This window comes from Micromonospora phaseoli (assembly GCF_900109115.1).
In the GTDB taxonomy this organism is placed as follows: domain Bacteria; phylum Actinomycetota; class Actinomycetes; order Mycobacteriales; family Micromonosporaceae; genus Micromonospora; species Micromonospora phaseoli.
Map to the genome: position 1 here is coordinate 491,714 of NZ_FNYV01000003.1, position 54,766 is coordinate 546,479.

General features: G+C 69.2%; 65 protein-coding genes and 4 tRNA genes (2 of these 69 cut by a window edge). 4 read left to right on the top strand and 65 right to left on the bottom strand.

Translation table 11 applies throughout. From position 1 onward, the window contains the following. From rpsK to infA, 4 genes are all read right to left on the bottom strand, one after another. Positions 1–378, bottom strand: the 5' portion of a protein-coding gene (gene rpsK, locus BMY89_RS10475; protein WP_030329919.1) for a 30S ribosomal protein S11. The gene continues 30 nt to the left of window position 1, outside the view; 378 of the gene's 408 nt are visible here — the first part of the coding sequence; it begins with the start codon at positions 376–378; the stop codon falls past the left edge of the window. 129 nt (positions 379–507) lie between these two features. Further along, entirely contained in the window at positions 508–888 is a 381-nt protein-coding gene (rpsM, locus tag BMY89_RS10480) for a 30S ribosomal protein S13 (RefSeq protein WP_092378618.1), read from the bottom strand. Between the two features lie 214 nt (positions 889–1,102). Further along, complete coding sequence (gene rpmJ / locus BMY89_RS10485) at positions 1,103–1,216, bottom strand: 50S ribosomal protein L36 (protein ID WP_012184307.1); 114 nt, start codon at positions 1,214–1,216, stop codon at positions 1,103–1,105. A gap of 90 nt (positions 1,217–1,306) precedes the next feature. Further along, the gene (infA, locus tag BMY89_RS10490) at positions 1,307–1,528 is read right to left on the bottom strand and encodes a translation initiation factor IF-1 (protein ID WP_007073013.1); all 222 of its coding nucleotides are present in this window, start codon (positions 1,526–1,528) and stop codon (positions 1,307–1,309) included. Between the two features lie 59 nt (positions 1,529–1,587). Between infA and BMY89_RS30325 the strand changes: the two genes are divergently transcribed. Then, positions 1,588–1,728, top strand: coding sequence for a hypothetical protein (locus tag BMY89_RS30325; RefSeq protein ID WP_170147614.1), 141 nt, complete (start codon positions 1,588–1,590; stop codon positions 1,726–1,728). A 37-nt stretch (positions 1,729–1,765) separates the two neighbouring features. Here the strand turns inward: BMY89_RS30325 and BMY89_RS10495 are convergent, their stop codons facing one another. The 50 genes from BMY89_RS10495 to BMY89_RS10735 form a co-directional block, all read right to left on the bottom strand. Then, on the bottom strand, positions 1,766–2,413 hold the full coding sequence (locus BMY89_RS10495) for a DUF1707 SHOCT-like domain-containing protein (protein ID WP_232521171.1): 648 nt from the start codon (positions 2,411–2,413) through the stop codon (positions 1,766–1,768). Positions 2,414–2,464: 51 nt separating this feature from the next. Continuing rightward, complete coding sequence (gene map, locus BMY89_RS10500) at positions 2,465–3,316, bottom strand: type I methionyl aminopeptidase (protein WP_092378621.1); 852 nt, start codon at positions 3,314–3,316, stop codon at positions 2,465–2,467. An 89-nt stretch (positions 3,317–3,405) separates the two neighbouring features. Beyond that, positions 3,406–4,059: an adenylate kinase gene (locus tag BMY89_RS10505; RefSeq protein WP_092378624.1), complete on the bottom strand. Its 654-nt coding sequence runs from the start codon at positions 4,057–4,059 to the stop codon at positions 3,406–3,408. Next, entirely contained in the window at positions 4,060–5,382 is a 1,323-nt protein-coding gene (gene secY / locus BMY89_RS10510; protein WP_092378627.1) for a preprotein translocase subunit SecY, read from the bottom strand. A 245-nt stretch (positions 5,383–5,627) separates the two neighbouring features. After that, positions 5,628–6,071, bottom strand: a complete 444-nt coding sequence (gene rplO / locus BMY89_RS10515; RefSeq protein ID WP_092378631.1) for a 50S ribosomal protein L15 — start codon at positions 6,069–6,071, stop codon at positions 5,628–5,630. Next, positions 6,071–6,253 carry a 50S ribosomal protein L30 gene (gene rpmD, locus BMY89_RS10520; protein ID WP_092378634.1) on the bottom strand — a complete coding sequence of 61 codons (183 nt, stop codon included), beginning with the start codon at positions 6,251–6,253 and terminating at the stop codon, positions 6,071–6,073. The genes rplO and rpmD overlap by 1 nt, the downstream gene beginning before the upstream one ends. Then, positions 6,253–6,867: a 30S ribosomal protein S5 gene (gene rpsE / locus BMY89_RS10525; protein WP_092378637.1), complete on the bottom strand. Its 615-nt coding sequence runs from the start codon at positions 6,865–6,867 to the stop codon at positions 6,253–6,255. Before rpsE ends, rpmD begins: the two co-directional genes overlap by 1 nt. Positions 6,868–6,901: 34 nt before the next feature. Further along, the gene (rplR, locus tag BMY89_RS10530) at positions 6,902–7,291 is read right to left on the bottom strand and encodes a 50S ribosomal protein L18 (protein WP_092378639.1); all 390 of its coding nucleotides are present in this window, start codon (positions 7,289–7,291) and stop codon (positions 6,902–6,904) included. Further along, positions 7,288–7,830 carry a 50S ribosomal protein L6 gene (gene rplF / locus BMY89_RS10535; RefSeq protein WP_092378642.1) on the bottom strand — a complete coding sequence of 181 codons (543 nt, stop codon included), beginning with the start codon at positions 7,828–7,830 and terminating at the stop codon, positions 7,288–7,290. The genes rplR and rplF overlap by 4 nt, the downstream gene beginning before the upstream one ends. Positions 7,831–7,846: 16 nt before the next feature. After that, a complete protein-coding gene (gene rpsH / locus BMY89_RS10540) occupies positions 7,847–8,254 on the bottom strand; it encodes a 30S ribosomal protein S8 (protein WP_092378645.1) in 408 nt (135 codons plus the stop codon). Positions 8,255–8,352: 98 nt separating this feature from the next. Continuing rightward, the gene (locus tag BMY89_RS10545; RefSeq protein ID WP_007073023.1) at positions 8,353–8,538 is read right to left on the bottom strand and encodes a type Z 30S ribosomal protein S14; all 186 of its coding nucleotides are present in this window, start codon (positions 8,536–8,538) and stop codon (positions 8,353–8,355) included. 1 nt (position 8,539) lies between these two features. After that, positions 8,540–9,109: a 50S ribosomal protein L5 gene (rplE, locus tag BMY89_RS10550; protein WP_092378647.1), complete on the bottom strand. Its 570-nt coding sequence runs from the start codon at positions 9,107–9,109 to the stop codon at positions 8,540–8,542. Beyond that, a complete protein-coding gene (rplX, locus tag BMY89_RS10555; protein WP_175510338.1) occupies positions 9,109–9,429 on the bottom strand; it encodes a 50S ribosomal protein L24 in 321 nt (106 codons plus the stop codon). The genes rplE and rplX overlap by 1 nt, the downstream gene beginning before the upstream one ends. Continuing rightward, positions 9,426–9,794, bottom strand: a complete 369-nt coding sequence (rplN, locus tag BMY89_RS10560; RefSeq protein WP_023358185.1) for a 50S ribosomal protein L14 — start codon at positions 9,792–9,794, stop codon at positions 9,426–9,428. Before rplN ends, rplX begins: the two co-directional genes overlap by 4 nt. A gap of 97 nt (positions 9,795–9,891) precedes the next feature. Then, positions 9,892–10,170 (bottom strand): 30S ribosomal protein S17, encoded by a 279-nt coding sequence (rpsQ, locus tag BMY89_RS10565; protein WP_092378650.1) that lies wholly within the window; start codon positions 10,168–10,170, stop codon positions 9,892–9,894. Further along, entirely contained in the window at positions 10,167–10,403 is a 237-nt protein-coding gene (gene rpmC, locus BMY89_RS10570) for a 50S ribosomal protein L29 (RefSeq protein WP_013288628.1), read from the bottom strand. Before rpmC ends, rpsQ begins: the two co-directional genes overlap by 4 nt. Beyond that, complete coding sequence (gene rplP, locus BMY89_RS10575) at positions 10,403–10,828, bottom strand: 50S ribosomal protein L16 (protein ID WP_007465292.1); 426 nt, start codon at positions 10,826–10,828, stop codon at positions 10,403–10,405. The genes rpmC and rplP overlap by 1 nt, the downstream gene beginning before the upstream one ends. 3 nt (positions 10,829–10,831) lie before the next feature. Continuing rightward, positions 10,832–11,713 (bottom strand): 30S ribosomal protein S3, encoded by an 882-nt coding sequence (rpsC, locus tag BMY89_RS10580; protein WP_092378653.1) that lies wholly within the window; start codon positions 11,711–11,713, stop codon positions 10,832–10,834. Next, on the bottom strand, positions 11,713–12,168 hold the full coding sequence (rplV, locus tag BMY89_RS10585) for a 50S ribosomal protein L22 (RefSeq protein ID WP_092378656.1): 456 nt from the start codon (positions 12,166–12,168) through the stop codon (positions 11,713–11,715). The genes rpsC and rplV overlap by 1 nt, the downstream gene beginning before the upstream one ends. A gap of 40 nt (positions 12,169–12,208) precedes the next feature. Further along, positions 12,209–12,490 carry a 30S ribosomal protein S19 gene (gene rpsS, locus BMY89_RS10590; RefSeq protein ID WP_067359615.1) on the bottom strand — a complete coding sequence of 94 codons (282 nt, stop codon included), beginning with the start codon at positions 12,488–12,490 and terminating at the stop codon, positions 12,209–12,211. 12 nt (positions 12,491–12,502) lie between these two features. Beyond that, complete coding sequence (gene rplB, locus BMY89_RS10595; RefSeq protein ID WP_092378659.1) at positions 12,503–13,342, bottom strand: 50S ribosomal protein L2; 840 nt, start codon at positions 13,340–13,342, stop codon at positions 12,503–12,505. Positions 13,343–13,354: 12 nt separating this feature from the next. After that, positions 13,355–13,657 carry a 50S ribosomal protein L23 gene (gene rplW / locus BMY89_RS10600; protein WP_092378661.1) on the bottom strand — a complete coding sequence of 101 codons (303 nt, stop codon included), beginning with the start codon at positions 13,655–13,657 and terminating at the stop codon, positions 13,355–13,357. Further along, on the bottom strand, positions 13,654–14,331 hold the full coding sequence (gene rplD / locus BMY89_RS10605) for a 50S ribosomal protein L4 (RefSeq protein WP_092378664.1): 678 nt from the start codon (positions 14,329–14,331) through the stop codon (positions 13,654–13,656). Before rplD ends, rplW begins: the two co-directional genes overlap by 4 nt. Next, complete coding sequence (gene rplC, locus BMY89_RS10610) at positions 14,328–14,993, bottom strand: 50S ribosomal protein L3 (protein ID WP_092378667.1); 666 nt, start codon at positions 14,991–14,993, stop codon at positions 14,328–14,330. The genes rplD and rplC overlap by 4 nt, the downstream gene beginning before the upstream one ends. 11 nt (positions 14,994–15,004) lie before the next feature. Next, positions 15,005–15,313 carry a 30S ribosomal protein S10 gene (gene rpsJ / locus BMY89_RS10615; protein WP_007073037.1) on the bottom strand — a complete coding sequence of 103 codons (309 nt, stop codon included), beginning with the start codon at positions 15,311–15,313 and terminating at the stop codon, positions 15,005–15,007. A 349-nt stretch (positions 15,314–15,662) separates the two neighbouring features. Then, entirely contained in the window at positions 15,663–16,856 is a 1,194-nt protein-coding gene (tuf, locus tag BMY89_RS10620) for an elongation factor Tu (protein ID WP_092378670.1), read from the bottom strand. Positions 16,857–17,071: 215 nt separating this feature from the next. After that, positions 17,072–19,168: an elongation factor G gene (fusA, locus tag BMY89_RS10625; RefSeq protein ID WP_092378673.1), complete on the bottom strand. Its 2,097-nt coding sequence runs from the start codon at positions 19,166–19,168 to the stop codon at positions 17,072–17,074. Positions 19,169–19,242: 74 nt separating this feature from the next. Beyond that, on the bottom strand, positions 19,243–19,713 hold the full coding sequence (gene rpsG, locus BMY89_RS10630) for a 30S ribosomal protein S7 (protein WP_088647009.1): 471 nt from the start codon (positions 19,711–19,713) through the stop codon (positions 19,243–19,245). Position 19,714: 1 nt separating this feature from the next. Beyond that, the gene (gene rpsL / locus BMY89_RS10635; RefSeq protein WP_007465318.1) at positions 19,715–20,089 is read right to left on the bottom strand and encodes a 30S ribosomal protein S12; all 375 of its coding nucleotides are present in this window, start codon (positions 20,087–20,089) and stop codon (positions 19,715–19,717) included. Positions 20,090–20,582: 493 nt separating this feature from the next. Continuing rightward, positions 20,583–20,954, bottom strand: a complete 372-nt coding sequence (locus tag BMY89_RS10640; protein WP_092378676.1) for a hypothetical protein — start codon at positions 20,952–20,954, stop codon at positions 20,583–20,585. A 493-nt stretch (positions 20,955–21,447) separates the two neighbouring features. Beyond that, the gene (locus BMY89_RS10645) at positions 21,448–21,813 is read right to left on the bottom strand and encodes a hypothetical protein (protein ID WP_092379290.1); all 366 of its coding nucleotides are present in this window, start codon (positions 21,811–21,813) and stop codon (positions 21,448–21,450) included. A 150-nt stretch (positions 21,814–21,963) separates the two neighbouring features. Next, a complete protein-coding gene (locus BMY89_RS10650; RefSeq protein WP_092378679.1) occupies positions 21,964–25,851 on the bottom strand; it encodes a DNA-directed RNA polymerase subunit beta' in 3,888 nt (1,295 codons plus the stop codon). Between the two features lie 100 nt (positions 25,852–25,951). Beyond that, entirely contained in the window at positions 25,952–29,383 is a 3,432-nt protein-coding gene (gene rpoB / locus BMY89_RS10655) for a DNA-directed RNA polymerase subunit beta (RefSeq protein ID WP_092378681.1), read from the bottom strand. 572 nt (positions 29,384–29,955) lie between these two features. Then, positions 29,956–30,345 (bottom strand): 50S ribosomal protein L7/L12, encoded by a 390-nt coding sequence (gene rplL / locus BMY89_RS10660; protein WP_092378684.1) that lies wholly within the window; start codon positions 30,343–30,345, stop codon positions 29,956–29,958. Positions 30,346–30,400: 55 nt separating this feature from the next. Further along, positions 30,401–30,946, bottom strand: coding sequence for a 50S ribosomal protein L10 (gene rplJ, locus BMY89_RS10665; RefSeq protein ID WP_092378687.1), 546 nt, complete (start codon positions 30,944–30,946; stop codon positions 30,401–30,403). 354 nt (positions 30,947–31,300) lie between these two features. Then, positions 31,301–31,990: a hypothetical protein gene (locus BMY89_RS10670; protein ID WP_092378690.1), complete on the bottom strand. Its 690-nt coding sequence runs from the start codon at positions 31,988–31,990 to the stop codon at positions 31,301–31,303. Then, on the bottom strand, positions 31,987–32,775 hold the full coding sequence (locus BMY89_RS10675; RefSeq protein ID WP_092378693.1) for an ABC transporter ATP-binding protein: 789 nt from the start codon (positions 32,773–32,775) through the stop codon (positions 31,987–31,989). Before BMY89_RS10675 ends, BMY89_RS10670 begins: the two co-directional genes overlap by 4 nt. Before the next feature lie 76 nt (positions 32,776–32,851). Then, a complete protein-coding gene (rplA, locus tag BMY89_RS10680; protein WP_092378696.1) occupies positions 32,852–33,568 on the bottom strand; it encodes a 50S ribosomal protein L1 in 717 nt (238 codons plus the stop codon). 83 nt (positions 33,569–33,651) lie between these two features. Next, the gene (gene rplK, locus BMY89_RS10685; protein ID WP_092378699.1) at positions 33,652–34,083 is read right to left on the bottom strand and encodes a 50S ribosomal protein L11; all 432 of its coding nucleotides are present in this window, start codon (positions 34,081–34,083) and stop codon (positions 33,652–33,654) included. Between the two features lie 207 nt (positions 34,084–34,290). After that, complete coding sequence (nusG, locus tag BMY89_RS10690) at positions 34,291–35,013, bottom strand: transcription termination/antitermination protein NusG (protein ID WP_092378702.1); 723 nt, start codon at positions 35,011–35,013, stop codon at positions 34,291–34,293. Positions 35,014–35,051: 38 nt separating this feature from the next. Next, complete coding sequence (gene secE, locus BMY89_RS10695) at positions 35,052–35,417, bottom strand: preprotein translocase subunit SecE (RefSeq protein WP_092378705.1); 366 nt, start codon at positions 35,415–35,417, stop codon at positions 35,052–35,054. 212 nt (positions 35,418–35,629) lie between these two features. Next, a tRNA-Trp gene (locus BMY89_RS10700) sits at positions 35,630–35,702 on the bottom strand. Positions 35,703–35,828: 126 nt separating this feature from the next. After that, the gene (locus BMY89_RS10705) at positions 35,829–36,221 is read right to left on the bottom strand and encodes a MaoC family dehydratase (RefSeq protein ID WP_092378708.1); all 393 of its coding nucleotides are present in this window, start codon (positions 36,219–36,221) and stop codon (positions 35,829–35,831) included. A gap of 1 nt (position 36,222) precedes the next feature. Next, positions 36,223–36,669: a MaoC family dehydratase N-terminal domain-containing protein gene (locus BMY89_RS10710; protein ID WP_092378710.1), complete on the bottom strand. Its 447-nt coding sequence runs from the start codon at positions 36,667–36,669 to the stop codon at positions 36,223–36,225. A 125-nt stretch (positions 36,670–36,794) separates the two neighbouring features. Then, positions 36,795–36,962, bottom strand: coding sequence for a 50S ribosomal protein L33 (rpmG, locus tag BMY89_RS10715; protein WP_092378713.1), 168 nt, complete (start codon positions 36,960–36,962; stop codon positions 36,795–36,797). A gap of 132 nt (positions 36,963–37,094) precedes the next feature. Then, positions 37,095–37,167, bottom strand: a tRNA-Met gene (locus BMY89_RS10720). A gap of 25 nt (positions 37,168–37,192) precedes the next feature. Further along, positions 37,193–37,265 (bottom strand) — tRNA-Thr (locus tag BMY89_RS10725). A gap of 92 nt (positions 37,266–37,357) precedes the next feature. Next, positions 37,358–39,886, bottom strand: a complete 2,529-nt coding sequence (locus tag BMY89_RS10730; RefSeq protein WP_092378716.1) for a putative bifunctional diguanylate cyclase/phosphodiesterase — start codon at positions 39,884–39,886, stop codon at positions 37,358–37,360. 512 nt (positions 39,887–40,398) lie between these two features. Then, positions 40,399–40,527, bottom strand: a complete 129-nt coding sequence (locus tag BMY89_RS31305) for a hypothetical protein (RefSeq protein WP_269766857.1) — start codon at positions 40,525–40,527, stop codon at positions 40,399–40,401. 200 nt (positions 40,528–40,727) lie between these two features. Further along, positions 40,728–40,811: transfer RNA gene (locus BMY89_RS10735), tRNA-Tyr, on the bottom strand. A gap of 149 nt (positions 40,812–40,960) precedes the next feature. On the opposite strand from BMY89_RS10735, the gene BMY89_RS10740 reads away from it, so the two are divergent. Next, the gene (locus BMY89_RS10740) at positions 40,961–41,455 is read left to right on the top strand and encodes a YajQ family cyclic di-GMP-binding protein (RefSeq protein ID WP_092379293.1); all 495 of its coding nucleotides are present in this window, start codon (positions 40,961–40,963) and stop codon (positions 41,453–41,455) included. A gap of 91 nt (positions 41,456–41,546) precedes the next feature. Here the strand turns inward: BMY89_RS10740 and BMY89_RS10745 are convergent, their stop codons facing one another. After that, a complete protein-coding gene (locus BMY89_RS10745; RefSeq protein WP_092378718.1) occupies positions 41,547–42,368 on the bottom strand; it encodes an SDR family NAD(P)-dependent oxidoreductase in 822 nt (273 codons plus the stop codon). Between the two features lie 118 nt (positions 42,369–42,486). Between BMY89_RS10745 and BMY89_RS10750 the strand changes: the two genes are divergently transcribed. Further along, positions 42,487–43,101 carry a TetR/AcrR family transcriptional regulator gene (locus BMY89_RS10750; RefSeq protein WP_092378721.1) on the top strand — a complete coding sequence of 205 codons (615 nt, stop codon included), beginning with the start codon at positions 42,487–42,489 and terminating at the stop codon, positions 43,099–43,101. A 277-nt stretch (positions 43,102–43,378) separates the two neighbouring features. Here BMY89_RS10750 and BMY89_RS10755 read toward each other — a convergent pair whose 3' ends face one another. From BMY89_RS10755 to BMY89_RS10790, 8 genes are all read right to left on the bottom strand, one after another. Then, entirely contained in the window at positions 43,379–44,638 is a 1,260-nt protein-coding gene (locus BMY89_RS10755) for an MFS transporter (RefSeq protein ID WP_092378726.1), read from the bottom strand. Between the two features lie 155 nt (positions 44,639–44,793). Beyond that, entirely contained in the window at positions 44,794–45,669 is an 876-nt protein-coding gene (gene htpX / locus BMY89_RS10760) for a zinc metalloprotease HtpX (protein WP_092379296.1), read from the bottom strand. Between the two features lie 159 nt (positions 45,670–45,828). Next, positions 45,829–47,304, bottom strand: coding sequence for an NADH-quinone oxidoreductase subunit N (locus tag BMY89_RS10765; RefSeq protein ID WP_092378729.1), 1,476 nt, complete (start codon positions 47,302–47,304; stop codon positions 45,829–45,831). Then, on the bottom strand, positions 47,301–48,839 hold the full coding sequence (locus BMY89_RS10770; protein WP_092378732.1) for a complex I subunit 4 family protein: 1,539 nt from the start codon (positions 48,837–48,839) through the stop codon (positions 47,301–47,303). Before BMY89_RS10770 ends, BMY89_RS10765 begins: the two co-directional genes overlap by 4 nt. 22 nt (positions 48,840–48,861) lie before the next feature. Next, positions 48,862–50,814: an NADH-quinone oxidoreductase subunit 5 family protein gene (locus BMY89_RS10775; protein WP_092378735.1), complete on the bottom strand. Its 1,953-nt coding sequence runs from the start codon at positions 50,812–50,814 to the stop codon at positions 48,862–48,864. Further along, on the bottom strand, positions 50,811–51,134 hold the full coding sequence (gene nuoK / locus BMY89_RS10780; RefSeq protein WP_092378738.1) for an NADH-quinone oxidoreductase subunit NuoK: 324 nt from the start codon (positions 51,132–51,134) through the stop codon (positions 50,811–50,813). Before nuoK ends, BMY89_RS10775 begins: the two co-directional genes overlap by 4 nt. Next, positions 51,131–51,688 (bottom strand): NADH-quinone oxidoreductase subunit J family protein, encoded by a 558-nt coding sequence (locus tag BMY89_RS10785; protein WP_092378741.1) that lies wholly within the window; start codon positions 51,686–51,688, stop codon positions 51,131–51,133. The genes nuoK and BMY89_RS10785 overlap by 4 nt, the downstream gene beginning before the upstream one ends. After that, a complete protein-coding gene (locus BMY89_RS10790) occupies positions 51,685–52,293 on the bottom strand; it encodes a NuoI/complex I 23 kDa subunit family protein (RefSeq protein WP_372433239.1) in 609 nt (202 codons plus the stop codon). Before BMY89_RS10790 ends, BMY89_RS10785 begins: the two co-directional genes overlap by 4 nt. Positions 52,294–52,550: 257 nt before the next feature. Here BMY89_RS10790 and BMY89_RS10795 point away from each other — a divergent pair, with 257 nt between their 5' ends. Further along, complete coding sequence (locus BMY89_RS10795; RefSeq protein ID WP_092378749.1) at positions 52,551–53,555, top strand: glutathione S-transferase family protein; 1,005 nt, start codon at positions 52,551–52,553, stop codon at positions 53,553–53,555. A gap of 132 nt (positions 53,556–53,687) precedes the next feature. Here the strand turns inward: BMY89_RS10795 and nuoH are convergent, their stop codons facing one another. Further along, entirely contained in the window at positions 53,688–54,650 is a 963-nt protein-coding gene (nuoH, locus tag BMY89_RS10800) for an NADH-quinone oxidoreductase subunit NuoH (protein ID WP_092378752.1), read from the bottom strand. Further along, positions 54,650–54,766 carry the final stretch of an NADH-quinone oxidoreductase subunit C gene (locus tag BMY89_RS10805; RefSeq protein WP_232521173.1) on the bottom strand. 606 nt of this gene lie beyond the right edge of the window, so only the last 117 of its 723 coding nucleotides appear in the window; the start codon falls outside the window, past its right edge; the stop codon is at positions 54,650–54,652. Before BMY89_RS10805 ends, nuoH begins: the two co-directional genes overlap by 1 nt.

Consider the following 54,766-nt stretch of genomic DNA (forward strand, 5'->3'; position numbering starts at 1 on the left):
CCCGTTGTGCGGCTGCGGGGTGACGTCGGCGATCTGCCCAACTTCCAGCCCCACTGCCTGCAGCGAACGGATCGCGGTCTCCCGGCCGGAGCCGGGACCCTTGACGAACACGTCGACCTTGCGCATGCCGTGCTCCATGGCCCGACGCGCAGCGGCCTCGGCGGCCAGCTGCGCGGCGAAGGGGGTCGACTTACGGGACCCCTTGAAGCCGACCTGGCCGGCGGAGGCCCAGGAGATGACGGCACCGGTCGGGTCCGTGATGGACACGATGGTGTTGTTGAAGGTGCTCTTGATGTGCGCCTGCCCGTGGGCGACGTTCTTGCGTTCCTTGCGCCGGACCTTCTTTACTGCGGCTCCGGCACGAGCCTTCGGTGGCATAAGTCTGTGCGCTCCTGAATTTGGTTCTCGATCGGTTCTGGCTCTTCGCCCCGTTGATTCCGTGCACACCGGTTCCGGTTGGAGCCCGGCCCACCTCGGCGGAGAACGACCAGAATTCCGGTTTAAGAACTACTTCTTGCCGGGCTTCTTCTTGCCGGCGACCGTCCGCTTCGGGCCCTTGCGGGTCCGGGCGTTGGTACGGGTCCGCTGTCCACGGACGGGCAGACCACGGCGGTGCCGGATGCCCGCGTAGCAGCCGATCTCGACCTTGCGGCGGATGTCAGCGGCGACCTCGCGGCGCAGGTCGCCTTCAACCTTGTAGTTGGCCTCGATGTGGTCCCGGAGCTGGACAAGCTCCTCGTCCGTGAGGTCCCGGGCGCGCTTGTCCGCCGAGATGCCGGTGGCAGCGAGCGTCTCCAGGGCGCGGGTGCGACCCACGCCGAAGATGTAGGTGAGCGCAATCTCCAGCCGCTTCTCGCGGGGGAGATCCACGCCGACTAGACGTGCCATGTGCGGGCGTACTCCTTGTGGTGTTCTGCCGGAGGTGTGGCCCCGTCCCATCCCGCTACCGACTTCTCCCGTCCTTCCGGCGTGACTAGACGCCGGCGACCGGGATCGGTCGCTGCCCGAGCGGGCCCCGGCCTCCGACCGGGGGTCAACCACGAGAAAGTACGCACTGCGCACCGCCCGCGGCTGGGACGAGCATGTGATGTGTGGGCTGGGTTCAGCCCTGGCGCTGCTTGTGGCGCGGGTCGGTGCAGATGACCATGACCCGGCCGTGCCGGCGGATCACCCGGCACTTGTTGCAGATCCTCTTGACGCTCGGCTTGACCTTCACGGTTGCCTTACTTCCCATCTGGCCCGGCGCCACGAGGCGCGACACCGGACGTCGAAGACGGACACGGGACGTTCCCGGCCGCCGTCAGGCTTACTTGTAGCGGTAGACGATGCGCCCGCGGGTCAGGTCGTACGGCGAGAGTTCGACGACGACCCGATCCTCCGGCAGGATGCGGATGTAGTGCTGCCGCATCTTGCCACTGATGTGAGCCAGCACCTTGTGGCCGTTGGCGAGCTCCACGCGGAACATGGCGTTCGGCAGGGGCTCGATGACCCGACCTTCGATCTCGATGGCTCCGTCTTTTTTCGGCATGTCCTCCGCTGTCCTGACGTCGGTTACTCCGGACGGCCCACAACGTCTTACACGGGTGCTTGACCAAGATCAGCTTTCCCGCGCCAGCCGCGGCTCCGCGTCCCACCGAAGCGCTGGTGGGCATGGCGGAGTGGACGCTGTGCGCCGATCAGAAAGTGTACGCCCGCCTGCACGCCGCCGCCAAACCGACCGGCGATTGAGCAGGAGCGGGTCGGACAAACGTCACTTTCAGGCAGGTTACCCGCGCTCCGGATGCCGCTCCTGGTCACCGGCGCCGGGCCCGGCGACCTCTCCCCCCGCCGTTCCCCCTGCCGCGTCGACCGCGCCGCCACCCGCCTCGACCGCACCGGGCTGCTGCCCGGCGAGCGCCTTGCGCTCCCGCTTGAGTGCCCGCTTCTGCGCCCGCTGCTGCCGGCGGCGCTCGCGGTCCGCCGCCCACCGGTGGGGCTCGCCCGTGGCCAGCCCGGTGACCGAACGCACCAGCAGCACCGCGCCCCACGGCCCGGCCACCCATCCCGGCCAGAAGTACTGCGCGTCACCAACCGCCAGTGAGGTCACCGCCCAGATCGCCACGACGATCCCCACGGTCTTGAGCCACGGCTCCCAGACCTCGGCCAGCCAGCGCACGGTCACCTGGCGTCCGCCGTCGGACGACGCCGGGGCCGGCGCGCCGGCCTGCCCCGGCACCGCCACCGCCCCGGCCGGTGCCGGCAGGTCGGCCACCAGGTCATCCAGCTCGGCGTAGGTGCGGGCGGCGTAGGCCCGCTGCAACCGCTCGTCGTACTCGTGGAGGTCGAGCCGGCCCTCGTCGAGGGCGACCCTGAGCCGCTCGGCCACGGCCTGCCGGTCGGAGTCCGCTGCCCGCATGCCGTCCCGCCCGTCCATGGCGGCAAGCATGCCACCGTGCCGCCAGTCCGGGTAGCCGGGCCACCCGGCCTAGGAGGCGGCTGAGGTGCTCGGCTGTCGCGCGGTGACCAGGTCGCCCAGGCGGGCCCGCCCACCGTCGTTAGCGGTCAACACCCATACCCCGTCGGGCAGCAGGGCCATGGTGTGCTCGACGTGCACGGCCCGCGACCCGTCCCGGGTGACGACCGTCCAGCCGTCCGAGAGCTCCGCGGTACGCGGCGAACCCATGGTGATCATCGGCTCGATGGCCAACGCCAGGCCCGGCACCAGCCGTGGACCCTTGCCCGGCCGCCCGTGGTTGAGCACGTGCGGGTCCTGGTGCATCTCGGTGCCGATGCCGTGGCCGCCGTAGCCGTCGACGATGCCGTAGCGACCGGCCTTGCGTACCGAGGTCTCCACGGCGTGGGAGATGTCGGTCAGGCGGCCCTTGCCGCTGGCCGACCCACGCGCCGCGGCGGCGATGCCCGCCCACATGGCGTCCTCGGCGACCTCGGCCATCCGCAGCAACGCCGGGTCGACCTCCCCCACGCCCACCGTGATCGCCGCGTCGCCGTGCCAACCGTCTAGCACCGCACCGCAGTCGATGGAGATCACGTCGCCCTCGGCCAGAACCTGCTCCGGAGACGGGATGGCATGCACGATCTGTTCGTTGACCGAGGAGCAGATCGAAGCCGGAAAGCCGTGGTAGCCCTTGAACGACGGCACCGCGCCCGCCTCGCGGATCGTCGCCTCGGCGATCGCGTCCAGGTCGGCCGTGCTGATCCCGGGAGCAACCGCCTCCCGCATCCGCCGTAGCGCCTGCGCGACCACCAGACCGGCGGCACGCATCTTCTCGATCTGCTCGGGAGTCTTCAGCTGGATGTCCAGCTGGTGACGACGCATGGAGGCGCTACCTTTCGTTGCCGAAACAGCGGGGCACGCCGGACGTACCCCGCTGTTCGCACTCTATCCGGCTGGCGGCTGGGCCGACCTCAGCCCCCGTACGACCGGAGGGCGTCGATCGCGCGCACCGTGACGTCCTCCACCGGGCCGGTGGCGTCGATGCCGACCAGCTTGCCCTGCGCGCCGTAGTAGTCCACCAGAGGAGCGGTCTTCTCGGCGTACTCGCGCAGCCGGGCGGCGATGGTCTCCGGCTTGTCGTCGTCGCGCTGGAACAGCTCGGCGCCGCAGCGGTCGCAGATGCCGTCCCGACTGGTCGGGTCGAACTCGACGTGCCAGATCTTGCCGCAGCCCCGGCAGGTCCGCCGGCCGGAGAGCCGGCGGATCACCTCGTCGTCGTCGACCACCAGTTCGAGCACGATGTCCAGCGCGGTCCCGAGGTCGGCGAGGAGCTTGTCCAGCGCTGCGGCCTGCGGGGTGGTACGCGGAAATCCGTCGAGCAGGAACCCCTCGGCGGCGTCCGGCTCAGCGAGCCGGTCCCGCACCATGTTGATGGTCACCTCGTCGGGTACGAGCTTCCCGGCGTCCATGTAGCGCTTGGCCTCGACGCCGAGCGGGGTGCCCTGCGACACGTTGGCCCGGAAGATGTCACCGGTCGAGATCTTCGGCACGGACAGGTGCGCGGCGATGAACTCTGCCTGTGTGCCTTTGCCCGCACCCGGCGGGCCAACCAGAACCAGTCTCATCTACCGCAGGAACCCTTCGTAGTTCCGCTGCATGAGTTGGCTCTCGATCTGCTTGCTGGTCTCGAGTGCCACGCCAACCATGATCAGAACAGCGGTGCCGCCGAACGGGAAGTTGAGGTACTGCTGCCGGTCCAGCCAGATGAAGAAGAAGTTCGGCAGGATCGAGATGGTCGCGAGGTAGAGCGCGCCCGGCAGGGTGATGCGGCTGAGGATGAAGTCCAGGTAGTCGGCGGTCGGCTTACCCGGGCGGATGCCCGGCACGAAGCCGCCGTACTTCTTCATGTTGTCCGCGACCTCGGTCGGGTTGAACGTGATCGAGACGTAGAAGTACGTGAAGAAGATGATCAGCAGGAAGTAGACCACGATGTAGATCGGGCTGGTCGGGTCGACCAGGTTGTTCTGGATCCACGCCTGGGTCTTACCCGGGTCGGTCTGGTCGAAGAACTGCAGCGCCAGCTGCGGCAGGTAGAGCAGCGACGAACCGAAGATGACCGGGATCACACCCGCCTGGTTGACCTTCAGCGGGATGTAGGTGGAGGTACCGCCGTACATCCGTCGACCGATCATGCGCTTCGCGTACTGCACCGGGATGCGGCGCTGCGCCTGCTCGATGAAGGTGACCGCGGTGATGACCACCAGCACCAGGGCGATGACGAGGAAGAACTTGGCCCAGCCCTGGCTCTCCTTGATCCGCCAGCCCTCGCTGGGCAGGCGGGCCGCGATCGAGGTGAAGATCAGGACGGACATGCCGTTGCCGACACCGCGGTCGGTGATCAGCTCGCCGAGCCACATGACCATGCCGGTACCGGCGGTCATCGTCATCACCAGGATGGACAGCGTCAGCCAGTCCGGGATGCCGGTGCCGGTCGGGATGATCTCCTCGTTGCACTGGTTGTTGAACAGCTGCCCGGAGCGGGCCAGCGCCACGAACGCCGACGCCTGCAGGACACCCAGGCCCAGAGTCAGGTAGCGGGTGTACTGGGTGATCTTCGCCTGACCGGCCTGGCCCTCCTTGCGGAGCTGCTCCAGCCGGGGGATGACCACCGTCAGCAGCTGCAGGATGATCGACGCGGTGATGTAGGGCATGATGCCCAGCGCGAAGATCGACAGCTGCAGCAGCGCACCGCCGGAGAAGAGGTCGAGGAGGTTGAGCACCCCGGTCGAACCCTCGATGGCTTCGAGGCACTTCTGCACGTTGCCGTACGACACACCTGGGCTGGGCACCGTGGCGCCAAGCCGGTAGATCGCGACGATGCCGACCGTGAAGAGAATTTTCTTGCGCAGGTCAGGCGTACGGAACGCACTGAGAAAGGCGGACAGCAACTTCTTCCTCCTGCGCGAGGCGGGCCGCCGGTGGTCCCTGGCGGATCGGGGTGGGCGCCGGGCAAGTGCCCGATATCCATGGCTGGGAAGGGACTCTAACAGCCCGATCCCGGTACGGGCAGATGTGCCCGGCTACATAAACCGAATCCGATATTACCGGGCGCACCCGCCCGGCGTAGACCGCGGCGCCCGCCAGCTGGGATCAACTGGCGGGCACCACGGTTTCTACAGCCTTACAGCCAGCCTCACAGCTCGGTGACCGAGCCACCGGCTGCCGTGATCTTCTCCTTGGCGGACGCACTGAACGCCTGCGCCGACACCTGGAGCGCCACACCGCCGAGGTCCCCGGTACCGAGGACCTTCACCGGCTGACCCTTGCGGACCGCGCCGGCTTCGACCAGCTCGGCCGGGCCGACCTGGCCACCGTTGGGGAACAGCTCGGCCAGGCGGTCCAGGTTGACAACCTGGAAGACCACCTTGAACTTGTTCTTGAAGCCCTTCAGCTTCGGCAGGCGCATGTGGATGGGCATCTGCCCACCCTCGAACGCCGCCGAGATGTTCTTCCGGGCCTTGGAACCCTTGGTACCCCGACCGGCGGTCTTGCCCTTGGAGCCCTCACCGCGACCCACCCGGGTCTTCGCGGTCTTGGCCCCCGGCGCCGGGCGCAGGTGGTGGACCTTGATCGTCATTACTCGACCTCCTCGACCTTCACGAGGTGGCTCACCTTGAAGATCATGCCACGAATCTCGGGCCGGTCCTCCTTGACCACCACGTCGTTGATCCGCTTGAGACCGAGCGAACGCAGCGACTCACGCTGGTTGTGCTTGGTCCCGATCTCCGACCGGAGCTGGGTGACCTTGAGGCGTGCCATCAGGAAGCCACCCCCGCCCGCGACGCCAGCATGGCCGCCGGCGCGACGTCCTCCACCGGCAGACCCCGCCGCGCGGCCACGGCCTCCGGGGACTCCAGCCCCTTCAGCGCGGCCACCGTGGCGTGCACGATGTTGATCGGGTTCGACGAGCCGAGGCTCTTGGAGAGCACGTCGTGAATGCCCGCGCACTCCAGCACGGCACGGACCGGACCACCGGCGATGACGCCCGTACCGGCGGAGGCCGGCTTGAGCAGCACCACACCGGCGGCTTCCTCGCCCGTGACCGGGTGCGGGATCGAGGATCCGATCCGCGGCACCTTGAAGAAGTGCTTCTTGGCCTCCTCGACACCCTTGGCGATCGCCGCGGGCACCTCCTTGGCCTTTCCATAGCCCACGCCCACGGTGCCGTCGCCGTCGCCCACGATCACCAGGGCGGTGAAGCTGAAGCGACGACCACCCTTCACGACCTTGGCGACGCGGTTGATCGCGACGACCCGCTCGAGGTGCGGGGTCTTCTCGGCGGGCGCGTTTCCGCGACCGCCCTCACGGCGGTTGTCGCGGCGACCACCCTCGTTGCCACCGGACCCGCCGCCACGGCGCTGTTGACCTGGCATCAGCAGCCTTCCTTCTCTCTCGTGACGGGGATTGTCAGAACTCGAGCCCGGCTTCGCGGGCGGCGTCGGCAAGCGAGGCGACCCGCCCCGCGTACCGGTTGCCACCGCGGTCGAAGACGACCTTGGAGATGCCGGCCGCCTTGGCCCGCTCGGCGAGCAGGCCGCCGACCTTGCCGGCCAGGGCGCGCTTGTCGCCCTCCGTACCGCGCAGCGAGGCGTCCAGGGTCGACGCCGACACCAGGGTGTGCCCCTTGGTGTCGTCCACGATCTGGGCGACGATGTGCCGCAGCGAACGGGTGACCACCAGGCGAGGACGCTCGGCGGTGCCGCTGACGTTCTTGCGGACCCGGAAGTGCCGACGCGCACGCCCGACGGCACGCTTGGCGGCGACGCCGCGGCGGCGCTTGAGCAGCGTGGCGCTCACTTCTTACCTGCCTTTCCAGCCTTGCGACGGATGATCTCGCCCTGGTACTTCACGCCCTTGCCCTTGTAGGGCTCCGGCGGGCGGATCTTCCGGATGTTGGCGGCGATCTCACCGACCTGCTGCTTGTCGATGCCGGCCACGTGGAACAACGTCGGCCGCTCCACCGTGAAGGTGATGCCGTCCGGCGCCTGCACCACTACCGGGTGCGAGAACCCGAGCGCGAACTCCAGGTCCTTGCCCTTGGCGGTGACCCGGTAACCGGTACCGGCGATCTCCAGGCTCTTACGGTAACCCTCGGTTACCCCGACGATCATGTTGGCGACCAGGGTACGGCTCAGGCCGTGCAGTTCCTTGGCCTTGCGCTCGTCGTTCGGGCGGTTGATGCTCAACTGCCCGTCCTCGGCCCGCTCGATGGTGATCGGCTCGGCCAGGGTGTGCGACAGCTCGCCCTTGGGGCCCTTGACCCTGACGGTCCGGCCGTCGATCGTCACGTCGACACCCGACGGAACCGGGATCGACTTACGTCCAATACGCGACATTTCTACCAGTCTCCCGTTACCAGACGAAGGCGAGGACTTCCCCGCCAACGCTCCGCTTGCGGGCCTGCCGGTCGGTAAGCAGCCCCTGGGACGTCGAAATGATCGCCACGCCCAGCCCACCGAGCACCCGGGGGAGCCCGTCCGACTTGGCGTACACCCGCAGACCGGGCTTGGAGACGCGCTTGATGCCGGCCAGGCTCCGCTCCCGGTTCTGGCCGTACTTCAGCTCGACGACCAGTCGCTTGCCGACGGCACCCTCTTCGGGCTCCTCGACTGCCCAGGTGGCGATGTAACCCTCGGACTTGAGGACCTCGGCGATGTTCGCCTTGATCTTCGAGTAGGGCATCGTCACCTGGTCGTGGTACGCCTGGTTGGCGTTACGCAGACGCGTGAGCATGTCTGCGATCGGGTCGGTCATCGTCATGAAACTCGTCAACCTTTCTCGCCGGGGTTCCCGCGGCTTGCACCTACAGGCCTACGGCGAAGAGACAGTCCAGCTGACGCGCGAAGCGCGCCGGGCTATTACCAGGAAGCCTTGGACACGCCAGGCAGCTCACCGCGGTGGGCCATCTCCCGGATGCACACCCGGCAGAGCCCGAACTTGCGGTAGACCGCCTTGGGACGCCCGCACCGCTGGCAGCGGGTGTACGCGCGAACCGAGAACTTCGGCTTCGCGGCCGCCTTCAGGATCAGCGCCTTCTTGGCCATCTCAGTTCTCCTTGAACGGGAAGCCCAGGAGCTTCAGCAGCGCCCGGCCCTCGTCGTCGGTCGTGGCGGTCGTGACCACCGTGATGTCCATGCCCCGCTGGCGATCGATCTTGTCCTGGTCGATCTCGTGGAACACCGACTGCTCGGTCAGACCGAACGTGTAGTTGCCGTGCCCGTCGAGCTTGCGCCCGTCGAGGCCGCGGAAGTCACGGATACGCGGCAGCGCGATGGACAACAGCCGGTCCAGGAACTCCCACATCCGGTCGCCGCGCAGGGTCACCTTCGCGCCGATCGGCATGCCCTCGCGGAGCTTGAACTGCGCGATGGACTTCGTCGCCCGCCGGATCTGCGGCTTCTGGCCGGTGATGGTGGCCAGATCGCGGACCGCGCCGTCGATGAGCTTGGCGTCCCGAGCAGCCTCGCCGACACCCATGTTCACGACGATCTTGACCAGGCGCGGCACCTGCATCGGGTTGCCGTATTCGTGCTGCTCACGCAGCTGGGCAACGATCTCGTTGCGGTACCGCTCCTTGAGGCGCGGCATCGTCTTCGTTTCGGTAGCCGTGGTCATCACAGGTCCTTACCGGTGCTACGCGCGATGCGGACCTTCTGGCCGTTCTCGTCGATCCGGTAACCGACACGAGTCGGCTTACCGTCGGAGTCCACGACCATCACGTTCGAGACGTGGATCGCGGCTTCCTGGGTGACGATGCCACCGGTCTTGGCGCCACGCTGAGTGGTGCTGATGCGAGTGTGCTTCTTGACCCGGTTCACGCCCTCGACGAGGATCTTGTCCTGCCGCGGGTAGGCCGCAATGACCTTGCCCTTGGCACCCTTGTCCTTGCCGGCGATGACGACGACCGTGTCACCCTTCTTGACCTTCACGGTCACAACACCTCCGGCGCGAGAGAGATGATCTTCATGAACCGCTTGTCCCGCAGCTCACGGCCGACCGGGCCGAAGATGCGGGTACCGCGCGGGTCCCCACCGTCCTTGATGATCACGGCGGCGTTCTCGTCGAAGCGGATGTACGAGCCGTCCGGCCGCCGCCGCTCCTTGGCGGTGCGGACGATGACCGCCTTGACGACGTCGCCCTTCTTGACACCAGCACCCGGGATCGCGTCCTTGACGGTGGCCACAATGACGTCGCCGATGCTCGCGTAGCGCCGACCCGAGCCACCGAGAACCCGGATGCACAGGATCTCCCGGGCACCCGTGTTGTCGGCGACGCGCAGTCGCGACTCCTGCTGAATCACGTCTATCTCCTATGTCTGCCGGTTCTCCGGCCGCCGTGGCGGCCGGAGCCTGGCGGAACCTACGCCCGGCGTGACACCGGGCGAGATCGAGCCTTCGCTACTTGGCCTTTTCCTGAATCTCCACGATCCGCCAACGCTTGGTGGCGGACAGCGGCCGAGTCTCCATGATCAGGACCCGGTCACCGATGCCGGCGGCGTTCTGCTCGTCGTGCACCTTCAGCTTGCGAGTCCGGCGCATGATCTTGCCGTACAGCGCGTGCTTGACCCGGTCCTCGACCTCGACCACGACGGTCTTGTCCATCTTGTCGCTCACCACCAGGCCCTCACGGACCTTGCGGCGCGCCCGTACCGGGGCGGCGGTGTTCTCGTCGGTCATGATGCAGTCACCTCAGTCGGCGCGGCCGAGAGCCCCAGCTCACGCTCGCGCATGATCGTGTAGATCCGGGCGATCTCCCGACGGATGACCTGCAGCCGCCGGTTGTTGTCCAGCTGCCCGGTCGCGGCCTGCACGCGGAGATTGAACAGCTCCGCCTTGGCCTCGCGCAGCTTCGTGACGAGCTCCTCCTCGGAGAGTTCACGCAGCTCGGAGGGCTTAACGCCCGCTGCCATCAGGATTCACCCACTTCGCGCGTCACAATGCGGCACTTCATCGGGAGCTTGTGGATCGCGCGACGCATCGCCTCTCGCGCAATCTGCTCGTTGGGGAAGGACATCTCGAAGAGCACCCGCCCCGGCTTGACGTTCGCGACCCACCACTCGGGCGAGCCCTTACCGGAACCCATCCGGGTTTCGGCCGGCTTCTTGGTGAGGGCCTGGTCCGGGAAGATGGTGATCCAGACCTTGCCGCCACGCTTGATGTGACGGGTCATCGCGATACGCGCCGACTCGATCTGCCGGTTCGTCACGTACGCCGGCTCAAGAGCCTGGATCCCGAACTCGCCGAACACCACCCGGTTGCCGCCCTTGGACGCGCCACTGCGGTCCGGGTGGTGCGGCTTGCGGAAGCCCTTCGGGGGCTTGCGCGGCATCAGCATCTGTCAGCCCTCCTGCTGCGTTTCTGCCGGCTGAGTGGTGACCGGAGCGGATACGGCCGAGGCGACAGCACCTGCGTCCACCGGCTCGCCACTCGGCGTCTCGGCCTGCTGCGCGACGGTCGTCGCGGCAGCCCGGCCAGCCTCGGTACCACCGGAGGTCGTACCGGACGAACCGGAACGACCACGGCGCGGCCGGTCGGGGCGGTCGCCACGCTCCCGGCGCGGGCGCGACGGCGCCTCAGCCGGAGTCTCCCGACCCGGCACCGCGTCGCCCTTGTAGATCCAGACCTTCACGCCGATCCGGCCGAAGGTGGTACGGGCCTCGAAGAAGCCGTACTCGATGTTGGCCCGCAGCGTGTGCAGCGGAACCCGACCCTCGCGGTAGAACTCCGTGCGGCTCATCTCGGCGCCACCGAGGCGGCCGGAGACCTGCACCCGGATGCCCTTGCACATCGGGTTCTTCATCGCCGACTGCATCGCCTTGCGCATCGCCCGACGGAAGCTGACCCGGCTGGAGAGCTGCTCGGCCACGCCCTGGGCAACCAGCTGCGCGTCCGACTCGGGGTTCTTCACCTCGATGATGTTCAGCTGCACCTGCTTGCCGGTGAGCTTCTCCAGCTCGCCGCGGATGCGGTCGGCCTCCGCGCCCTTACGGCCGATGACGATGCCGGGCCGGGCGGTGTGGATGTCGACGCGGACCCGGTCGCGGGTGCGCTCGATGTCGACCTTGGAAATGCCGGCGCGCTCCAGGCCCTTGGACATCATTCGGCGGATCTTGACATCCTCGCCGACGTAGTCCTTGTAGAGCTTGTCCGCGAACCAGCGGGACTTCCAGTCGGTCGAGATGCCGAGCCGGAACCCGTGCGGGTGAACCTTCTGACCCATTACTCGGCGCCCTCCGTGTTGCTCTGCGTCTCGGCCGGCGCGGTCTGCTCCGCCGGGGCCGCCTTCTTCGCCGACTTCTTCGGCGCGGCCGGCGCGACCGCCTCGACCGCCACAGTGATGTGGCAGGTGCGCTTGCGGATCCGGTACGCCCGGCCCTGTGCCCGAGGCTGGAACCGCTTCATGGTCGGCCCCTCGTCCACGAACGCCTCGCTGACAAGCAGCGCGTCGGGGTCCAGCCGCTCGTTGTTCTCCGCGTTGGCGATCGCGCTCGCGAGCACCTTGTACACCTGCTCGCTCGCAGCCTGCGGCGCGAACTGCAGCACCGTGAGAGCCTCCTTCGCGGGCAGGCCGCGGACGAGGTTGACCACCCGGCGCGCCTTCATCGGCGAGATGCGCACGTGTCGCGCAATCGCCCGCGCGCCCGGAAGCACCGGAGCGTCGCCCTTTCCTGGCATCGCTGTAACCCCTTGATCCTCTATCCGTATGCCCGCGGCGTCAGCGCCGGCGGCTCTTCCGGTCGTCCTTCTCGTGACCCTTGAACGTGCGGGTCAGCGCGAACTCGCCGAGCTTGTGCCCGACCATCGCCTCGGTCACGAACACCGGGACGTGCTTGCGTCCGTCGTGTACGGCGATCGTGTGCCCGAGCATGTCCGGGATGATCGTCGAACGCCGAGACCAGGTCTTGATGACGTTCTTGGAGCCCTTCTCGTTCTGCGTCTCCACCTTCTTGAGCAGGTGGTCGTCGATGAACGGGCCCTTCTTCAGGCTGCGAGGCATGTCTTATCTCCCTCAGCCGCGCTTACGCGTGGCGTAGCGACGGCGGACGATCAGCCGGTCACTCGGCTGGCCCTTACGACGGGTGCGGCCCTCGGGCTTACCCTGCGGGTTCACCGGGTGGCGACCACCGGAGGTCTTGCCCTCACCACCACCGTGCGGGTGGTCGACCGGGTTCATGGCGACACCACGGACGGTCGGGCGCTTGCCCTTCCACCGCATCCGGCCGGCCTTGCCCCAGTTGATGTTTGACTGGTCGGCGTTGCCGATCTCGCCGATGCTGGCACGGCAGCGCACGTCGACCCGCCGGATCTCACCCGAGGGCATCCGCAGGGTCGCGTACGCGCCCTCACGGCCGAGCAGCTGAATGCCGACGCCGGCCGAGCGGGCCAGCTTGGCACCGCCACCCGGACGCAGCTCCACGTTGTGGATCGTGGTACCGACCGGGATGTTGCGCAGCGGCAGGTTGTTGCCCGGCTTGATGTCGGCGCTCGGACCCGACTCGACGGTGTCGCCCTGCTTCAGGTCCTTCGGCGCGACGATGTAGCGCTTCTCGCCGTCGGCGTAGTGCAGCAGCGCGATCCGCGCGGTGCGGTTCGGGTCGTACTCGATGTGCGCGACCTTGGCCGGCACACCGTCCTTGTCGACCCGCTTGAAGTCGATCAGCCGGTACTGGCGCTTGTGGCCACCACCCTGGTGCCGAGCGGTGATCCGGCCGTGTACGTTCCGGCCGCCCTTCTTCGGCAGCGGAACCAGCAGCGACTTCTCGGGCGTCGACCGGGTGATCTCGGCGAAGTCGGCGACGCTGGAGCCACGCCGGCCCGGCGTCGTCGGCTTGTACTTACGAATAGCCATTGTCTACACCCCTCAGCTGACCGGGCCGCCGAAGGCGTCGATGCGGTCGCCCTCAGCCAGCTTGACCATCGCCCGCTTGGTGTCCTTGCGCTTACCGAACCCGGTACGGGTCCGCTTGCGCTTGCCCTCACGGTTGAGCGTGTTGACCGTCAGGACGCGGACGTTGAAGATCTGCTCGATAGCGATCTTGATCGCGGTCTTGTTCGCGTCCGGGTGCACCAGGAAGGTGTACCAGTTGCGGTTCAGCTCGCTGTAGCTCTTCTCCGAGACGACCGGCGCGACGATGATGTCGCGTGGATCGGCGATCGTGCTCACTTGCCACCCTCCTCGGTGGTCTCGGCGGGCTCAGCCGCCCGGCCGACTGCCGTCGGCAGCCCCAGGAACTCGTCCAGGGCCTCCTTCGTGAAGACCACGTCGTCGGCCACCAGCACGTCGTACGTGTTCAGCTGGCCGGACTCGATCAGGTGCACCCGCGGCTCGTTGCGCAGCGACACCCAGTTCAGCTCGTCGGTGCTGCTCAGCACGACCAGGACCCGCCTGGCGGTGGACAGCTTGGCGAGCGTGGCGATCGCGGTCTTGGTCGACGGCTTGTCGCCCGAGACGAACGCCTCGACGACGTGCACCTGGCCGGCGCGGGCCCGGTCCGACAGGGCGCCACGCAGCGCGGCGGCCTTCATCTTCTTCGGGGTGCGCTGGCTGTAGTCGCGCGGCACCGGGCCGTGCACCACGCCACCGCCGGCGAACTGCGGCGCGCGGATCGAGCCCTGCCGGGCACGACCGGTGCCCTTCTGCTTGTACGGCTTCTTGCCGCCGCCGGCGACCTCGCCCCGCGTCTTGGTCTTGTGGGTGCCCTGCCGAGCAGCCGCGAGCTGCGCCACGACGACCTGGTGCATCAGCGCGATGTTGGCCTGCGCGTCGAAGATGTCGGCGGGCAGCTCGACCGAGCCGGTCTTGGTGCCTTCGGAGTTCAGGACGTCAACGGTGGTCACTTGGCCACACCGCCCTTCTTCGCCTTGGTCTTGGCCGCGGTGCGGACCAGGACCAGCGCGCCCTTGGGGCCGGGAATGGCACCACGGACGAGCAGGAGGTTGTTCTCGGTGTCGACCGCCTGGACGGTCAGGTTCTGCACGGTGTAGCGCACGCCGCCCATCCGGCCGGCCATCCGGGTGCCCTTGAAGACGCGACCCGGGGTGGCGCAGGCCCCGATGGAGCCCGGCGAGCGGTGCTTGCGCTCGACACCGTGGCTGGCGCGCAGACCGTGGAAGCCGTGCCGCTTCATCGGGCCGGCGTAGCCCTTGCCCTTGGTCTTGCCGGTGACGTCGATCGAGACGCCGACCGGGAACTCCTCGACCGTGATCTCCTGGCCGAGCGAGTAGTCCGAGGCGTCGATGGTGCGCAGCTCGACGATGTGCCGGCGCGGCGCCACGTCCGCCTTGGCATAGTGCCCACGCAGCGGATTCTTGGCCTTACGCGGGTCGATCGTCCCGTACGCCAGCTGGACCGCGGAGTAACCGTCCTTGCCGGCGTCACGAACCTGGGTGATGACGCACGGGCCGGCCTGAACCACGGTCACCGGAACAACGCGGTTGTTGTCCCAGACCTGGGTCATGCCGAGCTTCGCGCCCAGGATCCCCTTAACTTGCCTGTCCATGTGTCCGGTCCCTACAGCTTGATCTCGATGTCGACGCCAGCCGGCAGGTCGAGGCGCATGAGCGAGTCGACCGTCTTCGGAGTCGGGTCGATGATGTCGATCAGCCGCTTGTGCGTACGCATCTCGAAGTGCTCGCGCGAGTCCTTGTACTTGTGCGGCGAGCGGATGACGCAGAAACGGTTGATCTCCGTGGGCAGCGGCACCGGGCCCGCGACCTGCGCCCCGGTGCGCGTCACCGTCTCGACGATCTTCCGAGCCGAGGAGTCGACGACCTCGTGGTCATAGGCCTTGAGCCGGATGCGGATCTTCTGTCCCGCCATGGTGGCTTCTGTTCCTTCTCTCGATGCCGCTGTGTTGCGGGTGCCTGTACCGGCTGGCACAGGCCCTCTTCGCCCACCCCCGCGGTCGGGCGTGTCGCGCCCTGTGGCCAGGCTCCGCCCCGGGACTCCGGAGCGATCATGACCTTGGTGGGTCCGGGCGCCGATCGCGGTGACGCGATCTGAACGCCGCGCGAGGGTGGTTGACGGACGGGCCGCCAACCACCCTACGCCCGACTGTTCTGTCCGCCCGGCGGTTCAGCGCAAGCCGAACACGGGCAGCGAACTGTCGTTACGCAACCTGACTAGTATGCCGCACGACCGGCGGCGGGTCTAATCGGGGTTACCCAGCTCACGCAATGATCTTGGTGACGCGACCAGCGCCAACCGTACGGCCACCCTCCCGGATCGCGAACTTGAGGTTTTCCTCCATCGCGATGGGCTGGATCAGCTTCACGGTCATCGTGGTGTTGTCGCCCGGCATGACCATCTCGGTGCCCTCGGGGAGGGTGACGACACCGGTGACGTCCGTGGTCCGGAAGTAGAACTGCGGACGGTAGTTCTGGAAGAACGGCGTGTGCCGGCCACCCTCCTCCTTGGAGAGGATGTAGACGGTCGCCTCGAACTCGGTGTGCGGGGTCGTGGTGCCCGGCTTGACGACCACCATGCCGCGCTCGACGTCCTCGCGCTTGATGCCACGCAGCAGCAGACCGACGTTCTCACCCGCGCGGGCCTCGTCGAGCAGCTTGCGGAACATCTCGATGCCGGTGCAGACCGTCTTCTGCGACTTCTCGCGGATACCGACGATCTCCACCTCCTCGTTCGGCTTGAGGATGCCGCGCTCCGCGCGACCGGTGACGACGGTGCCACGACCGGTGATCGTGAAGACGTCCTCGATCGGCATCAGGAACGGCTTCTCGGTCTCGCGCTCCGGCTGCGGGATCGCGGTGTCGACCGCGTTCATCAGCTCCATCAGGCGCCCGGTCCACTCCGGGTCGCCCTCCAGGGCCCGCAGCGCGGAGACCCGCACGACCGGCAGGTCGTCGCCCGGGTACTCCTGCGACGAGAGCAGCTCGCGGACCTCGAGCTCGACGAGCTCCAGCAGCTCCTCGTCGTCGACCATGTCGCTCTTGTTGAGCGCCACGACGATGTACGGCACGCCGACCTGGCGGGCCAGCAGCACGTGCTCGCGGGTCTGCGGCATCGGGCCGTCGGTCGCCGCGACCACCAGGATCGCGCCGTCCATCTGGGCGGCACCGGTGATCATGTTCTTGATGTAGTCAGCGTGACCGGGGCAGTCGACGTGCGCGTAGTGCCGCGCCTCGGTCTGGTACTCGACGTGCGCGATCGAGATCGTGATGCCCCGGGCCTTCTCCTCCGGCGCCTTGTCGATCTGGTCGAACGGCGTGTACGGGTTGAGGTCCGGGAACTGGTCGTGCAGGACCTTGGTGATGGCCGCCGTCAGCGTCGTCTTACCGTGGTCGATGTGACCAATGGTGCCGATGTTGACGTGCGGCTTAGTCCGCTCGAACTTCGCCTTCGCCACTGGTGTCCTCCTGTGGACTTCTTGGTTCGTTCGCCCCGGCGCGCCAGGTCGGCGCTTAGGACTCTGTCGACAGCCTTTCCGGCCTGACGGCCGGAGAGCTTTGGTGGGTTCTGCGGCGATGAAGCCTACAGGCCCGGAATTTACACAATCCGACCGAGGTGGTCGCGGTCGGGGAATTTCCTCCCGCGACCACCTCGGATCAACTCAGGTGAGCGTCACTCACCCGTCGCCTTGGCGATGATCTCCTTCGCGACGCTCTGCGGAACCTCGGCGTAGGAGTCGAACTGCATGCTGTAGCTAGCCCGGCCCTGGGTCTTCGACCGCAGGTCGCCGACGTAGCCGAACATCTCCGACAGCGGCACCAGAGCCCGGACGACGCGAGCGCCGCTGCGCTCCTCCATCGCCTGGATGATGCCGCGCCGGGAGTTGAGGTCGCCGATGACGTCACCCATGTTCTCCTCAGGAGTGGTGACCTCAACAGCCATCATCGGCTCGAGCAACGCGGGGTCGGCCTTGCGGGCCGCCTCCTTCATCACCATCGAACCGGCGATCTTGAACGCCATCTCGGACGAGTCGACCTCGTGGTACTGGCCGTCCAACAGCGTCAGCTTGACACCCACCAGCGGGAAGCCGGCGAGAATGCCGTACTGCATGGCGTCCTGGGCGCCCGCGTCCACCGACGGGATGAACTCCCGGGGGATGCGGCCACCGGTGACGGCGTTCGCGAACTCGTAGGTCGGCGAGTCGTTGCCCAGGGGCAGCGGCTCCAGGCTGATGATCACCCGGGCGTACTGGCCGGACCCACCGGTCTGCTTCTTGTGCGTGTACTCGATCTTCTCCACCTTGCGGCGGATGGTCTCGCGGTACGCCACCTGCGGCTTACCGATGTTCGCCTCGACGTTGAACTCACGGCGCATCCGGTCCACCAGGATGTCCAGGTGCAGCTCACCCATGCCGGAGATGACCGTCTGACCGGTCTGGTCGTCCAGCTTGACGCGGAAGGTCGGGTCCTCCTCGGCCAGCCGCTGGATGGCGGTGCTGAGCTTCTCCTGGTCGGCCTTGGTCTTCGGCTCGATGGCCACCTCGATGACCGGCTCCGGGAAGGTCATCGACTCCAGGATCACCGGGTTCGCCGGGTCGCAGAGCGTGTCGCCGGTGGTCGTCTGCTTGAGACCCTGCACCGCGATGATGTCGCCAGCCTTGGCGGAGCCGCGCTCCTCCCGCTTGTTGGCGTGCATCTGGTAGATCTTGCCGACCCGCTCCTTGCGGTCCTTGGTGGAGTTGACCACCTGGGTGCCGGTCTCGACCACGCCGGAGTAGACCCGGACGTAGGTGAGCTTGCCGAGGTGCTTGTCGGTCTGGATCTTGAAGGCCAGGCCGGAGAACGGCTCCGAGGTGGACGGCTGCCGCTGCAACGGCGTCTCGCCGTCCGTCGCCGTACCCTCGATCGCCGGGATGTCCAGCGGCGACGGCAGGAAGTCGATGACGGCGTCAAGCATGGGCTGCACGCCCTTGTTCTTGAACGCCGAGCCGCAGAGCACCGGGTTGGCCTTGCTGGCGATGGTCGCCCGCCGGATGGCGGCCTTGATCTCCTCGGCGGAGATCTCCTCGCCCTCCAGGTACTTCTCCATGACCGAGTCGTCGACGTCGGCCAGGGTCTCCATCAGCTTCTCGCGCCACTCGGCCGCGGAGTCCACCAGGTCGGCCGGGATCTCCTCGATCGCGTAGTCGTCACCCTTCTGGGTCTCCCCGCGCCAGGTGAGGGCGCGCATGCCGATCAGGTCGACGACGCCGATGTGGTCGCCCTCAAGCCCGATCGGGATCTGGAGCACCAGCGGAGTGGCGTTCAGCCGGTCGATCATCATCTGTACGCAGCGGAAGAAGTCGGCACCGGTCCGGTCGAGCTTGTTGACGAAGCACATCCGGGGCACGTCGTACTTGTCCGCCTGCCGCCAGACGTTCTCCGTCTGCGGCTCGACACCGGCCACGCCGTCGTACACCGCGACCGCACCGTCCAGCACCCGCAGCGACCGCTCCACCTCGACCGTGAAGTCGACGTGGCCGGGCGTGTCGATGATCTGGATCGTGTGGCCCTTCCACTCGCACTTCGTGGCGGCGGAAGTGATGGTGATACCGCGCTCCTGCTCCTGCTCCATCCAGTCCATGACGGCAGCGCCCTCGTGGACTTCACCGATCTTGTACGTGATGCCGGTGTAGAACAGGATTCGCTCGGTGGTAGTGGTCTTACCGGCATCGATGTGCGCCATGATGCCGATATTGCGTACGTTGGCGAGCGCGTCTGCGGCGGCCACTTCAATCCCTACTTATCGTCGTCTCGACACAACTGGTGGCGGTTCCGGTGCCCGTGGACACCGGAACCAGGGTGTTACCAGCGGTAGTGCGCGAAGGCCTTGTTGGACTCGGCCATCTTGTGCGTGTCCTCGCGCCGCTTCACGGCGGCACCGAGGCCGTTGCTCGCGTCGAGCAGCTCGTTCATCAGCCGCTCCACCATGGTCTTCTCGCGGCGGGCCTTGGAGTACGTCACCAGCCAGCGCAGACCGAGCGTGGTCGCGCGGGCCGGACGAACCTCGACCGGCACCTGGTAGGTGGCGCCACCGACACGGCGGCTGCGCACCTCGAGCGTCGGCTTGACGTTGTCCATCGCGCGCTTGAGGGTGACGACCGGGTCGGTGCCCGACTTCTCCCGGCAGCCCTCCAGGGCCGCGTACACGATACGCTCGGCGAGCTGACGCTTGCCGCGCATCAGGATCTTGTTCACCAACTGGGTGACCAACGGCGAGTTGTACACCGGGTCAGCGACCAGCGGCTTCCGCGGAGCGGGTCCCTTACGCGGCATCTCAGCTCTTCTCCTTCTTCGCGCCGTACCGGCTGCGCGCCTGCTTGCGGTTGCGGACACCCTGGGTGTCCAGCGAGCCGCGGACGATCTTGTACCGCACGCCGGGGAGGTCCTTCACCCGGCCGCCGCGGACGAGCACGATCGAGTGCTCCTGCAGGTTGTGGCCGACGCCCGGGATGTAGGCCGTGACCTCGATCTGGCTGCTGAGCTTGACACGTGCGACCTTGCGCAGCGCCGAGTTCGGCTTCTTCGGGGTCGTGGTGTACACGCGGGTACACACGCCACGCCGCTGCGGGGATCCCTTGAGCGCCGGAGTCTTGGTCTTGGTGGTCTTCGCCTGGCGGCCCTTTCGGACCAGCTGCTGAATGGTGGGCACCGGGTTTTTCCGCTCCCTTCGGCCGCTGTCGCGGCCGCGCCGTCTGCCGTAGCCGATCTCATGACCGGCTCTCCTACATTCCGGCCAGGGCCACCTCGCGGAGGTCCCGGCACCCGCGGTCGGGCGTGTCGCCCGACTCACGGCCCCGGTCCGGCGCTTGCACGCTGGTCCGGGGTTTGTCACCGGCACACGGATCGCCGTAGGCCGGATCTTCTGCTCAGTTCGTGGCACCAGCTGGATATCGGATCGCCGCATCCAGCGCACGCACGAGTTGCCCGGGCAGGCCCGGGCACAAGGGGAAAGAGTACCTACCACAGTCGTGCAGGTCAAAACGGGAGACCCACCGGACTTCGCACCGCTCGCCAGTTGGACCCGTCGCACCGCCCGCCCGTGATGGGCACCTACGGATACAAGTGTACCGGCTGCTCCGGAAACCGGCCCGAGCGCCCCCGAGCAGGCAGGGTATCGGCCTGCAGATCGGCTCCGGTCTGGTTCAGGTCAGCGCCAGCACCAGTGCCAGACCGAGACCGAGCAGACAGAGCAGCAGGCCCGCCGCACCGCAGCTGATGCCGGCGATGGCCAGACCTCGACCGGTGAACCGGACTGCCGGCGGTGGCGCCGGCCGCCGGATCTGCCGCAGACCGAGCAGCCCGGCCACGGCAGCACCCGTCCCGGTCAGGCTGCCCAGCGCGGCGAAGGCACCCGCGGCCCAGGCGCCGTTCGCCCCTCCCCCGACCGCACCGAAGCAGATCACCAGCACCGACACCAGGATCGAGGTGATCCCGGCCACCAGCGAGCCGACCGAGAGACCCGACGTGACCGGGGCCACATCGAGATGTACCACCGCGAACGGAGTGCCGGGCACCGGCTCGACCCGCCTCGGCGGTCGGCGGCGCTCGTGCGACGGCGCGGGCGGCGGCGGAGCGGGCGGTGGTGGCCAGCCAGGACCAGCCGAATGCCACCCCGGCGCCGGCGGCGCGCCGAAAGCCGGTGGGCCGAAGGCCGGCGGAGCGGGCGACGCGGCCCGGTGCGGCGAACCGGGGCCTGGGCCGAAGGCCGGCGGGCCAGAAGGCGGTCCGAAGATCGGCGATCCCGACGGCGGAGCCCACGGCGGCGAGGCGGGTGGCGATTCGACCGCCGGCTCGGATCCGGGCCGGGCCCACCCAACCGGTTCCGTCCCGACGGCGTCCGGGCGCCCGGCGGTGGGCTCGGCGTACTCGCCGCCCTCGGGGCGCGCCGGTTCCGTCACGAGACTCTCCTCATCTGCCAGCGTCCACCGCCGCGCGACGGACAACGGTCAGGCTACCGTCGCGGGTCAGCCCCGCGGCGTCGGGCGCGAGAGCGAGCGGCCCGGCCGGTCAGTCGACGTTGGGCGCGAAGTCCTGCCCGTAGGGCGCCTCGGCGAGCCGGACCACACCGATCACCAGCAGCGCCACCAGGCTGACCGCGACCAGCGCCAGGCCCGTGAGGGCCAGCCGCTCGCCACGACGCAGCCAGGTCGCGCCGGTCAGGAAACCCCCCGAGGCGTACGCCTCCCGGCGGGCCTGCCGGGCCAGTTGCAGGGCCACCATCGCCGGCACCGCACCGCCGAGCAGCAGCCCCGTCATCGCCGCCATCAGCCCCAGGGCGAAGACCGCCCGGGCCTTGGTCGCCCGGACCGGATCCGGGTCGAGCGGGTGACGCGGCGCCGACGCGGCGGGCGCCGATCCGGGTGCGATCGTCATGACCACATGATGCCTCCGTGGAGAGCTCTGCGCGCCGTACCCCGGTACAGCCCTGCCATTCGGCTGGACGAGCCCGCGGCGCGGCTGACGGTGCCTGGACACGAGGAGGCCCCCGGCAACCGCCGGGGGCCTCCCACGTCACTACGCGATCTAGCGGTACGACCCGAAGTCGAAGTCGTCCAGCGGAACTGCCTGGCCGCTGGCCGGCCCGAAGCCGTAGTCGGTCTCCGGGTAGCCGGTCATCGAGTAGACCTTGGCCTTCGCCTCCTCGGTCGGCTCGACCCGGACATTGCGGTACTTGCTGATGCCGGTACCGGCCGGGATGAGCTTACCGATGATCACGTTCTCCTTGAGACCGATCAGCGAGTCGCTGCGGGCGTGGATCGCCGCGTCGGTCAGCACCCGGGTGGTCTCCTGGAAGGAGGCCGCCGAGAGCCAGGAGTCGGTGGCCAGCGACGCCTTGGTGATACCCATGAGCACCGGCCGACCCGCGGCCGGCTCGCCGCCCTCGGAGACGAGTCGGCGGTTCTCCGACTCGAACAGCGCCCGGTCGACCAGCACACCCGGCAGGAACTCCGTCGAGCCGGAGTCGATGACCGTCACCCGCTTGAGCATCTGACGGATGATGATCTCGATGTGCTTGTCGTGGATGAGCACACCCTGCGAGCGGTAGACCTCCTGGACCTCCTGGGTCAGGTGGACCTGGACCGCCCGCGGGCCGAGGATGCGGAGCAGCTCGTGCGGGTCGATGGTGCCCTCGGTGAGCTTCTCGCCGACCTCGACGTGGTCGCCGTCGTGTGCCCGCAGCCGGACCCGCTTCGAGATCTTGTCGTAGACGATCTCGTCGCTGCCGTCGTCCGGGATGACCACGATCTTGCGCGACCGCTCGCCGTCCTCGATCCGGATCCGACCGGGGGTGTCGGCGATCGGCGCCTTGCCCTTCGGAATCCGCGCCTCGAAGATCTCCTGGACACGTGGCAGACCCTGGGTGATGTCCTCACCCGCGACGCCACCGGTGTGGAAGGTACGCATCGTCAGCTGCGTACCCGGCTCACCGATCGACTGGGCGGCGATGATGCCGACCGCCTCGCCGATGTCCACCGTCTTGCCGGTCGGCAGCGAGCGACCGTAGCAGGCCGCGCAGACGCCCAGCTTCGACTCACAGGTGAGCACGCTGCGGACCCGCACCGTCTCGACGCCGGCCGCCACGATCCGGTCGACCAGGATCGAGTTGAGGTCCTGACCCCGCTCCGCCACCACGGTGCCGTCCGGCGCCTTGATGTCGTCGGCCAGCGTACGGGCGTGCGCGCCGGTCTCGGCGTGCTCGTGCACGACCAGCTTCCCGTCGAGCTGCTCGCCGACCTGCATCGGGATGGCGCGGTCGGTGCCGCAGTCCTCTTCGCGGATGATGACGTCCTGCGAAACGTCGACCAGACGCCGGGTCAGGTAACCCGAGTCGGCGGTACGCAGGGCGGTGTCCGCGAGGCCCTTACGGGCACCGTGGGTGGAGATGAAGTACTCCAACACGGACAGACCCTCGCGGTAGCTCGACTTGATCGGCCGCGGGATGATCTCACCCTTGGGGTTGGCCACCAGGCCACGGATGGCCGCGATCTGACGCAGCTGGAGCAGGTTACCGCGGGCACCCGAGTGGATCATCTTCCACAACGGGTTCTCCTGCGGCAGCGAGTTCTCCAGGTTCTTGGCGACCTCGTTGGTCGCCTTCGTCCAGATCTCGATCAGCTCGCCGCGGCGCTCCTCGCCGGTCATCAGACCACGCTGGTACTGCTTGTCGATCCGGTCGGCTTCCTTCTCGTACCGCTGCAGGATCTCCTGCTTGCTCGGCGGGGTGACCACGTCCTCCATGCCGATGGTCACACCGGACCAGGTGGCCCAGTGGAAACCGGCCTCCTTGAGCCCGTCCAGAGTGGCTGCCAACTCCACCTTGGGGTAGCGCTCGGCGAGGTCGTTGACGATCTGCGAGAGCTGACCCTTGCGGATCTCGTAGTTCACGAAGCGGTAGCCCTGCGGCATCGTCTCGTTGAACAGGACCCGACCGAGGGTGGTCTCCACCGTCAGCGGCTCGTCCGGCGTCCAGCCCTCGGGCGCGGTCCAGGGCTCGCTGCCGGGGCCGTTGTCGACCTCGACGACGCCCCGCAGCCGGATCTTGACCATGGACTGCAGGTTCAGTTCACCGTTGTCGTACGCCATCCGGGCCTCGGCGTCCGAACTGAACGCCCGTCCCTCGCCGCGCTCACCGGGGGTGAGGTGGGTGAGGTGGTAGAGCCCGATGATCATGTCCTGGGTGGGCATGGTGACGGGCTTGCCGTCGGCCGGCTTGAGGATGTTGTTCGACGACAGCATCAGGATCCGCGCCTCGGCCTGGGCCTCGGCGGACAGCGGCACGTGGACCGCCATCTGGTCACCGTCGAAGTCGGCGTTGAAGGCCGTGCAGACCAGCGGGTGGATCTGGATCGCCTTGCCCTCGACCAACTGCGGCTCGAAGGCCTGGATACCCAGACGGTGCAGGGTCGGCGCCCGGTTGAGCAGCACCGGGTGCTCGCCGATGACCTCTTCCAGCACGTCCCACACGACCGGCCGCTGCCGCTCCACCATCCGCTTGGCGGACTTGATGTTCTGCGCGTGGTTGAGGTCGACCAGCCGCTTCATCACGAACGGCTTGAACAGCTCCAGCGCCATCTGCTTGGGCAGGCCACACTGGTGCAGCTTGAGCTTCGGGCCGACCACGATGACCGAACGGCCGGAGTAGTCCACGCGCTTGCCCAGCAGGTTCTGGCGGAACCGGCCCTGCTTGCCCTTGAGCATGTCGGACAGCGACTTCAGCGGACGGTTACCCGGGCCGGTGACCGGCCGGCCGCGACGGCCGTTGTCGAACAGCGCGTCGACGGCCTCCTGCAGCATCCGCTTCTCGTTGTTGACGATGATCTCGGGCGCGCCGAGGTCGATCAGCCGCTTGAGCCGGTTGTTCCGGTTGATCACCCGGCGGTACAGGTCGTTCAGGTCGCTGGTCGCGAAGCGGCCACCGTCGAGCTGCACCATCGGGCGCAGGTCCGGCGGGATGACCGGCACGCAGTCCAGCACCATGCCGAGCGGCGAGTTACGGGTGTTCTGGAACGCCGCGACGACCTTGAGTCGCTTGAGCGCCCGGATCTTCCGCTGGCCCTTGCCGGTGCGGATGGTCTCGCGCAGGCTCTCGGCCTCGGCCTCGAGGTCCATGTTCTGCACCAGAGCCTTGATCGCCTCGGCGCCCATCCCGCCGGTGAAGTACTCACCGAACCGGTCGCGCAGCTCCCGGTAGAGCAGCTCGTCGGTGACCAGCTGCTTGGGGTCCAGCTTGCGGAAGGTGTCCAGCACCTCGTCCAGGCGGTCGATCTCGCGCTGGGCCCGGTCGCGGATCTGGCGCATCTCGCGCTCTCCGCCCTCCTTGACCTTGCGCCGGACGTCCGCCTTCGCGCCCTCGGCCTCCAGCTCGGCCAGGTCGGCCTCGAGCTTGGCGGCCCGCTTCTCGATCTCCGAGTCGCGGCTGTTCTCCGACTGCCGCTTCTCGGCCAGGATCTCGTTCTCGATCGTCGAGAGGTCGCGGTGACGCGCCTCGGCGTCCACGCTCGTCACCACGTACGAGGCGAAGTAGATGATCTTTTCGAGGTCCTTGGGGGCGAGGTCCAGCAGGTAACCCAGCCGGCTCGGAACGCCCTTGAAGTACCAGATGTGGGTGACCGGGGCGGCGAGCTCGATGTGGCCCATCCGCTCACGGCGGACCTTCGAGCGGGTCACCTCGACGCCGCAGCGCTCGCAGATGATGCCCTTGAACCGGACCCGCTTGTACTTACCGCAGTAGCACTCCCAGTCCCGCTGTGGACCGAAGATCTTCTCGCAGAAGAGTCCGTCCTTTTCCGGCTTGAGGGTGCGGTAGTTGATCGTCTCGGGCTTCTTGACCTCGCCGTGCGACCACTGACGGATGTCGTCGGCGGTCGCCAGCCCAATTCGCAACTCGTCGAAAAAGTTGACGTCGAGCACGTTCAATTCCCTCACACGTCGCTTGTTGCGCTACAGCTGACCGGGTCCAGGTCCGGGGGCGGGGTGACCCACACGAGTCGCCCCGCCACCGCACCCAACGTCACACTTCCTCGACCGAGCTCGGCTCGCGCCGGGACAGGTCGATGCCCAGCTCCTCCGCGGCCCGGAACACCTCGTCGTCGGTCTCGCGCATCTCCAGGGCCACGCCGTCGCTGGAAAGCACCTCAACGTTGAGGCACAGCGACTGCAGCTCCTTGAGCAGCACCTTGAACGACTCGGGGATGCCCGGCTCCGGAATGTTCTCGCCCTTGACGATGGCCTCGTAGACCTTCACCCGGCCGAGCACGTCGTCGGACTTGATCGTCAGCAGCTCCTGCAGGGCGTACGCGGCACCGTATGCCTGCATCGCCCAGCACTCCATCTCACCGAAGCGCTGGCCACCGAACTGCGCCTTACCACCCAGCGGCTGCTGCGTGATCATCGAGTACGGGCCAGTCGACCGAGCGTGGATCTTGTCGTCGACCAGGTGGTTGAGCTTCAGGATGTAGATGTAGCCGACCGCGATCGGGTCGGGCAGCGGCTCGCCGGAGCGACCGTCGAACAACTGCGCCTTCCCGGACGAGCCGATCAGCTGCTTGCCGTCCCGGTTGGGCAGGGTCGACGCGAGCAGACCGGAGATCTCCTCCTCGCGGGCACCGTCGAAGACCGGGGTGGCCACGTTGGTGTCCGGCTCGGCCTCGTCGGCACCGATGCTCTGGAGCTGGCGCTGCCAGTCCGCGTCGTCGCCGTTGACCTTCCAGCCAGTCTTCGCCACCCAGCCCAGGTGGGTCTCCAACACCTGGCCGATGTTCATCCGGCCCGGCACACCGAGCGGGTTGAGCACGATGTCGACCGGAGTGCCGTCCTCCAGGAACGGCATGTCCTCGACCGGCAGGATCTTGGAGATGACGCCCTTGTTGCCGTGCCGGCCGGCGAGCTTGTCGCCGTCCTGGATCTTCCGCTTCTGGGCGACGTAGACCCGGACCAACTCGTTGACGCCCGGCGGCAGTTCGTCGCCGTCCTCGCGGGAGAAGGTACGCACGCCGATGACCGTGCCGGTCTCACCGTGCGGCACCTTCAGCGAGGTGTCCCGAACCTCACGCGCCTTCTCACCGAAGATCGCGCGGAGCAGTCGCTCCTCCGGGGTCAGCTCGGTCTCGCCCTTCGGGGTGACCTTGCCGACCAGGATGTCGCCGGGAACCACCTCGGCACCGATCCGGATGATGCCGCGCTCGTCGAGGTCGGCGAGCATTTCCTCGCTGACGTTCGGGATGTCGCGGGTGATCTCCTCCGGGCCGAGCTTGGTGTCCCGCGCGTCGACCTCGTGCTCCTCGATGTGGATCGAGGTGAGCACGTCCTGCTGCACGAGGCGCTGCGACAGGATGATCGCGTCCTCGTAGTTGTGCCCCTCCCAGGTCATGAACGCCACGAGCAGGTTGCGCCCGAGCGCCATCTCGCCCTCGTCGGTGCACGGACCGTCGGCGATGACCTGGCCGGCCTCGACGCGGTCGCCCTCGAAGACGACCGGCTTCTGGTTGACGCAGGAGCCGGCGTTGGAGCGGCGGAACTTGTGCAGCAGGTACGTCCGGCGGTGGCCGTCGTCCTGGTGCACCGTGATGTAGTCGGCGCAGAGGTCCTCGACCACGCCGCCGGCCTCGGCGACGACCACGTCGCCGGCGTCGACGGCGGCACGGTACTCCATACCGGTACCGACGAGCGGGGACTCGGCCTTGACCAGCGGCACCGCCTGGCGCTGCATGTTCGCGCCCATCAGGGCCCGGTTGGCGTCGTCGTGCTCAAGGAACGGAATCATCGCGGTCGCGACCGAGGTCATCTGCCGCGGTGACACATCCATGTAGTCCACGGCGCCCGGCGCTACGTCCTCGGTCTCGCCGCCCTTACGGCGAACCAGGACGCGATCCTCGACGAACGTGCCGTCGGCCTTCAGCGGCGCGTTGGCCTGCGCCTTGACGAACCGGTCCTCCTCGTCCGCGGTCAGGTAGTCGATCTGGTCGGTGACCCGACCTTCGATGACCTTCCGGTACGGCGTCTCGATGAAGCCGAACGGGTTGACCCGGGCAAAGGTGGACAGCGCGCCGATCAGACCGATGTTCGGGCCTTCCGGCGTCTCGATCGGGCACATCCGGCCGTAGTGGGACGGGTGCACGTCGCGAACCTCGAAGCCGGCCCGCTCGCGGGACAGACCACCCGGGCCGAGCGCGCTCAGCCGGCGCCGGTGGGTCAGGCCCGCCAGCGGGTTGGTCTGGTCCATGAACTGGGACAGCTGCGAGGTGCCGAAGAACTCTCGGATCGCGGCCACGACCGGACGGATGTTGATCAGGGTCTGCGGCGTGATCGCCTCGACGTCCTGGGTGGTCATCCGCTCCCGGACGACCCGCTCCATCCGGGACAGGCCGACCCGAACCTGGTTCTGGATCAGCTCGCCCACGGTACGCAGCCGCCGGTTGCCGAAGTGGTCGATGTCGTCGGCCTCGTAGCCCTCCTCACCGGCGTGCAGCCGGCAGAGGTACTCCACGGTGGCCACGATGTCGTCCTCGGTCAGCGTGCCGGTGGTGATCGGCACGGCGACTTCGAGCTTCTTGTTGAACTTGTACCGACCGACCTTGGCTACGTCGTACCGCTTCGGGTTGAAGAAGAGGTTGTCGAGCAGGGTCTGGGCGTTCTCGCGGGTCGGCGGCTCGCCAGGGCGCAGCTTGCGGTAGATGTCTAGTAGCGCCTCGTCCTGGCCGGCGATGTGGTCCTTCTCGAGCGTGGTCATCATCAGCTCGGACCAGCCGAACTTCTCACGGATCTGCTCGGCCGACCATCCGACGGCCTTGAGCAGCACCGTGACGGCCTGCCGGCGCTTGCGGTCGATGCGAACGCCGACCGTGTCGCGCTTGTCGATGTCGAACTCCAGCCAGGCACCCCGACTCGGGATGACCTTGACGCTGGAGAGATCGCGGTCGGAGGTCTTGTCCGGCTGCTTGTCGAAGTAGACGCCCGGCGAACGGACGAGCTGGCTGACCACCACCCGCTCGGTGCCGTTGATGATGAAGGTGCCCTTCGGCGTCATCATCGGGAAGTCACCCATGAACACCGTCTGGCTCTTGATCTCGCCAGTGGTGTTGTTGGTGAACTCCGCGGTCACGAACAGTGGCGCGCAGTAGGTGAGGTCCTTCTCCTTGCACTCCTCGATCGAGGCCTTGACCTCGTCGAAGCGCGGCGCCGAGAAGGAAAGCGACATAGTGCCGGAGAAGTCCTCAATGGGACTTATCTCGTCGAGAATTTCCGCGAGACCCGAGCGTGCGTGCGGGTCGTCCGCCGACCGGCCCTGCCAACCCTCGTTGCCGACGAGCCAGTCGAAGGACTCGTTCTGAATGGCAAGGAGGTTGGGGACCTCGAGGTGTTCGGTGATCCGACCGAAGGAAACTCGGCGGGGAGCGAATGCGCTCGACGTACGACTGGTCTTCGCAGGGCGGGAAGCTGCCAAGATGCGTCCTTCCGAGGACCGGTGCTGCAGAACGGCTGGTACGCGTGCACTCCAATGACCCCACCAGAAAATATCCATAAACGGACATTTCCGAGCAGGGGTCTAGTCGGAAGGCAGCGCAAACTAGCAGTGTAGCCGAGAGGCTAACCGCTGTCCAGCCCACCCCGCAGGTTGTTGCGGAACATGCCTTGGGACCCTCGTGAACGGGTCGCACCAGGCCGCTCGGAACGCAACGTCCCTGCCGGTCCGCTCGGGTGTCGGCGGCGAGTGATGCTCTCGCTGCGTTACCCGCGCGGTGGCCGTCGCAAGCGCGGAAGGTCTTGCTGATGTCAGCGTGCCTGGCAGCCCAGGGCCGCGTCAAGGCCCGCTGTCGCCATCGGTCGCTCTTTCCTACCGACGGGCGATGCCGCCGACGCCTCCAGCGGGCCGAGGGCCCGCTTCGACGCCCTGCTCATGCCCGCTTCTCGGCGGATCCACAAGTGCGGCGGGCGGCGATCCGGTTCCGGATCGCCGCCCGCCGCAAGTTGGTGTGCCCCGGCTCACTGAGCCGGGGCCGCCAGGTGGGGCTCAGGTCACTTGAGGGTGACCTTGGCGCCCTCGCCCTCCAGCTTGGCCTTGGCCTTCTCGGCGGTCTCCTTGTTGACCTTCTCCAGGATGGCCTTCGGCGCGGACTCGACCGCGTCCTTGGCCTCCTTGAGGCCCAGGCCGGTCAGCTCACGGACGACCTTGATGACCTGGATCTTCTTGCCACCGTCGGCGTCGAGGATGACGTCGAACTCGTCCTTCTCCGGCTCGGCCTCGGCGGCGGCGCCACCGGTGGCCGGACCCGCCATCATCATCGCGGCCGGGGCAGCGGCGGTGACCTCGAAGGTCTCCTCGAACTGCTTCACGAACTCGGAGAGCTCGATCAGCGTCATCTCCTTGAACGCGTCGAGCAGCTCGTCAGTGCTGAGCTTCGCCATATCTGGCGTCCTTTCCTGAATGATTTACCTAAGAACGTTGGTGCGCCGGGCGGCCTCAGGCCGCTTCGGCGCCCTCCTTCTCGCGCTTGTCCTGCAGTGCCGCCGCCAGGCGAGCGGTCTTCGACAGCGGGGCCTGGAACAGGGCCGCGGCCTTGCTCAGGTTGCCCTTCATCGCGCCAGCCAGCTTGGCCAGCAGCACCTCACGGGACTCAAGGTCGGCGAGCTTCGTGACCTCGGCCGCAGAAATGGCCTTGCCCTCGAAGACGCCGCCCTTGATGACGAGCTTCGGGTTGGCCTTCGCGAAGTCGCGAAGCCCCTTCGCCGCCTCGACGACGTCGCCCGAAACGAAAGTCAGCGCGGTAGGACCGGTGAACAGCTCGTCGAGGCCGGCGATGCCCGCGTCCGCCGCAGCACGCTTGGCCAGCGTGTTCTTGGCGACCGTGTAGGTCGTCTCCTTGCCGAGCGAGCGCCGCAGCTGGGTGAGCTGGGAAACCGTCAGACCGCGGTACTCGGTCAGCACGGTGGCACCCGCGCTCCGGAAGCTGTCCGTCAGCTCAGCAACGGCCGTGGCCTTGTCGGCCCGAATCGGCTTGTCCGCCATGTCCCTCCTCTCTCGTTACTCGAGGCTGGTCACCGTCGCAGGCGAACGCCTGTGACGGCAGCGGAGGCATCGCGGCAACAGAAAAGCCCCGGCGCAGGGCGCACGGGGCGAGGCCGGCGGAGATCACCACGGTCGGCGGACCGCAGGATGCTGCCGATGTTTCGCTTGCCGCCCTACGCGGGTCGCCCGTCTTCGCGGGACCTTCGACCGTGCCAGGACACGGTGACCAGCGGTCTCTGGGTGGAACTTCATGCACAACAACATGCACGACGTCATGAGACTACGCGATGCCGCTCAGCCTGCCAAACTGCCCCAGCGTGCCGCCGCTCACCCGGTGCGGGAGGCGGCCCGGCCTCAGGGCCGGCGGTGACGGGCCCGCGCGTATCCGGTCAGTGCCACCGCCGCCCAGGCAAGCGCCCATCCGGTCAGCGCCAGGGCGGTCGGGCCGGAGATCGCGCCGGCCAGCGCCCGGGCGGCGGGCATCACCGGCGGCGCCAGCCACGGCGCCACCGAATCGGTGCGGCCGATCACCAGCACCCCGACCACGCCGAGCGTGAGCACGGCGACACCGTACCCGGCGCTGCGGGTGATCACCCGGCTGGCCAGTGCGCCCAGCGCCAGCGCCGGTGGCAGAGCGATCAGGTGCCCCCAGAGACCGAGTGCCAGCCCAGCCGGAATCGAGCGGTCACCCGGCACCACCGGACCCGTCACCCCGCCGACCAGCCAGGGAAACACCAGAGCGGCCGTGACCAGGCCGAGACCGGCCACCGCCGCGGCGAGCAGACCGGCGACCCACTCCCGCGTCGGGCCGACGGTGGCCAGGGCCAGCCGGCGCTGCACGTCCGGCTCCACGTCCAGCAAGATCTTCGTCTGCCAGGCAAGTACCGGGAAGAGCACCACCGCCGAGACGCCGTACGCCTCCGCCGGCTGGGCCCGGCCGCCGCCGTAGAGGACGGCGAGGGTCAGCAGGCCGGCCAGGACCGGCGCCAGGGCGCGGCCGGTACGCAGGAAGCCGGCGAGCCGGAACCGGATCAGCGCGGTCACCGGGCCACCTCGAACGGCGGTCCGGTCTCGGGCCTCGTGGCCGCAGCTGGGTCGGTGTGTCCGCGTACCCGGAGGATGTGGTGGCCCTCGGCGCGTAGGCGGGCGACGGTGTCGGCGACCTGCGGGACCGGGACCTCCAGCTCGACCACGGCGACCGCGCCCGCGCCGGACGGCGCCCGCTCGACCACCGTGCCGTCGGCTACCGTCCATCCCCGCGCGCCCGGCAGCCGGGCCGTCTCGCCTCGGTGGTCACTGACCAGCACCGACCCACCGTCGGCCAGCACCTCACCGACCACCTGCGGGACCAGTTCGCGGGCGTCGGCGTCCAGGCCCTCCCACGGTTCGTCCAGCACGAGCAGACCGGGTGGGCGCAGCAGTGCCTGCGCCAGACCGACCTTCTGGGCGGTGCCCTTCGACAACTGGGACAACCGGACCGCGTGGAACGGACCGAGACCGAGGCGGTCGACCCACCGCCCTACGGCCCGATCCGCCTCGCCCCGGGACAGGCCGGCGACCCGGGCCGACGCGACGAGGTACCCGCCGACGGTGAACGGTTGATCGGCCGGGAACCGCTCCGACACCCAACCCACCACGGCCGGTCGGTCGGCCACCCGCCCCCGGGTCGGCCGCAGCACACCGGCGGCCAACTGGAGCAGCGTCGATTTGCCGACGCCGTTGCGGCCCAGCACCACCACCGCCTCGCCCGGGGCGAGGTGCACCGTCGTGCCCCGCAGCACCCACGGACCGCGCCGGCGATATCTGAGCCAGACGTCTTCCAGCCACATGCCGAGAGCCTGCCACAGCGGACATACGGACGGGGCCCCACCACATCGTGGCGAGGCCCCGTCCGGGCGGTCGCGCTCAGCTGTCGGCCGAGCCCTCCTGCAGGTTCTTCACCGCGTTCGGGTCGACCGGGACGCCCGGACCCATGGTCGTGGTGAGGGTGACCTTCTTGAGGTACTTCCCCTTGGCTGCGGACGGCTTGGCCCGCAGCACCTCGTCGAGGACGGCCGCGTAGTTGTCGACCAGCTGAGCCTCCGTGAACGAGGCCTTACCGATGATCAGGTGCAGGTTCGAGTGCTTGTCCACCCGGAAGGTGATCTTCCCGCCCTGGATGTCGGACACCGCCTTGGTGACGTCCATGGTCACCGTGCCGGTCTTCGGGTTCGGCATGAGACCGCGCGGGCCCAGGATCCGCGCGATCCGACCGATCTTGGCCATCTGGTCCGGCGTGGCGATTGCCGCGTCGAAGTCCAGCCAGCCACCCTGGATCCGGGCGACCAACTCGTCGGTGCCCACCTCGTCCGCACCGGCGGCGACGGCCTCCTCGGCCTTCGCGCCGGCGGCGAAGACGATCACGCGGACGGTCTTACCGGTGCCGTGCGGCAGGTTGACCACGCCGCGAACCATCTGGTCCGCCTTGCGGGGGTCGACGCCGAGGCGCATCGCGACCTCGACCGTGGCGTCGAACTTTGCGGTGGAGCTCTCCTTGGTCAGCTTGATGGCCTCGGAGGGGCTGTAGAGCTTGTTCCGATCGATGGCCTCGGCGGCCTTGCGGTAGCTCTTGCTGCGCTGCATGTTCTGTCTACTCCTGTGGTCTCTGGCGGGCCGCGATGCTCGCGCGCCCTCCCACGATCCGTACGGGTCGGTGCTGGCCGAGGTCAGTCGGTGACGGTCAGACCCATCGACCGGGCGGTGCCGGCGATGATCTTCTCAGCCTGGTCGAGGTCGTTGGCGTTGAGGTCGGCCATCTTCTTCTCGGCGATGTCACGCAGCTGCGCGCGGGTCACCGAGCCGACCTTCTGGGTGTGCGGGACGCCCGAGCCCTTCTGCACACCGGCGGCCTTGATCAGCAGCCGGGCGGCGGGCGGGGTCTTCAGCACGAAGGTGAAGGTGCGGTCCTCGTACACGCTGATCTCGGCGGGGACGATGTCGCCCCGCTGCGACTCGGTCTGCGCGTTGTACGTCTTGCAGAACTCCATGATGTTCACGCCGTGCTGGCCGAGCGCGGGGCCGACCGGCGGCGCCGGCGTGGCCTGGCCCGCCGGCAGTTGAAGCGTGAACGTCTTGACGAGCTTCTTCTTCGGAGGCATGTCTCTTCCTGGGGCTTGGAGCTGGGAATGTTCAGACGACACCAACGTCGGGGCGCGCACGGTCAGCGCGGGCACGACGACGGTGACGTTCTAGGGTAGCGCAGGCCGGAATCCGGCCAACCGGGGAGGTTGGCCGGACAGACGAACCAGACAAAAGTGGCGACCGCCGGCGCCGGGGATCTCTCCCCGACGCAAGCGGTCGTCAGATCAGATCTTCGCGACCTGGTTGAAGTTCAACTCCACCGGCGTCTCCCGACCGAAGATCGACACCAGCACCTTGAGCTTCTGCTGGTCGGCGTTGATCTCGCTGATCGTGGCCGGCAGCGAGGCGAAGGCGCCGTCGGTGACCGTCACCGAGTCGCCGACCTCGAAGTCGAGGACCTTGATCTCCGGCTTGGCCTTCTTCTGCTCGGTCTCGACGGTCGGCGCCAGCCACTTGAGCACCTCGTCGAGGCTGAGCGGCGCCGGACGGTCGGCCCGGTCCGTCGCACCGACGAACCCGGTGACCCCGGGGGTGTTGCGCACACAGGAGTAGGACTCGGCGGTCAGCTCCATCCGGACCAGGATGTAGCCCGGGAAGACCTTGGCCTGGATCTGGGCACGCTTGCCGTTCTTGACCTCGACCTCTTCCCGGGTCGGCACCTCGACCTGGTAGATGTAGTCCTCCATGTCGAGGGACGTGATCCGGGTCTCGAGGTTGGTCTTGACCTTGTTCTCGTAACCGGCGTACGAGTGCACCACGTACCAGTCGCCCGGGGCGTAGCGCAGCTTCTGCCGTAGCTCCGCCACCGGGTCGTAGTCCTCGTCGGGGACGGGCTCGGTCTCGGCGAACTCCGGCTCGCTGGCGGCCTCGACCGACTCGTCACCAGCCGCCGTCGCCACCGTGGACTGCTCGTCCGGGGTCTCGGCGGTCTCGTCGTACTCAGGCACGCTTGCTCACTTCCGTCACTATCGGCACATGTAGCCGGTCAGCTGGGGTTGCCGAAGACCCACAGCACGCCCTTGGCGAAGGCGTAGTCGAGGACAGCCACGATAGTCAGCATCACCGTGACGAACGCGATCACCACGCCCGTATAGGTCAGCAGCTCCTTGCGGGTCGGCCAGATGACCTTACGCAGTTCGGCCACGACCTCGCGGACGAAACGCGCGATGCGGCCGAACGGACCCACCTTGTCGCCGTCGATACGCGTCCTCGACCGCTCGCGGGTGGCGGTACCGCCCCCGGCAGCCGGCTCCTCCGCGTCGGTGGCGTCATCCTCGGCGCTGTCACTGACGACGTCGTCGTTCAGGCGGTCGTCGTCGGCGTCCTCGCCGCGCCGCTTGTTGTCGGCCACTTCGCCCTCCGTCGCGGGGTGTCGGGTCGCACGCGGTGCGCGTGCGCGGCGTTTGGTCACGCCAGCCGGACCCAACCGTCCCGGGACGGGCCGCGGCCGGCGGATCGACCGGGAAGGCCCGAATGCCTCGGAACCTCTCCGCCGATACCACCACCACGGGCCGGACGCCACCAGGAGGTGGCGCGACCCACGGAACGGTCAGGCCTGAGGCGCAGGGGTGACAGGACTTGAACCTGCAGCCTGCGGTTTTGGAGACCGCTGCTCTGCCAATTGAGCTACACCCCTGTGCGGCAACGCTCGCCCCACCAGGTCACACGACCAGGCAGGGGTCACTTGCCCCACGGCGGACCAGTGTACGGGTACCGACCCGACTTTCCCAACCGGTCCACCCCTCGCGCCGCCCGACGCTGGTCAGCCCGCCGCCCGAACGGTGGCTCGGGCCTGCGAGAGCACCTTCTCACCGAGGCAGGTCGCGGTGATGTCGAGCCTGGTCAGACCGTCCTCGGTGACCTCACGGACCACCGCGGTCACCACGATCTCGGTCCCGGCGTCGTCGTCCGGCACCGCCACCGGGCGGGTGAACCGGACGTTGTAGTCGACCACCGCGTCGGGCGCGCCGGCCCAGGCGGTGACGGCCCGTCCGACCAGGGCCATGGTGAACATGCCGTGGGCGATCACGCCGGGCAGGCCCACCTTGGTGGCGAACCGGTCGCTCCAGTGGATCGGATTGAAGTCGCCCGAAGCGCCGGCGTAGTGGACCAGGTCCGCCCGGGTCACCCGGAACGTCTGGGTGGGTAGTTCCATGTCAGGCCTCCCCGCGTACGACGAGCTTGGACCAGACCGCGACCACCGGCTCGCCGGCGGTCGTGCTGACGTCGGTCCGGGTGGTCAGGAACTCGTGTCCGCCGCGGCTGGTGATGTCCTCGACGGTGTTGACGCAGACCAGCTCGTCGCCGGCCACCACCGGTCGGGTGTACGCGAACCGCTGGTCGCCGTGGACGACCCGGCTGTAGTCGATGCCGAGTGCCGGGTCCTCGATCAGCTGACGGCTGGCGGCCATGGTGAGCACCACGGGAAAGGTCGGCGGCGCGACCACGTCCGAGTGGCCCAGCTTGCGGGCGGCCTCCGGATCGTGGTGGGCGGGATCGGTGGCACCGATCGCCGTCGCGAACTCACGGATTTTCTCGCGGCCCACCTGATAGGGGGCGGTCGGCGGGTAGCTGCGGCCGACGAAGGAGTGGTCCAGGGACATGCCGCGAACCTACACGCACAGCACGATCGCCGGTCCGAGCGGTCGACGTCGGCCAGGGGCCGCCGTCGACCGTCGGGACCGGCGATCGTGGTACGTCTGAAAAGCCGGGCCGAGCCCGGACAGGGTCAGCGCGTCTCGCGGTGAGCGGTGTGCCGACCGTCCCGGGGGCAGAACTTCTTCAGCTCGATGCGGTCCGGGTCGTTGCGGCGGTTCTTGCGCGTGATGTAGTTGCGCTCCTTGCACTCCACACACGCCAAAGTGATCTTCGGCCGGACATCGGTCGCCTTCGCCACGGCGGAGTGCCTTCCTCGCTAACGGATACAACTAACGGCGCCAAAGCCTACGCGCCGCCTGGTCGGACATGCAAAGTGGGCGCCTATGGCGCCCGTCCCACTGACCGCCGGAATGCTCCGGGCGGACGAGAGTAGCGGTGGCCGGACTTGAACCGGCGACACAGCGATTATGAGCCGCTTGCTCTGCCATCTGAGCTACACCGCCGTGGTGGGCCCAGCCGGACCCTCTGAGCCCCCTTACGGAATCGAACCGTAGACCTTCTCCTTACCATGGAGACGCTCTGCCGACTGAGCTAAGGGGGCCTGCACGATCACTCGGTGGCCGCGCAGAGGTAAGAGTACACGGCCCCACCGCGCCGGTGAAATCGGATCCCCAGTGCAGACGAGCACCCTGCTCAGGGCACCACACGCAGGCGCGGCAGCTCGCTGCTGGAGATCGACTCCGGGTCGACCTGGGCACCGAACCACGCCTCCAGCCGCTCGTACGGCAGCGGCCGACTGAACAGAAAACCCTGGCCGATCTCGCAGCCGATGTCCTGCAGCAGCTCCAAGGTCAACTCGCTCTCCACCCCCTCGGCCACCACCGTCAGACCGAACTGCTGAGACAGGTTGACCACGGCGTTGACGATCGCCAGATCCCCCGGGTCGGTCGCCATGCCCTGCACGAAGGAGTGGTCCACCTTCACCTCGTGCACCGGCAGGCGGCGCAGGTGGGCCAACGACGAACTGCCGGTGCCGAAGTCGTCCACCGACAGCCGCACACCCAGGTCACGCAGGCGCCGGAGCGTCGGGATCGGCCGCTCGGTGCCGTCGAGCACCCCGGCCTCCGGGACCTCCAGCGTCAGCAGCTGCGCCGGGACACCGTACTCGTCCAGCAGCTCCCGCACCTGCTCCGGGAAGTGCTGGTCGGTAAGCGTACGCGCGGAGAGGTTGACCGAGACGGCGAGCGACTGGCCGCCGTGCGCCCAGTCCCGGCTGTGCCGCAGCCCCTGCCGCAGCACGAACTCGGTGAGCCGGCCGAGCTGGCCGGTGTGCTCGGCCACCGCGACGAAGTCCTCCGGGGCGACCGTGCCGTGCGTCGGGTGCTCCCAGCGGGCCAGGCACTCCACCCCGATCAGCCGGCGGTCCCGCAGCGTCACCTTGGGCTGGTAGTAGACCTCCAGCTCGCCGTTGTCGAGGGCGTTACGCAGATCGCCGGCGAGGCCGAGGCGGTGCAGCGCCCTCGACTCGAACACCGGCGTGTACAGCTGCACGCTGCCGGGCACCGCCTTGGCCGCCGTCGCCGCCACGTCGACCCGTTGCAGCAGGGTGGCCGGGTCGCTGCCGTGGTCTGGGTGTACGACCACCCCGACGGCGGTGTCCACATCCAACGTCAGGGCGTCGAAGACCATCTCGTCGCGGATCTGTTCCCGCAGCTGGCCGGCGAGCTCCACCGCCGCTTCGGCGCTCTCCAGCCGCAGGGTCACCAGGAACTCGTCGCCACCGGCCCGCCCGACCAGCGCGGCCGAGGGCACGCATCCGCGCAACCGGTCGGCGACCTCGACCAGCACCTTGTCCCCGGCGGCATGACCGAGGGACTCGTTGACCTGGCGCAGCCGGTCGACGTCGAAGAGCAGCAGCGCGACCACCTCGCCCGGGGCCCGGATCCGGACCGCCTCGGCCAGCGCGCCGAGAATCCGGCGGCGGTTGGGCAGCTTCGTCAGACCGTCGTGGTACGCGTCGTGCCGCAGCCGGTCGACCAGACGCGAGTTCTCCAGCGCGACCGCGGCGTGCGCGGCGACCGTCTCGAAGATGGTGATGTCGGACGCGCGGAAGAAGTTCGTGTCACCGAGCCGGTTCGCCACCTCGAGAGTGCCGATGACCGCCTTGCCCGACCGCAGCGGCACGACGATCACATCCTTGACCGCCGTCGGCCTCAGCACCCCGCGGAACTCCGGATCGCCACCGAGACGGTGGCTCACCGCCACTGTCTCCTGGCGGACCATCGCGGCATCGCGCAGCGCCGTCAGGCTGGGCGTGGAGTCCAGCAGCCCCGGTTTGCCCTCCTGGGCGGTCAGCAGCACCTCCGGGTGACGCCCCTGAGCGGGTAACCACAGGGTGGCGTACTCCGCCTGCATCAGGCTCCGGATCCGGACCAGCAAGACGTCTATGAGGTTTCCGTCCGACCCGCTCTCGCTGATCGCCTTGGTGAGTTCGTACATCTCGGTGAGGGTGCGGTGCTGTCGGAGGAACTGCGCGTACGAGCCGTAGATCAGAGCAAACGCCATGGCCAGTCCGGCGAAGAGCAGGATGGCCCAGGGGGTGCTCTCCACAGCGATGATGACCAGCAGGCCGATGCAGAGGTTGACCGCGCCGGCGAGCAGCATCGACGGGGCGGCGCGGATCACCTCCTGGCCCGCCGGCCAGCCCTGCACGACGGTGAACACGGCCGCCATGGCCCCGAGGCCGACCACGATGTGAGTGGCGATCGCGGCCAGCAGGACGGCCCAGGTGGCCGGTCCGACGCCAGCCGGCTGCGGCAGAACGTGATATACGACGGTGGCCAGAGATGTCGCGGCGGCGGCGAGAGCGACGTTGAACCAGAACTTGGCCGGCAGCAGCCGCCGCCGCATCTGCACCACGAGGGTGGCCACCGTGAAAGCCACCACCACCGACAGGGGCGGAAGCAGGTGCAATGCGACGACCAGGGGAATCTCGGTAAAAAGTATGCCGAGTGCCTGACGGCGCACCACGATGTTGATCGTGGGCATGGCGGCGGCGATCATCGCCACCGTGAGCAGCAGGGTGAGCGGCAGGTCGCCAAGGGCGGGTTTGACCGTCAATCCGAGCAGCAGCGAGACGACGATCGCGCAGAGCGCCAGCGGTCCGGTGATGAACCAGGCGTGTTCCGTCTGTCGACGAGGAGAGCGCAGACGAGACGTCATGGGTCTCCTTGCGACGTCAGCTCAGCGAGTGCCGGCGGTTGTTACAGCGGGACGGTCGCCCGTTAACGCACCACTGAGTTCAGCGTCGGCATCTGCCAGTCGACCCCACTCGTCCTGAACTCGCCCTCAGTGACGATACTTGCCGCGACAGCCAGGCCAAGGACCAGAGTGAGGGAGCCGAGCAGCCGGCCCAAGCGTTGAGCAGACATTATGTGCTCCTGATGGGGTGATGGGAGTACGTGTTGAAGGCCCTCCGATGGTGCCACAGCCGGTCGGTCGCTGGAAAGTTCACCGAGCCGATGATGGTCCAGACGTCGCCGCGCGCCGCACCTACGTACCTATCGGTAGGACATCTGGGCAGTTCAGAGCCGGCAGGCCGGTCGCCAGCAAGGAAGAAGAGGCCAACCGCCCATTAGCTTCCTTTGGCGGCGAAGCGGATCTTGCGGACATCGGGCGGATGCCACCGGGCACTGTGGACGACCGCCCACTCCGGCACCACGGTCACCCCTCAACTACCTTCCGCCACTGCGGCGCCGATCAGCGTCCTCGATCGCGTGGCGTACAGCAAGCCGGATCACCAGATAGAGCACCGCGAGCCCGACGCCCCAGAAGGCGAGAAGCAGCGGCAGGCTCTCCAACACGTCTGCCAGGGTAGGCCCGATGCGCCATCCCAGCTACCCTCATGAATGTCTCATACCGTCACCCGACACCGGGGGACGCCGCGCCGGCCGGAGCCGAGCCCTGCCACGTTCACGCTCACCGGCCGACGAACTCCGCCAAGGCCAGTCAACGGGAAAGGCCTCCGTCTGCGTTTCCGCAGTCCGGAGGCCTCACCTTTGCCTGGTGGCGGGTAGAGGATTCGAACCTCTGTAGCTTTCGCGACGGATTTACAGTCCGCTCCCATTGGCCGCTCGGGCAACCCGCCAGGGCATGCCTCCGCACCGTGGCGCGGCGGCGGAAGCAAGGATAGCGGCTCGACCCGCTGCGTCCGCAACCGGGTACCGTCAGGGGGTCGCACCCCTGGGCAACAGGGGATAAAAGATCCCAGACCGGCCGGACAGCAGGAGTATGAGCATGGCAGCGAATCCGTCGTTCGACATCGTGAGCAAGGTCGATCGCCAGGAGGTCGACAACGCCCTCCGTCAGGCGGAGAAGGAGCTCGGAACGCGGTTCGACTTCCGGGGTACCGGAGCGGAGATCTCCTGGTCGGGCGAGGAGACGATCAGCCTCCAGGCGGAGACCGAGGAGCGCGTGCGTGCCGCGCTGGACGTCTTCAAGGAGAAGCTGATCAAGCGCAACATCTCGCTCAAGTCGTTGGACGCGGGCGACCCCCGGTCCTCGGGCAAGGTTTTCAAGATCGACGCCAAGGTGATCCAGGGGATCGACCAGGACAAGGCCAAGGCGATCAGCAAGAAGATCCGCGACGAGGGCCCCAAGGGCGTGCAGGCCCAGATCCAGGGTGACCAGCTGCGCGTCACCGGCAAGAAGAAGGACGACCTCCAGGCGGTCATCACGCTGCTCAAGGGTGAGGACTTCGGTGTCGCCCTCCAGTTCAACAACTACCGCTGAGTCGTCCCGGAACCGGCCCGCGCCGCCAGCCACCATCGGCGACGGCTGGCGGCGGGCCAGGCGGTGGGGCACCCCCGGCAGATGAGCACACTCAGCCGGGCGCCTGACGGCTCAGGTGCTCCCAGGCGCGGTACTCCTCGACCCGGTCGTGCTCCATCTGCTGGACGATGTCGTACGAGCGACCGCCGACGATCAGGCGCAGCGGCGGATCCGGCAGGTCCACCAGGGCCATGATGACCGGCGCGGCGGTCTCGGGGGCGGGGCCGGCGTCGTCGCCCCAGAGTTCGGCCAGCTTCGCCCGCAGCGGTTCGTACGCCGGGTGGGGCGTTGTCGCAGTCGTCCCTACCGTGTAGAGGCCAGTGTCGTAACCGCCGGGCTGCACGATGGTCACCTTGATGCCGAAGGGTTCGAGCTCCATCGCGATCGACTGGCTGAGCGCGTCGAGCGCCGCCTTGCCGGCCGCGTAGAAGCCGACCGAGGCCACCCCACCACCGCTGCCCATCGAGGTGACCTGAAGGAGTTGGCCGGCCCCCTGGGCGCGCAGGTGCGGGACGACGGCCTGGGTGACCCAGACGGCACCGAAGAAGTTGACGTCGAAGTGCTGCCGGATCTGCTCCTCGGTGGCCTCTTCCAGCATGCCGAGCAGCAGGCTGCCGGCGTTGTTGACCACCACGTCCAGCCGGCCGAACGTCGCCACCGCCCGGTCCACCACCTGCTCCACCGCGGCCCGGTCGGCCACGTCGAGCGGCAGGCTGACCAGGGTGTCCGGGTAGCGCCCGGCCAGTTCCGTCAGTGGCCCGACGTCGCGCGCCACGCCGATCACCCGGTCGCCGGTGGCCAGCGCCGCCTCGGTGACCGCCCGGCCCAGGCCGCGCGTGGCGCCGGTTATGAACCACACCCGGGGATCCGCCATCGCCCTCACCACCTCCGTTGAACAAGACGAGACGGTCCGTCTCGCATAGCCAGTCTGCGTCGCCGCCGGGGGATCGTCAAGACGGACCGTCTCGTCTCGCTTCGGGTACGCTCCGCGCATGCCCACCACCCCGCAGCGGCCCGACCCGAGAACCCGGCCCAACCCCGGGCGGCGTAGCGAACGGAGCCGGGCCGCCATCCTGCGGGCCACTCGCGAACTGGTCTCCGAGGTCGGCTACCCCAGGCTGAGTATCGAGGCGATCGCGGCGCGGGCCGGGGTGGGCAAACAGACGATCTACCGGTGGTGGCGGTCCAAGGGTGCGGTGGTCTTCGACGCGTTCCTGGCGTTGAGCGAGGGAGCCGACGGCGTGGTGCTGCCCGACACGGGCGACATCGAGGCCGACCTCAAGGAGGTGCTGCGGGCCACCGTCGCGGAGTTCGCCGATCCCGTGTTCGAGGCACCGATCCGGGCGCTCAACATGGAGGTCGCCGGCGATCCCGAGTTGGCCGCGCAGTACCGGGAGCGGCTGGCGGCCCCGGTGGACGAGGCCAAGAAGGAACGCCTGCGCAGCGCGCAGCGGGCCGGACAGATCCGCGCCGACGCCGACCTGGATCTGGCGCTCGAACTCCTCTACGCCCCGCTGTACCAGCGCTGGCTGTTGCGCTCCGCGCCGCTCACCCCCGAGTACGCCGACGCACTCGTCGAGCACGTGCTGCGGGCGCTGCGCCCCTGATCGCACCAGCCCGGGGAGCCAGCCGGACGGGGTCGCCGGGAAGATCCACACCGTTCCGCCCGGATGTCGCAGACGCGCGGACGATACCGCCCGGAGTTTCGCCGCCGGTCGGCTCAGGCCGGCGGACCGGGAACGCACGCGTCGAGATCGAGGTCAACGGGCGAAGACCAACAGCAGGACCACCGTCAGGATCGCGCTGACCAGGATCGAGCCCAGACAGCCGATCCGGTTGGAGAAGAAGAGGAACATCTGGCCGTCGTACCCACGATGGCGCGGGTCAGGCCGCGACGGGCTGCTCGGCTCGAACGGCGGTGGCCTCCGCGCGGGCGATGGGGCCGGCGGGCAGGGCAGCGACCCCGGCCCCGACGGCGACCGCCGCCCCGGCGAACAGGAAGGCCCAGGGCACGCCGCCGGCGTGGTCGACGATGAGGCCGGAGACGGCACCGCCGACCGCGCTCGCGCCGACCGACATGGTCACCACCCAGGTGTACGCCTCGTTCAGCATGCCGGTCGGCGAGATCCGCCCGACCAGGGTGTTCTCCAGGGTCAGCGCGGGCGCGATGGTGGCGCCGCCGATCAGCAGGGCCACTCCCAGCGCTCCCGGCGTCGGCATCACGGCGAAGATGGCGAAGCTGCCCGCGACCCCGGCGAGCAGCCAGGCGAACAGGCGGGTCATGTTGCGTGCGGGCCGCCGGATGCCGAACCAGAATCCACCGATCGCGCTGCCGATCCCCCAGACGGCCAGCAGCATGCCGGCGAGACTGTCCGGGTCGTCCGGGGCGTACCGGGTGGCGAACGCCGGGACGGTCACGCCCGCCGCACCGAAGGCGATGCCGAGACTGGCCACGCAGAGCAGCAGCGGCGGGAAGCCGCCGACCCGCAGCGGGCCGAGCCCACGGGCGTGGTGTTCCCGGGCGTGCGGCCTCCAGCCGCGCATGGCCTGGCCGAGCGCCACCGCCACGGTGCCGACCAGGGTCACCACCGCCGCGCCGATCAGCGCGGCCCCGGCGTCGGCGAACAGGACGAAGCCGGCCACCAGCAGCGGGCCGAGCACGAAGACGACCTCGAACAGGGTCGTCTCCGCGGCGAGCGCGGTGTTACGCAGGTGGTACCGGCCGGTGGCGACGCTGGTCAGGTCGTTCCAGGCGCCGCGGATCGCGGCGGTCATCGGCGGGTACGTCGCACCGGCCACCGCCGCGGCGAGCAGCACCAGCGCGAAGGGTGTGGCATCGGCGCGGGCCGACCAGAGCAGCCCGATCAGGGCCAACGGGTGAGCGATCGCGGTGCCGAGCAGCACCGGGGTGGGACCGATCCGGTCGGCGATCCGCCCGGCCACCGGGCTCAGCGCGGCACCGGCGAGGGCGTAGCAGCCACCGGCCAGCGCGGCCAGCGAGTAGCGTCCGGTGACCTGTTGCACGACGAGCAGCAGCGCCAGCGGCGTCATGCCGATCCCGAGCCGTCCGATGATGCCGGTGATCAGCAGCGTCGGTGCGCCCGGGATCTGCCAGACACCCAGGTACCGGCGCAGCCCAGCCACAGCGAACCTCCACGAGATGTAATGAGCGAGAGTCGTTTAGACCCTAACGCCCAGCAGCCGGCCGGCAGTACGGTTAGCACGCTCACACCGCACCCGGGACAAGCGTCGCCCGCGCCGGATGGGACCGGGCGCGGGCGGCGCGGGGGTTGGTCGGGTCAGCGCTGGCGGCGGACCGGGCCCGACTGGGCGGCCATCCGTTCCAGCCGGGCGACGCGCTCCTCCATCCGGGGGTGGGTGGCGAAGAGCGCGGCGACCCCACCGCTCTTGAGCGGGTTGGCGATCATGAGGTGTGCGGTGCTGGCGAGCTGCCCCTCGGCCGGCAACGGCCGACGCTGCGCACCCATGTGGATCTTCCGGAGGGCACTGGCCAGCGCCAACGGGTCCCCGGTCAGCTCGGCACCCGAGGCGTCCGCCTGGAACTCCCGGCTCCGGCTGATCGCCAGCTGGATGACGGTCGCGGCGATCGGCCCCAGGATGATGGTGAGCAGCAGCACCAGCGGGTTCGGGCCGTCCTCGTCACTGCCGCCACCCAGCGGGATGAACAGCGCGAGGTTGGCCACCATGGTGATGATGCCGGCCAGACCGGCCGCCACGCTGGAGATGAGGATGTCCCGGTTGTAGACGTGCGACAGCTCGTGCCCGATGACGCCGCGCAGCTCGCGGTAGTCGAGGATCTCGACGATGCCCTGGGTGACGCAGACCGCAGCATTCTGCGGGTTGCGTCCGGTGGCGAAAGCGTTCGGCTGGGCGGTCGGGCTCAGGTACAGCCGGGGCATCGGCTGCCGGGCCTCGGCGGCGAGCTCCCGAACCATGTGGTACAGCTCCGGGAACTGCGCCTCGCTGACCGGTTGTGCCCGCATCGAGCGAAGTGCCAGCTTGTCCGAGTAGAAGTAGGTGACGCCGTTCATCACCAGCGACACGACGACGGCGATGACCAGGCCGCCACTGCCACCGAACCAGTAGCCCACCGCCAGGATCAGCGAGGTGAGCAGGCCGAGCAGCGCGGCGGTCTTCAGACGGTTGTGGGGCACGATCACTCCTTCGGTGCACGGATGCGTGGATCCGTTGACCGGTACAACACGCGGGTACCCACCAAACATCCGTCTCATGACTGAGAGTTACCTGAGCGACAGTCACAGACGGGAATGGCCGCAGGGCCGGCCCGGTTCCCCTCCGACGAAATCGAAGGTTCATCTTCCGGCGAGGTCGAGCACCACCTGCGGCGCGAAGCCGACGACCACGGCGACGACGGTCGCCACCGCCAGGGCTGCGGCCACCGCCCGGGCCGGCCGGATCGCGGGGGCCGCGACCTCCCCGGACGGCGCGTACAACAGCGCGGCGACCCGCAGGTAGTAGGCCAGGCCGATGACCGCGTTCACGGCCACCACCAGGGCGAGCCAGCCGGCGTCGCCACCGAGCAGCGACCGGACCACCGTCACCTTGGCGAACAGCCCGGCCAGACCGGGCGGCAGGCCGGCCAGCCCGACCAGCGCGAACGCGAGGCCGGCACCGATCCACGGGTGACGCCGTGCCGCGCCCCGCAGGTCGTCCAGACTGCCGCCGTCCGCACCGGCCGGACGTAGGGCCACCACGCCGGCGAAGGCCGCCAACTCCAGCAGCACGAAGAAGACGGCGTACGCCAGGGCGGCGGCGTACAGGCCAGTGCGGGCGTCCGCGTCGGCGGCCAGCGCCAGCGCGCCGAGCGGAGCGAGGATGTAGCCGGCCTGCGCCACCGAGGACCAGGCCAACAGCCGCACGGTACGCCGCTGACGCAGCGCCACCAGGTTGCCCACGGTCATCGTCAGCACGGCGACCAGGGCCAGTACCGGCCCGGTCACCTGGTGCGGCAGCGCGTGCTGCAGCACGGCCAGCAGGGCGACCACCCCACCGAGCTTCGAGGCCGTCGACAGGTAGGCGGCCACCGGCAGTGGCGCCCCGTCGTAGGTGGCCGGAGCCCAGGCGTGGAACGGCACCGCCGCCACCTTGAACGCCAACCCCGCCACCACCAACGTCACCGCGACCGTGGTCAGCGGCAGGTCCAGCAGATCCGGGCGCTCGGTGAGGATGCTGCCCAGCCGTTCCAGGTGCAGGCCGCCGGTGGCCGCGTAGAGCAGCGCGGCACCGAGCAGGGTCAGCGTGGTCGCCACCACGCTGACCACGAAGAAGGTCACCGCCGCCTCGGCGCTGGCCAGACTGCCCCGGCGCAGCCCGACCAGGACGTACAGCGGCAGGGTGAGCACCTCCAGCGCCACGATCAGGGTGATCAGGTCGCCGGCCGCGCCGAGCACCACACCGCCGGTCATCGAGCAGGCGAGCAGGAAGCAGAACTCCCCCACCGGTGTCCGCCCGGCCCGCAGCAGCGGCCCGGACAACGCCAGCACCCCGAGTACCAGCAGCGGCACCAGCGCGGCCACCAGGGCCGCCCGGCCGCCGAAGACGTACGAGCAGTCGACGCCGACGCAGAAGGTACGCCGCTCGGGCCCGGAACCGACCGCCGCCGCCCCCAACGCGGTGGCGACCGCCCCGGTGCCCGCCATCGCCACGGTCGCCGCCGGCCGGGCCAGCAGCAGGTCGACCAGGAGCACCAGCACGGCCGTCCCGGCGGCCAGGTACGCCGGCAGCAGCGCCACGTTGTCGACGCTCTGCACCAGGCTCGGCTCACTCATCGCAGCACCCCCAGCAGGGCCTCGACCGGGGCTTCGGCGACACCCAGCACCAGCGTCGGCGCGAGCCCGACGGCCAACGCGAGCAGCACCAGCGGCGTCCAGGCGGCCAACTCGGCCCCGGCCAGTCCCGGATTGAAGGTGGCGACTGGCGGACTGGGTGGTCCGTGGGTCACCTGGCGCAGCAGCCGGAGCAGGTAGGCCGCCGTCAACGCCCCACCGACCGCGGCGAGCACCGCCAGCGTGGTCCAGAGCGCGCCACCGGCCTCGACGGCGGCGACCACCGCGAACGCCTCGCCCCAGAAGCCGGCCAGCCCCGGCAGTCCCAGCGAGGCGACCGCCGCGAACGCGAGCAGCCCGGACAGGCGCGGGGCGGTCTCGCGCAGCCCGGACAGCTCGCTGAGGGCACCACTGTGGGCCCGGTCCTTGATCGCCCCGGCCAGGAAGAACAGCAGGCCGGTGATGATGCCGTGGGCGACGTTGCCGATCAGCGCCGCCTGGATGCCGGTGGCGGTCAGCGTGGCGACCCCGAGCAGCACGAAGCCCATGTGCCCGACGCTGGAGTACGCGATCAGCCGCTTCAACTCGGTCTGCGCCAGGCAGACCAGTGAGCCGACCAGGATGGCCGCCACCGCGAGCACCCCGAGCACCGGGGCCGCCCAGCGGGCACCCTCGGGAGCCACCCCGACGGCGACCCGGATCAGGCCGTACGTGCCCATCTTGAGCAGCACCCCGGCGAGCAGCACGCTACCGACGGTGGGCGCCTGGGTGTGCGCGTCGGGCAGCCAGGAGTGCAGCGGCCACAGCGGGCTCTTCACCGCGAAGGCCAGGGCGAGCAGCGTGAACGCGGCGAGCTGGGTGTTGCGGGACAGGTCGGTGCCGCCGGTCAGCGCCACGACGTCGGCGGTGCCGGCGGCGGCCACCACGACGTACACGCCGACCAGCAGCAGCACCGAGCCGAACAGGGTGTAGAGGGCGAACTTCCGACCCGCCCGCCGCCGCGCGTCCACCGCCGCCGGGTCGGTGCCGTCGCCGCCCCAGCCGACGATGATCGCGTACATCGGCAGCAGGACGACCTCGAAGAAGAGGAAGAACAGCACCAGGTCGAGGGCGAGGAAGGTGCCGAGGATGCCGACCTCGACCACCAGCAACAGCGCCACCAGGGCCCGCCCGCTGCCACCGCCGGGCACCCGCCAGAGGCTGTATCCGCAGCAGAGCAGGGTGAGCAGCGCGGTCAGCACCACCAGCGGCCAGGAGATGCCGTCCACCCCGAGGTGGAAGCGCAGATCCAGCCCCGGCACCCAGGGCAGGTCGACCGAGTGCCAGGGAAGCACCGCCCCGGCGACGTCATCCGCCAGGTACCCCGACCAGCCGGCGTCCCGGCCGGCGACCAGCGCCACCGCGGCGACCAGGGTCAGCGCGGCGGCGACCGTACCCACCATCCGGGCCAGCCGGTCACCCGGCGTGGCCGCCACCAGCAGCGCGCCCAGCGCCGGCAGCGCGAGCACCGCCACCAGCAGGAAATCCCCGAAGCTCATGTCAGCACTCCGCTGCGCTCACTCATGCCGACACTCCGATCAGGGCGGCGGCCAGGCCGATCAGCAGCGCGCCGGCGAGCACCGCGGTGACCGCCCGGGGCAGCGCCGCCCGGTGCAGGGTGCCCAGCCCGCCGCCGAGGGCGCGGGCGGCCCGCCCGGTGCCGGTGACCGTGCCGTCCACCACCCGCTCGTCGACGGTCCGCGCCACCCGGCCCAGGGCGGTCGTCGGGCGTACCACCAGGGTGTGCTGGACGTCGTCGAGCCGGAACGCGCGGGCGAAGACCGGCCGCAGCGGGCCCAGCGCCGCCGCCGGGTCGGCGGTGTCGTCCCGCCGCCAACGCACCCAGGCCAGCCCCGCCCCGATCACCAGCAGCGCCAGGGGCAGCAGCACGGTCGGCGAAAGGTGGATCAACCCGTCCGGCGGCATCAGGTTCGACACCGCGTCGGGGTCGGCCGGCAGCGAACGTTGCAGCTGGGTGGAGAACCAGCCCGGGAAGCCCGCCAGGCCGAGCAGAGCCGCCGGTACGGCCAGCACCAGCACCGGCCAGCGGAGCACGGCGGGCGGGTCGTGCGGGTGGGCCAGCGGGTCGCGGCTCTCGCCGAAGAAGGTACGCAGCAGCAGCCGGGTGGCGTACCAGGCGGTGAGGGCGACGCCGACCAGCCCGGCGAGCCAGACCAGCCAGCCCACCCAGGCGGGCGCGGGGCCGTCGCCGTGCAGGGCGGCGCCCTCGGCGGCGGCGAGCACGCCCTCCTTGCTCCAGAAGCCGGACAGCGGCGGTACGCCGGCCAGCGCGCCGAGGCCGATCAGCGTGCACCAGAAGGTCACCGGCATGGACTGCCGCAGCCCACCCATCCGGGACATCAGCGTGGTGCCCACGGCGTGGATCACCGCGCCGGCGGCCAGGAACAGCAGCGCCTTGAACGCGGCGTGGGTGAGCAGGTGGAACAGCGCGGCGGGCGGCGATCCGACAGCGAGCGCGCCGGTCATGTAGCCGATCTGGGAGACCGTGGACCAGGCGAGCACCCGCTTGATGTCGTCCTGGGCGGTGGCGGCGAGCGCGCCGAGCAGCAGGGTGATCGAGGCCATCACGCCGAGCACGGCCAGCGCGGTGGGGGCGGCCTCGAACAGCGGCCACAGCCGGGTGACCGCGTACACGCCGGCGGCGACCATGGTCGCGGCGTGGATCAGGGCGGAGATCGGGGTGGGGCCGGCCATCGCGTCGGGCAGCCAGGTGTGCAGCGGGAACTGGGCGCTCTTGCCGGCCACCCCGGCGAGCAGCAGCAGGCAGGCGGCGGTGAGCGTACCGGTGCCGTGGTCGTGGGCGAGCACGTCGGCGATCCGGAAGCTGCCCGCCGAGACGCCGAGCAGCGCGATGCCGAGCAGGAAACCGACGTCGCCGACCCGGGTCACCAGGAACGCCTTCATCGCGGCGGCCGGGGCCTCCGGCAGTCGCCGGTCGTGGGCGATGAGCAGGTACGAGCAGAGCCCCATCACCTCCCAGCCGACCAGCAGCAGGATCAGGTCCCCGGAGACCACCACCAGCAGCATGGCGGCGGTGAAGAGGCTCACCTGAGCGGCGTACGGCGGGTAGCGGTGGTCGACGTCGACGTCGTCGTGCGGCCCCCGCTTGAGATACCCGGTCGAGTAGACCTGCACGGCCAGCGCGACGGTGGTGACCGCGACGGCGACCAGCGCGGCGGCCCCGTCGAGGCGTACCCCGGCGGTGACCGTGAGCCCGCCCAACTCGATCCAGGTGGTCGAGGACTCGGGCGGGTCGTCCAGGGTGGCCAGCAACGCCACCGCCAGGGCGAACGCGCCGGCCGCGCCGGCCACCCCGAGGGCGACGGCGGCACGACGGGCGGTCTCCTGGCCGATCGTCGCGCCGCGCGGCGAGGGCGGCAGCAGCAGACCGGCCAGGCTGGCGACCAGCGGTACGACCGGCAGCAGCACCCCCAGCAGGGTCGTGGTGCTCACCGCTGTCCCTCCGGTTGCTCGCTCAGCGGGATCCTGTCGACAGCCACGTCGGCCCGCATCCGGTAGAGCTGGAGCACGATGGCCAGCCCCACCCCGATCTCGGCGGCGGCCAGCACGATCACGAAGAGCGCGAAGACCTGCCCGCCGTGTGGCAGCACCGCCTGCACCGTGGTGTCGGCGGTGATCAGGATCAGGTTCACCGCGTTGAGCATCAGCTCGACGGCCATCAGTACCAGCACCGCGTTGCGCCGCCGTAGTACGCCGTACACGCCGAGGCCGAAGAGCAGCGCGGCGGTGACGTACGGGATGACCGGTCTCACCGTGACCGCTCCCGGTCCTCGGTTGCCGGACCGTCCCCGGCGGACCGGTCGGCCCCGGCGGATCCGATGTCGGGGCGGGACAGCACGATGGCACCGACCAGCGCCGAGAGCAGCAGCACCGAGAGCACCTCGAAGGGCAGCACCCAGCTGCCGAAGACCTGCGCCCCGATGCGTTCGGCGCTGCCCGCCTCGGGCAGCTCCACTGTCGTCCAGCGGTACGCGTCGACCAGCAGCGCCGCCAGGCCCAGTCCGACCCCACCACCGATCAGCGCGGCCGGCCATCCCGGACGGTCCAGGTCGTCCGAGGCGCCGACCGGCGCCCGGGTCAGCATCACGGCGAACAACAGCAGCACCACCACCGCGCCGACGTAGATCAGCACCTGCACCCAGGCGACCAGTTCGGCGGTGAGCACGAGGTACATCCCGGCCACCGCACCGAGGCAGACCACCAGGTAGAGACCGGCGCGGACCAGATGTCTCGTCGTCACCACCAGCACCGCCGAGCCGACCGCCAGCGCACCGAGGGCGAGCAGCAGCGCGTCCACCCCGGTCACGCGGAGGCGCCTTCGCCGTCGCCGGCCGGGCCCTCGGGGCGTACCGCGGGGGCGGTCGGGCGGGCGGCCGGTGCGGCGGGGACCGCGGCCTTGCGCGCGGCGGCGGTCTCCTCCTTGGCCGGCTCGCCGTTGCGGTCGTGCGCGGGCGGCGGCGGCACCGTGGCCATCCACTCGCCCAGGTGGTCCTTGTCGTGCAGCAGGTCCTTGATGTCGTACTCGGCGTACTCGAACTCCGGGGACCAGTAGAGCGCGTCGAAGGGGCAGACCTCGATGCAGATGCCGCAGTACATGCAGAGCGAGAAGTCGATGTCGAACCGGTCGAGCACGTTGCGCTGGCGGGGGCGGGCGGCGCCGGGAACCGCCACCTCCTCCTTGTGCGAGTCGATGTAGATGCACCAGTCCGGACACTCGCGGGCGCAGAGCATGCAGACCGTGCAGTTCTCCTCCAGCAGCGCGATCACGCCGCGTGAGCGGGGCGGCAGCTCGGGGGCGACATCCGGGTACTGCTGGGTGGTCGAGCGCTTCGTCATCGTCTTGAGCGTGACCGCCAGCCCCTTGACCAGGCCGCTGCCGGGCACGCCGGCCGGCTCGCTTCGCTCGCTCATGACGAACATCCTGCCCTGTGGCCACCGCGCGCGCGACCACCACCCGGGTGTACGCGGTAATACCGTGACCCCGGGGAGAACGACGCACCGGCAACCCCTGGGGAGATGGACATCCCGCTCGACCGGATCCCCCCAGCTCCCGCTTAGGCGTGGGCTGTCTCAGCGGGAGCGGGGGCGGTCTCGCCCGCCCAACCAGGCCGACTGCCTGAAGATCCGCCATGATGGGACGAGGACGACTCGGCACATCTGGGGGCGACATGGGCGAGGACGGTAAGAGCACCGGCGGCAAGTACGTCGAGCCGGGCGGCGACTTCAACCGGGACCAGAACTACATCACCACCCGGATCACGGTGGACGGCCGCGACGGCTACCCCGTCGAACCGGGCCGGTACCGGTTGGCGGTCAGCCGGGCCTGCCCCTGGGCCAACCGTCTGATCATCGTGCGTCGGCTGCTGGGTCTGGAGGACGCCATCTCGATGGCGGTGGCCGGGCCGACCCACGACGCCCGGAGCTGGACCTTCGACCTCGACCCCGACGGGCGGGACCCGGTGCTCGGCATCGAGCGCCTCCAGGAGGCCTACTTCGCCCGCTACCCGGACTATCCGCGCGGCATCACCGTGCCGGCCATCGTCGACGTGCCGACCGGCCAGGTGGTCACCAACGACTACGCCCAGATGAGCCTGGACCTGTCCACCGAGTGGACCGCGTACCACCGCGCCGGCGCCCCGCAGCTCTACCCGGAGCACCTGCGCGCCGAGATCGACAAGGTCAACGCGGTGGTCTTCGCCGACGTCAACAACGGCGTCTACCGGTGCGGCTTCGCCGGCAGCCAGGCGGCCTACGACAAGGCGTACCACCGGCTGTTCGACCGGCTCGACTGGCTCGGTGAGCGACTGACCGGGCAGCGCTACCTGGTCGGCGACACCATCACCGAGGCCGACGTGCGGCTGTTCACCACGCTGGTCCGCTTCGACCCGGTCTACCACGGGCACTTCAAGTGCAACCGGCAGAAGCTCAGCGAGATGCCGGTGCTGTGGGCGTACGCCCGGGACCTGTTCCAGACTCCCGGCCTCGGCGACACGATCGACTTCGATCACATCAAACGGCACTACTACGAGGTGCACCGGGACATCAACCCGGCGGGTGTGGTGCCGCTCGGCCCGGACCTGTCGAACTGGCTCACCCCGCACGACCGCGACACCCTCGGTGGCCGCCCCTTCGGCGACGGCACCCCGCCGGCCCCCCACACCCCCCTCCCCTAACCCCCGCACCCCCCACCCCCACCCAGCCGGGTTGATCAAGAAGTTTGCGTCTGGATCCGCGCGGATCCAGACGCAAACTTCTTGATCAACCGCGGTCTCCGCCAGGATGGGGGGTGGGTGCGGGGGGTGGGGTTAGAGCGCGAGGCGGACGGCGGCGGTGAGGACGAGCTGGGCGAGGGCGGCGGGGACGAGGACGAGCCAGCAGAGACGCTGGAGCTGGTCCTCGCGTAGACGCGGGTAGGACACCCGAAGCCAGATGATCACGAAACTCACGGCGGCGACCTTGAGCAGGGTCCAGAGCCAGCCGAGCTGCGCGTCGGCGAACGGGCCCTGCCAGCCACCGAGGAAGAGCACGGTGGTGAGTGCGGCGATCACCACGATGCCGACGTACTCGGCCAGCAGCAGGAACGCGAAGCGCAGGCCCGAGTACTCGGTCAGATAGCCGAAGACCAGCTCCGAGTCGGCCACCGGCATGTCGAACGGCGGCCGGCGGATCTCGGCCAGGCCGGCCAGGAAGAAGACCACCATCGCCGGTGCCTGCCAGATCAGCCACCACGGCTGCCACGCCTCGACGATGCCGGAAAGGCTCAGCGTGCCGGCGGCCATCGCCACCGACGCGGCGGCCAGCACCAGCGGCAGCTCGTAGCCGAGCAGCTGGGCGGCACCCCGGACCCCGCCGAGCAGGCTGTACTTGTTGGCCGAGGCCCAGGCCGACATGAGTACGGCCAGCACGCCCACGCCGACCACCGCGAGCACGAAGAACAGGCCGATGTCCAACGGCTGCCCGACCAGGTCGTTGGGGCCGAGCGGGATGACCAGCAGGGCCAGCAGGTACGGCACCAGCGCCACGGCCGGCGCCAGCCGGAACACCGGCCGGTCCGCCGCCCGTGGCGTGAGGTCCTCCTTCTGCACGAACTTCACACCGTCGGCGATCAGCTGCGCCCAGCCGTGGAACCCGCCCGCGTACATCGGCCCGAGCCGGCCCTGCATATGCGCCATCACCTTGTGCTCCGCCTGCCCCACCAGCAGCGGCAGGATGAGGAAGGCAGCCAGTACCCCACCGATGCGGATCACCAGTTCCAACCAGAGCGGCATCAGGCCGGGCCCCCCTCGTCAGGCTCGGCCCGAGGTGCGCGAGGCGTACGCGTACCCGGCGCCGGGCGAGCAGGGCGTTCCCGGCCGGGACGGGCCGGGGTACCGCCGCGTGGGCC

Coding starts and splice junctions, on each gene's coding strand:
- rplA (WP_092378696.1), bottom strand. CDS start 33,568: ATGCAGCGCAGCAAGAGCTACCGCAAGGCCGCCGAGGCCATCGATCGG.
- rpsQ (WP_092378650.1), bottom strand. CDS start 10,170: ATGACCGACGAGAACACCGCCGCCCCGGTACGGGCGCGCCGCAAGGTC.
- rplF (WP_092378642.1), bottom strand. CDS start 7,830: ATGTCGCGTATTGGACGTAAGTCGATCCCGGTTCCGTCGGGTGTCGAC.
- rplB (WP_092378659.1), bottom strand. CDS start 13,342: ATGGCTATTCGTAAGTACAAGCCGACGACGCCGGGCCGGCGTGGCTCC.
- BMY89_RS10710 (WP_092378710.1), bottom strand. CDS start 36,669: ATGTCCCTGGACCACTCCTTCGTCGGCCGCAGCTACCCGCCGACCGCC.
- rplL (WP_092378684.1), bottom strand. CDS start 30,345: ATGGCGAAGCTCAGCACTGACGAGCTGCTCGACGCGTTCAAGGAGATG.
- rpsG (WP_088647009.1), bottom strand. CDS start 19,713: ATGCCGCGTAAGGGACCCGCTCCGCGGAAGCCGCTGGTCGCTGACCCG.
- BMY89_RS10645 (WP_092379290.1), bottom strand. CDS start 21,813: ATGACGATCGCACCCGGATCGGCGCCCGCCGCGTCGGCGCCGCGTCAC.
- rplV (WP_092378656.1), bottom strand. CDS start 12,168: ATGCCAGGAAAGGGCGACGCTCCGGTGCTTCCGGGCGCGCGGGCGATT.
- BMY89_RS10765 (WP_092378729.1), bottom strand. CDS start 47,304: ATGAGTGAGCCGAGCCTGGTGCAGAGCGTCGACAACGTGGCGCTGCTG.
- rpmC (WP_013288628.1), bottom strand. CDS start 10,403: ATGGCAGCGGGCGTTAAGCCCTCCGAGCTGCGTGAACTCTCCGAGGAG.
- rpsH (WP_092378645.1), bottom strand. CDS start 8,254: ATGACGATGACCGACCCGATCGCAGACATGCTCACGCGTCTGCGTAAC.
- nuoH (WP_092378752.1), bottom strand. CDS start 54,650: ATGCCGCTCTGGTTGGAACTGGTGATCCGCATCGGTGGGGTACTGGCT.
- rpsC (WP_092378653.1), bottom strand. CDS start 11,713: ATGGGTCAGAAGGTTCACCCGCACGGGTTCCGGCTCGGCATCTCGACC.
- BMY89_RS10795 (WP_092378749.1), top strand. CDS start 52,551: ATGGGCGAGGACGGTAAGAGCACCGGCGGCAAGTACGTCGAGCCGGGC.
- BMY89_RS10730 (WP_092378716.1), bottom strand. CDS start 39,886: ATGACGTCTCGTCTGCGCTCTCCTCGTCGACAGACGGAACACGCCTGG.
- infA (WP_007073013.1), bottom strand. CDS start 1,528: ATGCCGAAAAAAGACGGAGCCATCGAGATCGAAGGTCGGGTCATCGAG.
- rpsJ (WP_007073037.1), bottom strand. CDS start 15,313: ATGGCGGGACAGAAGATCCGCATCCGGCTCAAGGCCTATGACCACGAG.
- rpmD (WP_092378634.1), bottom strand. CDS start 6,253: ATGGCACGCCTCAAGGTCACCCAGCTCCGGTCGGAGATCGGGACCAAG.
- rpsS (WP_067359615.1), bottom strand. CDS start 12,490: ATGCCTCGCAGCCTGAAGAAGGGCCCGTTCATCGACGACCACCTGCTC.
- BMY89_RS10495 (WP_232521171.1), bottom strand. CDS start 2,413: ATGGACGGGCGGGACGGCATGCGGGCAGCGGACTCCGACCGGCAGGCC.
- BMY89_RS10745 (WP_092378718.1), bottom strand. CDS start 42,368: ATGGCGGATCCCCGGGTGTGGTTCATAACCGGCGCCACGCGCGGCCTG.
- rplK (WP_092378699.1), bottom strand. CDS start 34,083: ATGCCTCCGAAGAAGAAGCTCGTCAAGACGTTCACGCTTCAACTGCCG.
- rplE (WP_092378647.1), bottom strand. CDS start 9,109: ATGACCACGGCTACCGAAACGAAGACGATGCCGCGCCTCAAGGAGCGG.
- BMY89_RS10505 (WP_092378624.1), bottom strand. CDS start 4,059: ATGAGACTGGTTCTGGTTGGCCCGCCGGGTGCGGGCAAAGGCACACAG.
- BMY89_RS10750 (WP_092378721.1), top strand. CDS start 42,487: ATGCCCACCACCCCGCAGCGGCCCGACCCGAGAACCCGGCCCAACCCC.
- map (WP_092378621.1), bottom strand. CDS start 3,316: ATGCGTCGTCACCAGCTGGACATCCAGCTGAAGACTCCCGAGCAGATC.
- rpsM (WP_092378618.1), bottom strand. CDS start 888: ATGGCACGTCTAGTCGGCGTGGATCTCCCCCGCGAGAAGCGGCTGGAG.
- rplC (WP_092378667.1), bottom strand. CDS start 14,993: ATGGACAGGCAAGTTAAGGGGATCCTGGGCGCGAAGCTCGGCATGACC.
- BMY89_RS10545 (WP_007073023.1), bottom strand. CDS start 8,538: ATGGCCAAGAAGGCGCTGATCCTGAAGGCGGCCGCGAAGCCGAAGTTC.
- rplP (WP_007465292.1), bottom strand. CDS start 10,828: ATGCTGATGCCGCGCAAGCCCCCGAAGGGCTTCCGCAAGCCGCACCAC.
- rplJ (WP_092378687.1), bottom strand. CDS start 30,946: ATGGCGGACAAGCCGATTCGGGCCGACAAGGCCACGGCCGTTGCTGAG.
- rplO (WP_092378631.1), bottom strand. CDS start 6,071: ATGACGATCAAGGTCCACCACCTGCGCCCGGCGCCGGGGGCCAAGACC.
- BMY89_RS10675 (WP_092378693.1), bottom strand. CDS start 32,775: ATGTGGCTGGAAGACGTCTGGCTCAGATATCGCCGGCGCGGTCCGTGG.
- BMY89_RS10790 (WP_372433239.1), bottom strand. CDS start 52,293: ATGAGCGAGCGAAGCGAGCCGGCCGGCGTGCCCGGCAGCGGCCTGGTC.
- BMY89_RS10705 (WP_092378708.1), bottom strand. CDS start 36,221: ATGGAACTACCCACCCAGACGTTCCGGGTGACCCGGGCGGACCTGGTC.
- BMY89_RS10770 (WP_092378732.1), bottom strand. CDS start 48,839: ATGAGCTTCGGGGATTTCCTGCTGGTGGCGGTGCTCGCGCTGCCGGCG.
- BMY89_RS10740 (WP_092379293.1), top strand. CDS start 40,961: ATGGCAGCGAATCCGTCGTTCGACATCGTGAGCAAGGTCGATCGCCAG.
- rpsE (WP_092378637.1), bottom strand. CDS start 6,867: ATGCCAGGTCAACAGCGCCGTGGCGGCGGGTCCGGTGGCAACGAGGGT.